Annotated in this window: 54 protein-coding genes, 1 pseudogene and 1 other annotated feature (1 of these 56 running past the window's edge); of the genes and pseudogenes, 45 read left to right on the top strand and 10 right to left on the bottom strand. The window is 46.2% G+C overall.

The genetic code is table 11. The annotated features are described in order from the left end of the window. The 5 genes from HJV72_RS09375 to HJV72_RS09355 form a co-directional block, all read left to right on the top strand. Positions 1 to 180, top strand: the end of a protein-coding gene (locus HJV72_RS09375; RefSeq protein ID WP_208070483.1) for a ComEC/Rec2 family competence protein. The gene continues 738 nt to the left of window position 1, outside the view; only the last 180 of its 918 coding nucleotides appear in the window; its start codon lies beyond the left edge, outside the window; it ends in the stop codon at positions 178 to 180. 91 nt (positions 181 to 271) lie between these two features. After that, the gene (locus HJV72_RS09370) at positions 272 to 613 is read left to right on the top strand and encodes a PadR family transcriptional regulator (RefSeq protein ID WP_066571412.1); all 342 of its coding nucleotides are present in this window, start codon (positions 272 to 274) and stop codon (positions 611 to 613) included. Continuing rightward, positions 613 to 1,305 (top strand): HAAS signaling domain-containing protein, encoded by a 693-nt coding sequence (locus HJV72_RS09365; protein WP_117772172.1) that lies wholly within the window; start codon positions 613 to 615, stop codon positions 1,303 to 1,305. The genes HJV72_RS09370 and HJV72_RS09365 overlap by 1 nt, the downstream gene beginning before the upstream one ends. 256 nt (positions 1,306 to 1,561) lie before the next feature. After that, complete coding sequence (locus HJV72_RS09360; protein ID WP_442899297.1) at positions 1,562 to 3,166, top strand: DUF1538 domain-containing protein; 1,605 nt, start codon at positions 1,562 to 1,564, stop codon at positions 3,164 to 3,166. 11 nt (positions 3,167 to 3,177) lie between these two features. Continuing rightward, positions 3,178 to 3,867, top strand: a complete 690-nt coding sequence (locus HJV72_RS09355; protein WP_208070481.1) for a P-II family nitrogen regulator — start codon at positions 3,178 to 3,180, stop codon at positions 3,865 to 3,867. A 291-nt stretch (positions 3,868 to 4,158) separates the two neighbouring features. Here the strand turns inward: HJV72_RS09355 and HJV72_RS09350 are convergent, their stop codons facing one another. Further along, positions 4,159 to 4,383: a helix-turn-helix domain-containing protein gene (locus HJV72_RS09350; protein ID WP_066571427.1), complete on the bottom strand. Its 225-nt coding sequence runs from the start codon at positions 4,381 to 4,383 to the stop codon at positions 4,159 to 4,161. Between the two features lie 91 nt (positions 4,384 to 4,474). Between HJV72_RS09350 and HJV72_RS09345 the strand changes: the two genes are divergently transcribed. After that, positions 4,475 to 5,143: a hypothetical protein gene (locus HJV72_RS09345; RefSeq protein WP_208070479.1), complete on the top strand. Its 669-nt coding sequence runs from the start codon at positions 4,475 to 4,477 to the stop codon at positions 5,141 to 5,143. 317 nt (positions 5,144 to 5,460) lie between these two features. Then, positions 5,461 to 5,787, top strand: a complete 327-nt coding sequence (locus HJV72_RS09340; RefSeq protein WP_243765599.1) for a tyrosine-type recombinase/integrase — start codon at positions 5,461 to 5,463, stop codon at positions 5,785 to 5,787. A gap of 423 nt (positions 5,788 to 6,210) precedes the next feature. On the opposite strand, the gene HJV72_RS09335 is transcribed toward HJV72_RS09340, so the two are convergent. Further along, on the bottom strand, positions 6,211 to 6,555 hold the full coding sequence (locus HJV72_RS09335) for a sporulation initiation factor Spo0A C-terminal domain-containing protein (protein WP_208070478.1): 345 nt from the start codon (positions 6,553 to 6,555) through the stop codon (positions 6,211 to 6,213). 151 nt (positions 6,556 to 6,706) lie between these two features. Here HJV72_RS09335 and HJV72_RS09330 point away from each other — a divergent pair, with 151 nt between their 5' ends. From HJV72_RS09330 to HJV72_RS09310, 5 genes are all read left to right on the top strand, one after another. Beyond that, positions 6,707 to 7,684: a LysM peptidoglycan-binding domain-containing protein gene (locus HJV72_RS09330; protein WP_208070477.1), complete on the top strand. Its 978-nt coding sequence runs from the start codon at positions 6,707 to 6,709 to the stop codon at positions 7,682 to 7,684. Positions 7,685 to 8,222: 538 nt separating this feature from the next. Further along, positions 8,223 to 8,918: a response regulator transcription factor gene (locus HJV72_RS09325; protein ID WP_208070476.1), complete on the top strand. Its 696-nt coding sequence runs from the start codon at positions 8,223 to 8,225 to the stop codon at positions 8,916 to 8,918. Positions 8,919 to 8,930: 12 nt separating this feature from the next. After that, the gene (locus HJV72_RS09320) at positions 8,931 to 11,576 is read left to right on the top strand and encodes a sensor histidine kinase (protein ID WP_208070475.1); all 2,646 of its coding nucleotides are present in this window, start codon (positions 8,931 to 8,933) and stop codon (positions 11,574 to 11,576) included. A 94-nt stretch (positions 11,577 to 11,670) separates the two neighbouring features. Beyond that, a complete protein-coding gene (locus HJV72_RS09315) occupies positions 11,671 to 12,822 on the top strand; it encodes a class I SAM-dependent methyltransferase (protein WP_208070474.1) in 1,152 nt (383 codons plus the stop codon). After that, positions 12,822 to 15,281 carry a hypothetical protein gene (locus tag HJV72_RS09310; RefSeq protein WP_208070472.1) on the top strand — a complete coding sequence of 820 codons (2,460 nt, stop codon included), beginning with the start codon at positions 12,822 to 12,824 and terminating at the stop codon, positions 15,279 to 15,281. The genes HJV72_RS09315 and HJV72_RS09310 overlap by 1 nt, the downstream gene beginning before the upstream one ends. A 77-nt stretch (positions 15,282 to 15,358) precedes the next feature. Here the strand turns inward: HJV72_RS09310 and HJV72_RS09305 are convergent, their stop codons facing one another. Then, positions 15,359 to 15,850 carry a QueT transporter family protein gene (locus HJV72_RS09305; RefSeq protein ID WP_208070470.1) on the bottom strand — a complete coding sequence of 164 codons (492 nt, stop codon included), beginning with the start codon at positions 15,848 to 15,850 and terminating at the stop codon, positions 15,359 to 15,361. 238 nt (positions 15,851 to 16,088) lie between these two features. Here HJV72_RS09305 and HJV72_RS19795 point away from each other — a divergent pair, with 238 nt between their 5' ends. The 8 genes and pseudogenes from HJV72_RS19795 (at position 16,089) to HJV72_RS19980 (ending at position 23,049) form a co-directional block, all read left to right on the top strand. Then, a complete protein-coding gene (locus HJV72_RS19795) occupies positions 16,089 to 16,184 on the top strand; it encodes a putative holin-like toxin (RefSeq protein ID WP_117772165.1) in 96 nt (31 codons plus the stop codon). 381 nt (positions 16,185 to 16,565) lie between these two features. Continuing rightward, on the top strand, positions 16,566 to 17,957 hold the full coding sequence (gene asnS / locus HJV72_RS09300; RefSeq protein ID WP_208070468.1) for an asparagine--tRNA ligase: 1,392 nt from the start codon (positions 16,566 to 16,568) through the stop codon (positions 17,955 to 17,957). Positions 17,958 to 17,975: 18 nt separating this feature from the next. Further along, positions 17,976 to 18,665, top strand: coding sequence for a VanR-ABDEGLN family response regulator transcription factor (vanR, locus tag HJV72_RS09295; RefSeq protein WP_208070466.1), 690 nt, complete (start codon positions 17,976 to 17,978; stop codon positions 18,663 to 18,665). Then, complete coding sequence (locus HJV72_RS09290) at positions 18,655 to 19,893, top strand: sensor histidine kinase (protein WP_208070464.1); 1,239 nt, start codon at positions 18,655 to 18,657, stop codon at positions 19,891 to 19,893. Before vanR ends, HJV72_RS09290 begins: the two co-directional genes overlap by 11 nt. Next, positions 19,799 to 20,860 carry a metallophosphoesterase family protein gene (locus HJV72_RS09285; RefSeq protein WP_208070461.1) on the top strand — a complete coding sequence of 354 codons (1,062 nt, stop codon included), beginning with the start codon at positions 19,799 to 19,801 and terminating at the stop codon, positions 20,858 to 20,860. The genes HJV72_RS09290 and HJV72_RS09285 overlap by 95 nt, the downstream gene beginning before the upstream one ends. Further along, a complete protein-coding gene (locus HJV72_RS09280) occupies positions 20,857 to 22,404 on the top strand; it encodes an ATP-binding protein (protein WP_208070460.1) in 1,548 nt (515 codons plus the stop codon). The genes HJV72_RS09285 and HJV72_RS09280 overlap by 4 nt, the downstream gene beginning before the upstream one ends. A gap of 208 nt (positions 22,405 to 22,612) precedes the next feature. Then, positions 22,613 to 22,876 (top strand): annotated as a pseudogene (locus tag HJV72_RS09275) (transposase); the annotation flags it as partial. A 44-nt stretch (positions 22,877 to 22,920) separates the two neighbouring features. After that, positions 22,921 to 23,049, top strand: coding sequence for a hypothetical protein (locus HJV72_RS19980; protein WP_256435943.1), 129 nt, complete (start codon positions 22,921 to 22,923; stop codon positions 23,047 to 23,049). A gap of 107 nt (positions 23,050 to 23,156) precedes the next feature. Here the strand turns inward: HJV72_RS19980 and HJV72_RS09270 are convergent, their stop codons facing one another. From HJV72_RS09270 to murC, 4 genes are all read right to left on the bottom strand, one after another. Beyond that, entirely contained in the window at positions 23,157 to 24,341 is a 1,185-nt protein-coding gene (locus HJV72_RS09270; RefSeq protein WP_208070458.1) for a ribose-phosphate pyrophosphokinase, read from the bottom strand. Next, positions 24,328 to 25,341, bottom strand: coding sequence for an ATP-binding protein (locus HJV72_RS09265; RefSeq protein WP_208070456.1), 1,014 nt, complete (start codon positions 25,339 to 25,341; stop codon positions 24,328 to 24,330). The genes HJV72_RS09270 and HJV72_RS09265 overlap by 14 nt, the downstream gene beginning before the upstream one ends. Positions 25,342 to 25,368: 27 nt before the next feature. After that, entirely contained in the window at positions 25,369 to 26,406 is a 1,038-nt protein-coding gene (locus HJV72_RS09260) for a DnaD domain protein (RefSeq protein ID WP_208070454.1), read from the bottom strand. Positions 26,407 to 26,542: 136 nt separating this feature from the next. After that, positions 26,543 to 27,922, bottom strand: a complete 1,380-nt coding sequence (murC, locus tag HJV72_RS09255) for a UDP-N-acetylmuramate--L-alanine ligase (RefSeq protein WP_208070452.1) — start codon at positions 27,920 to 27,922, stop codon at positions 26,543 to 26,545. Between the two features lie 231 nt (positions 27,923 to 28,153). Here murC and HJV72_RS09250 point away from each other — a divergent pair, with 231 nt between their 5' ends. The 3 genes from HJV72_RS09250 to spoVG are packed head-to-tail and all read left to right on the top strand — an operon-like array spanning position 28,154 to position 30,867. Further along, a complete protein-coding gene (locus HJV72_RS09250; protein ID WP_208070450.1) occupies positions 28,154 to 29,428 on the top strand; it encodes a glucose-1-phosphate adenylyltransferase in 1,275 nt (424 codons plus the stop codon). Beyond that, complete coding sequence (glgD, locus tag HJV72_RS09245; RefSeq protein WP_208070448.1) at positions 29,425 to 30,543, top strand: glucose-1-phosphate adenylyltransferase subunit GlgD; 1,119 nt, start codon at positions 29,425 to 29,427, stop codon at positions 30,541 to 30,543. The genes HJV72_RS09250 and glgD overlap by 4 nt, the downstream gene beginning before the upstream one ends. Before the next feature lie 30 nt (positions 30,544 to 30,573). Beyond that, complete coding sequence (gene spoVG / locus HJV72_RS09240) at positions 30,574 to 30,867, top strand: septation regulator SpoVG (protein WP_066571483.1); 294 nt, start codon at positions 30,574 to 30,576, stop codon at positions 30,865 to 30,867. Between the two features lie 155 nt (positions 30,868 to 31,022). Here spoVG and HJV72_RS09235 read toward each other — a convergent pair whose 3' ends face one another. Further along, complete coding sequence (locus HJV72_RS09235; RefSeq protein WP_208070447.1) at positions 31,023 to 31,739, bottom strand: RluA family pseudouridine synthase; 717 nt, start codon at positions 31,737 to 31,739, stop codon at positions 31,023 to 31,025. A 95-nt stretch (positions 31,740 to 31,834) separates the two neighbouring features. Between HJV72_RS09235 and HJV72_RS09230 the strand changes: the two genes are divergently transcribed. From HJV72_RS09230 to HJV72_RS09155, 16 genes are all read left to right on the top strand, one after another. Continuing rightward, positions 31,835 to 32,800, top strand: a complete 966-nt coding sequence (locus HJV72_RS09230; protein ID WP_208070445.1) for a calcium/sodium antiporter — start codon at positions 31,835 to 31,837, stop codon at positions 32,798 to 32,800. Between the two features lie 99 nt (positions 32,801 to 32,899). Then, positions 32,900 to 33,112: a binding site (T-box leader), on the top strand. Positions 33,113 to 33,203: 91 nt separating this feature from the next. Then, entirely contained in the window at positions 33,204 to 34,646 is a 1,443-nt protein-coding gene (gene proS / locus HJV72_RS09225) for a proline--tRNA ligase (protein ID WP_208070444.1), read from the top strand. Positions 34,647 to 34,755: 109 nt separating this feature from the next. Next, positions 34,756 to 35,523, top strand: a complete 768-nt coding sequence (locus HJV72_RS09220) for a transposase (RefSeq protein WP_208070443.1) — start codon at positions 34,756 to 34,758, stop codon at positions 35,521 to 35,523. Positions 35,524 to 35,678: 155 nt separating this feature from the next. After that, the gene (locus HJV72_RS09215) at positions 35,679 to 37,040 is read left to right on the top strand and encodes a CCA tRNA nucleotidyltransferase (protein WP_208070442.1); all 1,362 of its coding nucleotides are present in this window, start codon (positions 35,679 to 35,681) and stop codon (positions 37,038 to 37,040) included. Between the two features lie 151 nt (positions 37,041 to 37,191). Then, positions 37,192 to 38,283, top strand: coding sequence for a MarR family transcriptional regulator (locus HJV72_RS09210; RefSeq protein WP_208070441.1), 1,092 nt, complete (start codon positions 37,192 to 37,194; stop codon positions 38,281 to 38,283). Between the two features lie 49 nt (positions 38,284 to 38,332). Then, a complete protein-coding gene (locus HJV72_RS09205; protein WP_208070440.1) occupies positions 38,333 to 40,069 on the top strand; it encodes a phospho-sugar mutase in 1,737 nt (578 codons plus the stop codon). A 144-nt stretch (positions 40,070 to 40,213) separates the two neighbouring features. After that, positions 40,214 to 40,522: an HU family DNA-binding protein gene (locus HJV72_RS09200; RefSeq protein ID WP_227188315.1), complete on the top strand. Its 309-nt coding sequence runs from the start codon at positions 40,214 to 40,216 to the stop codon at positions 40,520 to 40,522. 127 nt (positions 40,523 to 40,649) lie between these two features. Then, entirely contained in the window at positions 40,650 to 40,889 is a 240-nt protein-coding gene (locus HJV72_RS09195; RefSeq protein ID WP_066571498.1) for an RNA-binding S4 domain-containing protein, read from the top strand. A 49-nt stretch (positions 40,890 to 40,938) separates the two neighbouring features. Beyond that, the gene (gene yabP / locus HJV72_RS09190) at positions 40,939 to 41,223 is read left to right on the top strand and encodes a sporulation protein YabP (protein ID WP_049730510.1); all 285 of its coding nucleotides are present in this window, start codon (positions 40,939 to 40,941) and stop codon (positions 41,221 to 41,223) included. A 6-nt stretch (positions 41,224 to 41,229) separates the two neighbouring features. Next, positions 41,230 to 41,583, top strand: coding sequence for a spore cortex biosynthesis protein YabQ (gene yabQ / locus HJV72_RS09185; protein ID WP_066571499.1), 354 nt, complete (start codon positions 41,230 to 41,232; stop codon positions 41,581 to 41,583). Positions 41,584 to 41,647: 64 nt separating this feature from the next. Continuing rightward, entirely contained in the window at positions 41,648 to 41,971 is a 324-nt protein-coding gene (locus tag HJV72_RS09180) for an FtsB family cell division protein (RefSeq protein WP_208070439.1), read from the top strand. Between the two features lie 219 nt (positions 41,972 to 42,190). After that, positions 42,191 to 43,594, top strand: a complete 1,404-nt coding sequence (locus HJV72_RS09175) for a SpoIIE family protein phosphatase (RefSeq protein ID WP_066571504.1) — start codon at positions 42,191 to 42,193, stop codon at positions 43,592 to 43,594. 71 nt (positions 43,595 to 43,665) lie between these two features. Continuing rightward, a complete protein-coding gene (tilS, locus tag HJV72_RS09170) occupies positions 43,666 to 45,036 on the top strand; it encodes a tRNA lysidine(34) synthetase TilS (protein WP_208070438.1) in 1,371 nt (456 codons plus the stop codon). After that, complete coding sequence (gene hpt / locus HJV72_RS09165; RefSeq protein ID WP_208070437.1) at positions 45,020 to 45,547, top strand: hypoxanthine phosphoribosyltransferase; 528 nt, start codon at positions 45,020 to 45,022, stop codon at positions 45,545 to 45,547. Before tilS ends, hpt begins: the two co-directional genes overlap by 17 nt. Before the next feature lie 16 nt (positions 45,548 to 45,563). Beyond that, complete coding sequence (gene ftsH / locus HJV72_RS09160) at positions 45,564 to 47,411, top strand: ATP-dependent zinc metalloprotease FtsH (RefSeq protein WP_208070436.1); 1,848 nt, start codon at positions 45,564 to 45,566, stop codon at positions 47,409 to 47,411. Between the two features lie 44 nt (positions 47,412 to 47,455). Next, positions 47,456 to 49,504, top strand: a complete 2,049-nt coding sequence (locus HJV72_RS09155) for a glycoside hydrolase family 13 protein (protein ID WP_208070435.1) — start codon at positions 47,456 to 47,458, stop codon at positions 49,502 to 49,504. Positions 49,505 to 49,632: 128 nt separating this feature from the next. Here the strand turns inward: HJV72_RS09155 and HJV72_RS09150 are convergent, their stop codons facing one another. Continuing rightward, entirely contained in the window at positions 49,633 to 49,968 is a 336-nt protein-coding gene (locus HJV72_RS09150) for a helix-turn-helix domain-containing protein (RefSeq protein ID WP_208070434.1), read from the bottom strand. A gap of 120 nt (positions 49,969 to 50,088) precedes the next feature. Between HJV72_RS09150 and HJV72_RS09145 the strand changes: the two genes are divergently transcribed. From HJV72_RS09145 to HJV72_RS09120, 6 genes are all read left to right on the top strand, one after another. After that, positions 50,089 to 50,646 (top strand): hypothetical protein, encoded by a 558-nt coding sequence (locus HJV72_RS09145; RefSeq protein WP_208070432.1) that lies wholly within the window; start codon positions 50,089 to 50,091, stop codon positions 50,644 to 50,646. An 18-nt stretch (positions 50,647 to 50,664) separates the two neighbouring features. After that, positions 50,665 to 51,390 (top strand): LytR/AlgR family response regulator transcription factor, encoded by a 726-nt coding sequence (locus tag HJV72_RS09140; protein WP_208070430.1) that lies wholly within the window; start codon positions 50,665 to 50,667, stop codon positions 51,388 to 51,390. Beyond that, a complete protein-coding gene (locus tag HJV72_RS09135) occupies positions 51,387 to 52,691 on the top strand; it encodes a sensor histidine kinase (protein WP_208070428.1) in 1,305 nt (434 codons plus the stop codon). The genes HJV72_RS09140 and HJV72_RS09135 overlap by 4 nt, the downstream gene beginning before the upstream one ends. A gap of 27 nt (positions 52,692 to 52,718) precedes the next feature. Continuing rightward, a complete protein-coding gene (locus tag HJV72_RS09130; protein ID WP_208070425.1) occupies positions 52,719 to 52,871 on the top strand; it encodes a hypothetical protein in 153 nt (50 codons plus the stop codon). Positions 52,872 to 52,951: 80 nt separating this feature from the next. Beyond that, the gene (locus HJV72_RS09125) at positions 52,952 to 56,077 is read left to right on the top strand and encodes a type 2 lanthipeptide synthetase LanM family protein (RefSeq protein WP_208070423.1); all 3,126 of its coding nucleotides are present in this window, start codon (positions 52,952 to 52,954) and stop codon (positions 56,075 to 56,077) included. A gap of 102 nt (positions 56,078 to 56,179) precedes the next feature. After that, complete coding sequence (locus tag HJV72_RS09120; RefSeq protein ID WP_208070421.1) at positions 56,180 to 56,737, top strand: DUF3795 domain-containing protein; 558 nt, start codon at positions 56,180 to 56,182, stop codon at positions 56,735 to 56,737. 2 nt (positions 56,738 to 56,739) lie between these two features. Here HJV72_RS09120 and map read toward each other — a convergent pair whose 3' ends face one another. Then, positions 56,740 to 57,549: a type I methionyl aminopeptidase gene (gene map, locus HJV72_RS09115; protein WP_208070419.1), complete on the bottom strand. Its 810-nt coding sequence runs from the start codon at positions 57,547 to 57,549 to the stop codon at positions 56,740 to 56,742. Positions 57,550 to 57,671 lie beyond the last annotated feature (122 nt).

Here is a 57,671-nt window from a genome sequence, read left to right as displayed (position 1 = left end):
GATACAGATCCGACATGGGCAGTCATAAGCTGTGGAAGGAACAATCGATACGGACATCCGCACGCGGAAGTGATAAGCAGGCTGGAGGATGCCGATGTACAGATATACAGGACGGATCAGCTTGGTACGGTCACTGCCGTCAGCGATGGGGAGAACATAAGCTGGAAAAGTGAAAAATAGCCGGGAATTAAGAGAAATCAGTATTGACATTAGATAAGTATGGTTTTACAATATACTTAGCAATACTAAATGCATAGGAATGGTGAGGGATATGTCGGAAAAGTTTGTACAGCAGATGAAGAAAGGCGTTCTTGACATGACGGTACTAAAGCTGATTGTCGAGAAAGACACATATGGTTACGAGATACTTCAGGAGTTGGAGCACAGAGGAGGTGAATTCTTCCGTTTGAAAGAAGGGACGCTGTATCCCGTGCTTTACCGGCTGGAAGACGGGGGTCATATCTGTTCCGCGTGGCAGGACGGGGAAGGGAGAAGCGCACCGAAAAAATATTATACGGTCACTGATAAAGGCCGTAGAACCTATGCACAATACTGGAGCCAGTGGAATGAGTTTATAGATTGCGTGAAATGCATATGCAGGGAGGAAAAGTGATGGGCAATCAGGCAGAAGAGAAGATTGAACAGTATATCCGGGAAATCAGCAGGCATCTGGTAATTCCCCATGATATGAAAAAAAGAGTAGAAAGCGATTTGCGTACAGACTTTTATCTGCGGATAGAAGCAGGCAAGGATGTGGATGAGGTGATAAAAGAGATGGGGGATCCCGGCGAGACGGCAGCGTCTTTTAATGAGGAGCTGGAGGGCGGCAAGGCAGCCACGCCATGGAGATTCCATAAGATATTCCTTGTGGCGGCAGCACTGGCCTTGCTGGCGTTCGTCATTGAGTTTATCTGTACATGCAGCATGATGCGGAAATTAGACAACGGAATTGCTATAATCGGAAATGCAGACGGCAATACCTCCGTATTTCTGGCAGGTAGGATTATAAATCCTTTTGCGGATATTCTTTGGGGGCTGGCGGCTGTACTGGGGCTGCTTGCCCTGTATTATCTTACTTCCAGGTCAGTTTCATATGGCAGGAACAGAGGAGCGCTTCTATGCTCTCTTGCCGGAACGCTCTGCCTCATATCAGGTTTTGCCGCACACATTCCGATTGGTATGGCTGAGGGACAGGGGCCGTACGGGTATATTGAAATGATGTTAAACGGGAAAAATATTCTCCTCATCCTGCTTGCGCTCATTCCACTGATTACACTGGCGCTCAGCATACGCAGAAAGAAATAGAACTGGTGTGGACAGCGAAAACCCGCTGGCCTTGCGGCCCGCGGGTTTCGTTGTCGTTATAGTTATCTAAAGGAATGAGAGTAAAGTGCGGCTCCAGTAAGCCTGGCGCGTTACTTTATGAGGGGGGAGATAGTTGTGTGTTGTTCAACTATCTGACTCTTAGTATAAATGGTAATTATGTCTAAAGTATGATAGATTCCTAAAAGAAATGGAAAGTTTCTTAAGCGCTTCTTAATAATGTCTTTACTTTTCAGGAATGTGGATTTGTGTTATAATCAAGACATACCAAATCTACTACGAAAGGCGAGGGTGCACATTGCGGGTACACCAAACAAAGTTATATGAAAAATTAAAAGAGTCATTGGGAGCTGTATTGCCGATTATCGGAATCGTGCTTTTCTTGTGCTTTACGATTGCGCCGATTCCTACCAGCATCCTGATGGCTTTTATTATTGGGGCCGTGCTTCTGATATTAGGGATGATGTTCTTTACGCTCGGTGCGGAGATGGCCATGACACCGATGGGGGAGCGCATTGGCACGAGGATGACCCAGACGAAGAAGGTGGGGATCGTGGTACTGCTCTGCTTTATCCTTGGGTTTATCATTACGGTGTCTGAACCGGACCTCCAGGTGCTTGCGGAGCAGGTACCGTCCATACCGAACTATACGCTTATCGTGGCGGTAGCAGCAGGCGTCGGCATCTTCCTGGTCGTGGCGGTGCTGAGGATGCTGTTTGGGATTCCGCTGTCATATATGCTCATCGTGCTGTATCCTGCGGTATTCGTACTGGCATATTTTGTGCCGGATGACTTCCTGGCAGTCGCGTTTGACTCCGGCGGGGTCACGACGGGGCCCATGACCGTACCGTTCATTATGGCGCTTGGTATCGGTTTTTCGGCGGTACGTAGTGACAAGCACGCGGAAAATGACAGCTTTGGCCTCGTTGCGCTCTGCTCCGTAGGTCCCATCCTGGCAGTCCTTATTCTCGGCATGATATATAATCCGACCGGTAATTCATATACGCAGACCTCGATTCCTGATGCCGACAATTCCGTGGAGATGTGGCGCCTGTTTTCATCCGGGCTTCCACATTACATGAAAGAGATGCTGGTTTCACTGCTGCCTATCGTCCTGTTTTTTGTGTTTTTCCAGATTATTTCTCTTCATCTTAAGAAAAAGACGCTGTTGAAGATATCAATAGGAATCGTCTTTACGTATATCGGGCTCTTCCTGTTTCTCACAGGAGTCAATATAGGATTTATGCCCGCCGGCAATTATCTCGGTCAGATCATAGCAGGCCTGCCATACCGATGGATCATCATCCCGATAGGAATGGTGATCGGATACTTTATCGTCAAGGCCGAGCCCGCTGTCTATGTGCTGATGGAGCAGGTAGAGGAGCTGACATCGGGCGCCATATCCGGCCGGGCGATGGGATACAGCCTGTCCATAGGAGTGGCCGTATCACTGGGGCTTGCCATGGTCAGGGTGCTGACAGGGATATCGATACTCTGGTTCCTGATACCGGGATATGTGGTGGCTATCGTATTGTCATTTTTCGTTCCGAAGATATTTACAGCCATTGCGTTTGACTCTGGCGGGGTAGCATCCGGGCCGATGACCGCCACCTTTCTGCTGCCATTTGCAGTGGGAGCGTGTGAGGCCGCAGGAGGGGATATCGTGACAGACGCATTTGGCGTCGTTGCCATGGTTGCCATGACGCCCCTGATTACGATCCAGATCCTCGGCTTCGTCTATCAGCTGCAGGAGAAGAGAACCGCAGCTGCAGATACTGCGGAAGAGACGATACCTGTTATCCCTTTGGAGGCGTTTGATGACAGCGACATAATTGAGCTGTAAAGGAGGACACGATGAGTAAGCTTTATATGATGGTTGCGATAACGAACCGCGCCATGAAACATAAATTCCAGGAGTTTTATAAGGAGAATGACCATATGGTCGTCTTCGGCACGCTCGGCAGGGGGACTGCAAACAGTGCCGTTCTGGACTATTTCGGCCTGGAGGCATCTGAGAAGATGATTTCTTTTTCTATAGTCACGGAAGAGATGTGGAGAAAGCTGAAACGAGGCCTGATCATCAATATGCAGATCGACGTGCCGGGAACGGGGATTGCATTTATCATTCCGCTCAGCAGCGTCGGCGGCAAAAAGGTGCTTCAATATTTGATTCAGAACCATGAGTATGAAAAAGAGGAGGAGACGATATTGAGAGAAACGGATTATGAACTGCTGGTGATTATCGCGAACCAGGGATGCATTGATACCGTCATGGATGCGGCGCGAAGCGCGAATGCCGGCGGGGGTACGGTAATCCACGCAAAAGGGACCGGCATGGATAGTGCGGAAAAGTTTTTGGGCGTGTCTCTGGCAGCGGAGAAAGAAATCATATTGATTGTCACGAAGACAAAAGATAAGAATCAGATTATGAAGGCGGTTATGGAGAAGGCAGGACTTGAAAGCAAAGAGAAGGCGATTGTATTTTCTCTTCCGGTTACAAGTACGGCAGGGCTCCGGATGAGAGAAGACGAGATTGGGGATTAGCGATGCTGACACAGAATGGAACGAGTGTATCTTTTGAAAATATAATTGCACAGCGAAAACCCGTTAACCATATGGCTAACGGGTTTCGTTATTTTTATAGTTATCTAAAGGAATGAGGGACTATCGAACTGGTTTATGTCGTATTATAATATGCTACAAAGCCCGGAAATCCGGGCTCTTATGAATTCAATCAACACATAAGCTATTATATTTATTTCTCCTGATTTGACCAAAATTTGACCGGAACAAAAAAGGAATGGCAATATGTATGAATTTTGATTAGCTTATACATCACATAATTTTAGGATAAGGCTTTTTTTCATTTGTAATGCCTACTAAATAATCAATGCTTACATTATATAATTCTGACAGCTTAATTAGAAAATCAACAGGAATTTGCCTTGTGCCTTTTTCATAACGTCTGTATACTTCACGTTGGCATCCAAGATATATCGCAATTTCAGCTTGAGTTAAATCATTATCTATTCTTAAGTTTTCTAATCGAAAAAATTTCATTGTCTCACCTCAAAAAAATACTACCATTCAGTTGCATTCAAAAGATGAAAATGCTACTATATAGTTACACAATAAAAGAGGAGGAAGCACTATGAAAAAAAAGAGAGTATATATTTCAGCCGTGATAATCTTATTTACAGGTTTGATGATAGCGATTTCGGGGTGCAATACTAAAAAAGCGGGAAATGAGTTTAGTGCAAAAGACAAAGGAAGTATTACTGAAAGTAGAAAAAAGGGGAGCAATAATAATAAGGAAAAATCAGAAATAAAAGTTTCAGAGTTATTCAATAAAAGTGAAAAGCGACTCTGGTATTATACTCATGAAATGGCATATAATGAAGATGTAGAGGCTATTTATATTGTAGAAGAAGGTAATGTGACAACATATAGATTTTATTATGGTGATGGAAAGGCACATTGGCAACCTACTTTTGAAGAACTTGATAAAATGACAGATGACGAAATTATTAAATATGTGGCAGAGAAGGTAGAACCTATAAATGAAAAGGTAGATATTGAGTATCGTAGAGACTCTACTGGTAATAAAATTCAAGAAGAAATTATTCGAATTGGAGAGGGAACACTTAGTAATCGTTTTAATATTGGGAGGATAATAGAGGGAGAAACAATTTTGTCTAATCAATTTTGCGGATTTGAAAATGTTAGAGGTGAGTCTTATTTAATTACTAAGAATAATTTTGCAGATAATACTCAAATTATATTAAATGAAATAGATGATGAGGGACTGATAGAAAAATAAAGTTTGATTTTTTAAAAATATGAGGTGTTTTCCTAATGAGATAAAGAAATAAGGCGAAGCCGAGATGCCGTAGGGCATTCCTTTACGGAACGGACGCAACCAGTACCACCATGATGTATAAGAGGACTTGAAAGGTCACAGCCTTGCAAGTCCTCTTGTTTATACTTTTAAATATCAAACACCGAAAACGAAGAATAGTATACGAAAAATTCTGATGCAGGATAGTGTATACAAAGCGTTGAAGCGTCAGCGTATCCAGTTAAAAAAAATGCAGTTATCAAGCCTTGAATGGAAACCTCTTGAGGGGTTCAAGAATCTTGTTTTTGCTGGAAAAAATGGTAAACCCATTACAGAACGCTCTTTTCAAGCGATGCTGGATTGAAAAAGCAATCAACAAGGAACGTCAGAAACGAGCAGAAAAAAGCAAGACTGAGTTTGAACCAATAGAGCATTTCTATCCGCATGCATTGGGACATACCTTTGCAACAAGATGTTTTGAAGCAGGAATTGACGCTAAAGTGGTGCAGGGGTTTCTAGGACATTATTCAATTGCCATTACGTTAGACTTGTATACACATGTGACAAACGACAAGGCAAAGTCTAAAATGGACAAACTACAGACCTTATATAAAGAGATTATTTAGAGAAACTAAGAGAGTGCAAATTTCTTTAGAACCATTTGACCGGAATTTGACCGAAGAGGAAATTCATCAAAGGTCTGAACAGCGAAAACCCGTTAGCCATATGGTTAACGGGTTTCGTTATTTTTATAGTTATCTAAAGGAATGAGAGTAAAGTGCGGCACCAGATTGTCTGGTGCGTTACTTTATGAGGGGGGAGATAGTTGTGTGTTGTTCAACTATCTGACTTTAAGTATAATGGATAAATATGTCTAAAGTATGTTAAATATCTAAAAGAAATCGAAAATTCCTTAAGCCCATCTTAAGAAGTCAGAAAGAAAGAGTGAATACGGCATCATTGGGTAAAAGGCAGGCTGGCAAAGACATACCTTCGTCTTTTTCCAGCCCGTCAGTGAGGGTAAAGGAAAGTTATGTCAGGCTGTTATGTTATTTTGTATCCGAACTGTTCTGCCTCAGATGGTCGACCAGTATATCCAGGAATACGCTGGACGTCGGCCTGGCAGATAATGGGCGCAAGGATATCTCCTCCAGGAGCTGCCGGTTCCCTTTCTCCCAACAGACGTTGATGACAGTACGGATATCCCGTTCCACACTGCTGCTTGTAGCCTGATACTCTTTGGCTATCTGAGGATAGAGCAGCTTGCTGACGGACAGAAGATAATTTTCATCTTGCATACACAGTTGAATACCATAGTTAAGATACCGGTATCCCCGGTAAGTTGCACCTATACCAAGCGTGCGGACCAATCGTTGGATTTTTTGTTCTTTCATGGTAACTTTCCCCCATACAGACATACCTCACATTGAAAAACTTCTGATGTGAATGAACACACCAGCTATATCATAACTCATAGGATTTTAAGTTTCGACACATTATTCAAAATGAAGCATAAAATAATAAAAAAGTATTGAGGTAAATAATATGAGCATTCATGGTATAGACGTAAGTGAATTTCAGGGCAGTATCAACTGGGCGGATGTGAAAGGCTCCGGGACTCAGTTTGTAATGATACGTGCCGGATATGGACAGGGCAATCTTGACCCGGAATTTAGAAGGAATGCAAAGGAATGCAACAGGCAGGGCATTCCGTTTGGCGTATATTGGTTTTCTTATGCATATACAGAAGATATGGCGCGGAAAGAGGCGGATTACTGTATACAGGCGATAGAAGATTATGAAGTACAGTATCCGGTCTGCTTTGACTTCGAAAGCGCATCGGTAAATTATGCGGCAGGTCAGGGAGTGACGGTAACACGGCAGCTTGCAACCAGCCTGGTAACCGCTTTCTGCAGCAGGGTGGAGCAGCTTGGGTTCTTTGCCATGTACTACAGCAACCTGGACTTTTTAAACCGCATGTTTGACGCATCACTGAGGGAGAAATATGCATTGTGGTATGCACAGTATGCGTCGGCACCATCTATCCGGGGCATGGCAATATGGCAGTACAGCGATGCGGGCCGCATCAGCGGCATCTCGGGCAATGTGGATCAGAATATTGCGTATTATGATCTGGCTAATGTCATCTCCCGGGCCGGTCTTAACAAAATGAACAGGGAAGTCACCACACCTGTGCCGCCGGCTGCCTCCCCGACAGATGTAATCATATATACGGTCAAGCCGGGAGACAACCTGAGCAGTATCGCGGCAAGGTATGGAACGTCCTACGAGACGCTTGCTTCCTATAATAATATAGAGAATCCCAACCTGATATTTCCGGGACAGGAGATAAGGATACCGGTTGGGTATCAGGAAACATCCGCGAGATATTACACGATAAAGCCCGGCGATACGCTCAGCGGCATAGCGCTGCGCTTTGGCACCACCGTGGCGGAGCTACAGAGGCTGAACGGTATCTCGAATCCAAATCTTATATATGCGGGGACGACAATCAAAGTATAAATCATTAAAATATTATTATATGACATAAAAATATTGTTAAGTAGATAAAAGCACGTTATTATATAGAAAGATAATGCTGGCTCATTCGGGGATATAAATATCGGCTCGGGAGATCTGGGTATCTGGTGAGGGCAGCGGGAAAAATGATTAGTCCGGGGACATGGCTGTGCATTAAGGCCAAATGGCTGGTTTTGTTATTTGATTTTGGAATCTGGTGATGCTATGGGATGAAACTGGGAATGTGTCCATATCCAGGACGTGGTTCATCTGCGGGTTGAGAAATAGTAATAGCGCGGGTGCCGGTGGCTGTCTGTGACGTAGCCCTGTAAGCACATGCGGCGGGATCCGGTGTTTACGTCTATTTGTCTCCAGGTATGGAGCCGCATTATCTTGTCTGTCCGGACCATTGCTGTCCGGCGGGTATCAAGGCCTGAATCCTTCGGGGATTCGGGCCTTTTTCATACAATCTTAAGAAATTTCTGTTGAAGCTCTTAAAAATTCTCTGTTAATCTTGTATAGTATAAGGGAGGTGATGAAAATGTCTAAAATATTAGTATGTGATGATGACAGAGAGATTGTGGAAGCAATCGATATATATTTGACACAGGAAGGCTATGAGGTATTAAAAGCATATGATGGGGAAGAGGCACTGAAAGTGCTGCAGTCAGCGAAGGTAGACCTTCTGATTATCGATGTCATGATGCCGAGGCTTGATGGTATCAGAGCCACCCTTAAGATGCGGGAACAAAACAATATGCCTATTATTATCCTGTCTGCCAAGTCGGAAGATGCGGATAAGATACTTGGGCTTAATGTGGGAGCGGATGATTACGTGACGAAACCATTCAACCCGCTGGAGCTTGTGGCAAGAGTCAAATCTCAACTGCGCAGATATACGCAGCTTGGCAGTACGGTAAGTGGTGAGAGCCAGGCGGTATATGAGGTTGGAGGCTTGTCTATCAATGACGACCTAAAAGAGGTCACGGTTGACGGTGAACAGGTAAAGCTTACCCCGATCGAATACAACATTTTATTATTGCTTGTTAAAAATCAGGGAAAAGTGTTCTCCATTGACCAGATATATGAGAATATCTGGAATGAAGACGCCATAGGAGTAGATAACACGGTAGCGGTACATATCAGACATATAAGGGAGAAGATAGAAATCAATCCGAAGGAGCCGCGTTACCTGAAAGTGGTCTGGGGAGTCGGGTATAAGGTGGAGAAGCTTTAGAAGGGAGTTAATATGAATCAATGGTATAAGGCCAACCTGACGAAAGGGATACTGATCGTAGCAGAGCATGTCCTGGCAGTGGTGACGGTGGCCAGCCTGGTCTGGGTCCTGACGTACCCTGCTTTGATGGGGGATCTGTTTTCGGGGCATGCGGCCAGGAGATTTGAGGATTCTACAGCTTTCAGCGGGCAGCTGCAGTCAGCGACGTCTGAGATACTGGAAGGCATCGGTACACGGGGGCTGTTTGAGACAGAAGGGAAATTTGACCCCGAACGTGTGGTGGACCTAAAAGAATTCTATGATAATAACAAGATCAGCAATGAAAACAGCAGCGGCCTGGCCTATAAGCTGGGGGACTTGGAAAAGTGGGCGGAAGGATCGGCGTACTCAGACGGGCGTGTCATGAACGAGAACGATAACCTAGAGCCGATAATCGTGTGCAAGAGGTCGGATGGGACATTTCGCTACTATTATTTTACACAGTTAGAGCAGCTGATCAATGACGGGGAGCTGAGCTTTGTCATTGCCAGCAACAGTAACGGCGAGGAGATCACTTCTGACCAGATTCTGTATGAACTGCGCAACGGGGGACGGAGCGAGGTTATGTACAGCACCGAGACGGAATCCAGATTCAAAGGGCTCCAGAACCGGGAGGGCAAGATTGAGTTCATAGACTGCTGGAACTATGACGGGTATCAGATTGATGAAAAGTATGCACCTATCGGTGCCGCGAATCTGCTTGAGATTGCCAATGATAATGCAAACTGGAACGGCAAGCTCAATGACATCTTCCAGATGCTGGAGAGCAGCATCTATACAGTCTATGACTATACCCAGACATATGAGACTTGGGAAAGCAACTGGAGGGAAGGAGACACGAACCTTGTCTACCTGTATGCGGATACAGCAGGCAGGAAAGTCTATACGAATAAAGAAGAATTAAGAGACTTTAACAAGCTAGAAGAAAGTTTGAAGATAATATCTAAAAGTGGAAAATATCTCATCGTGAAGCCAAAGCTGTCTGATTTTAACTCTAACATCGACAACGAAGACGCGTCTACCTGGAAAGACCTGATACAGTACAGCGGGCCTGCGGAAGAGAATTTTGTGTATGCGGTCGGCGTGGATACATCCTACCCGATTCAGGACAGCTTCTATTCGCAGAATCAGATATATGAAAAGTATGGCTCCCGCATGCAGGGCATAGCGATACTTGGGCTGGCGGCGGCGATTTTGTTTCTGACAGGAATCGTATGGCTGACTATCATTGCAGGCAGAAATATCAAGGATGAGGAACTGCACTTGAACTGGTTTGACCGGTGGAAGACGGAACTGGCGGCTGCATTCGTCATCTTGCTGTGGATAGGGCCTGTGCTGCTGGTGGGAAGTGGCATCTCTGATTACTTTATCGGTCAGGTTCCTGATTACAGCGATACGTATGCACTGGCCGTGTACAGCTATAACGCAATGCCCGGCGTCGTGCGCAGCGGTATCGTCGCAGCCTACACATGCGGCCTGTTCCTGATTGGATATATGAGCCTTGTCCGCAGAATCAAGGCGCGAACGGTGTGGAACAACAGCATCGTAAGGGGCCTGCTCAGCTTTATCAGACAGTTGTTTGTCAACATGCACTTCGTGTGGAAGACGGTTATACTGTTCTTCCTGTTTGGCTTCGTACACTGGCTTGCCGTGCTGAGCGGTGCAATCGTAAACTGGTTCTGGTTCCTGGTAATGCTGGCCGTAGAGGCGGCGGCATTTATCTATCTGGTACAGATGTCCATTACCAGACAGAAGATCCGGTCCGGTATCGAACATATATCTGCGGGAGAAGTCAATTATAAGATACCGCTTGACGGTCTGAAAGGCGAGCAGCTGATGCTGGCGGAACGGGTCAACTCAATCGGGGAAGGTCTGGATGCCGCGCTGGAAGAAAGCATGAAGAGTGAGCGGCTGAAGACGGATTTGATAACGAACGTCTCCCATGACATCAAGACACCTCTTGCTTCCATCATCAACTATATTGACCTGCTTAAGATGGAACACCTGGAAGACCCGAAGATACAGAGATATCTGGAAGTTCTGGAGGCCAAGGCACAGCGGCTGAAGACATTGACGGAAGATGTCGTCGAAGCCTCGAAGGTAAGCTCCGGGAATATAACGCTTGACCTGATGAATATCAACCTTGTGGAAATGATACAGCAGACGAGTGGAGAATTTGAAGAGAAGTTCACCGAGAGAAATCTAAACGAAGTCCTGAACCTGCCGGAAGAGGAGGCTATCATACATGCCGATGGACGCCGCATGTGGCGCGTACTTGAAAACATATACAACAACGCGGCAAAATATGCGATGGAACGCACCCGAATCTATGCGGACCTGAGTGTGACGGAGATGACCGTAATCTTCAGCCTGAAGAACATATCGGACCAGCCGCTTAACTTTACTGCTGATGAGCTGACGGAACGATTCCTGCGCGGTGACGTGTCAAGAAGCACAGAAGGCAGCGGGCTCGGACTGTCCATTGCGAAAAGCCTGACAACGATGCAGGGCGGCACCTTTGACCTGTATCTGGACGGAGACTTGTTCAAAGTGACCATAACCTTCCCTCGAGTTGCAAAAGCAGCCGAAAACGAAGAGGGACAGGGTGAAACGAATTAGGGACACCATGATTCCAAGTTGGGGACGGGGGTTTTTTAAAAAAACCCCGTCCCCAACTTGCTTATATGTGGAAAAAACAGTACAATATACTATTATGGAAGAGATAAGAAGACTATTAGCGGAAAACTTAAATGATATGTTTATACATGCTGTGCTGAGCAATCCCAGAACGCGGGAAGGATGGTCCAAAGTGAAGGTACGTCCGGTCCTGATCAAGGGTGAACGGATGATTCAGCTTGAGATGTTCAGGGGAAACCAGGCGTTCCATCAGAATGTGGACATGGAAGAAGCCGGGGAGGTCATAGCCGGACAGATGGAGTCTATGAAACAGATGCAGCTTGAGACTACGGAAGCGCTGTATACTGTGCTCATAAGCAAAAAGGGGAAAGTCACTGTCAAGAGAAAGACTCAGAAAAAGGAATCTATATCTGCGGATATAAGCCATAACAGGAAAAAACAGTATATCCTCAGGGAAGGGGTGCCGGTTCCATTCCTGACGGATTTGGGAGTCATGACAGAGGAAGGGAAGGTTATAAGCTCCAGATTTGACAAATTCCGGCAGATTAATCGGTTTCTAGAGTTTATCGAAGATATACTCCCTCAGCTCGAAAGGGAAAGAGAGGTTACGATTCTTGACTTCGGCTGTGGAAAGTCTTACCTGACCTTTGCAATGTATTACTATCTGCATGAGCTGAAAGGGTATGATGTCAGGATTATCGGGCTTGACTTAAAAAGCGATGTAATCCGCCGCTGCAATGAGTTAAGTGAAAAATATGGATACAGCAAGCTTCGTTTCTTAGAGGGAGACATTGCAGATTATACAGGGGTGGAGAAGGTAGATATGGTCGTCACCCTCCACGCGTGCGACACGGCGACAGATTTTGCACTGGCGAAGGCCGTCCGGTGGGATGCAAAGGTTATCCTGTCTGTTCCGTGCTGCCAGCATGAACTGAACGCGCAGGTGAAGAATGACGTGCTTGGGCCGGTTATGAAGTACGGACTTCTGAAAGAACGGTTTGCAGCGCTCGTCACTGACGGGCTGCGCGCGCAGTATCTGGAACGGGAAGGTTACGATACCCAGATTCTGGAATTTATAGACATGGAGCATACGCCGAAAAATATATTGATTCGTGCAGTAAAGACAGGAAGAAAAGGGGAGAATCAGGATACAATAGATATATGTGAAGAATTTCTTCATGTATCACCAGCCTTGGGCAGGTTGTTAGATGAAAAAGGGGAACTGTGATGAACATAAAAAACCGATTGATAAACGCGGGTATATTATTGGCAGTCTTTATTGCGGCTGTACTTATATTCAGTTATTTTACGAACCGGGGAAACGATAATATGACAGCGGATATGGGAGCCACGACCTATCCGCAGGTATCTTTTTCCTGCAATGGATTTAATGTGAACCTACTGTCGGGTTATGCCAGGAAAATGGACATCCCGGCCATGAGAGATACGATTACCCCGGTGGACGGCCAGACGCTGGATCTGAATATTGAAGCATATGACAATAAGATCAACAGACTTAAGTATACAGTGTATACTTTGGATGGTAAGGACAAGCTGCTGGAGAAGAAGGTGAAAAAGGCGGGGAAAAGTGCCAGCCTGGAACTGGCCGGAGAGAACCTTCTCTCCGAAGAGAGGGTATTGGAGATTGTGCTTAGCCTGGATGGCGATAAGTCGGTATATTTTTATACCCGTATCGTTGACTCCTCCAATGATTATGTTGCCGAATGTCTCAACTATATCAGCGATTTTCATGAAAATGCATTGGCCAAGGCGGAAGGGACGGGTATCGGAACGGCAATCGAACCAAATGAAGAAGGAGATAATACCACATTTCAGCATGTGACCATCCATTCTGACTATAACCAGGTGACATGGGGGAGCCTGGAGCCCTCCGTGGAAGGAGGGGAACGCTGGTATATCAAGGAGACCAACAGCACGTATACTTCCGTACAGCTGGAATATAAAGTGCGCTGCAACGGAGAGGAGAATGAGGAAGATGTGTATAAGGCAAAGGAATTCTTCCGTGTCCGGCACATTGCAGATGCTCAGAAAACCTATCTGCTCGATTATGACAGGACAATGGAGCAGATTTTCGATCCGACGAAGAAGGTGCTCAGTGAGAAGGGAGTCCTGCTCGGGATTACGCCACATGACGTACAGTATATGGTGAGCGACGACGGCAGCATCGTTTCCTTCGTGCAGGCGGACGAGCTGTGGAATTATAACAAAGATACAGATGAGCTTTCCCTCGTGTTCAGCTTTTCCGATGCGGAGAATTCGGATATAAGGAGCCTGACGGCGAAGCATGAGGTAAAGCTGCTGGCGTCGGACGACGACGGGAATGTGACATTCGCAGTATATGGCTATATGAACAGGGGAGAGCATGAAGGTGAAGTCGGGGCTGCCATCTACTATTATAATATAGACCAGAATTCCGTGGAAGAGAAGGCATTTATCGCAAGCGACAAATCATACGGGACAGCGGCTTATGAGCTTGGCAGATTCGTCTACTACAATGTCGAGAAGGATATGCTCTATGTCATGGTGGAGGGAAACCTCTATGAAGTTAATGTAGAAAAGAAAGGAAAAGAAAAGAAAGAGGTTATCGTGGAAGGTCTGAAGGAAGGGCAGTATGTGGTATCCGATGACGGACATATGATTGCATACCAATCCAACGGCAGTCTGACAGAAGCATCCGAAATACAGGTCATCAATTTTGCAAACGGCAAGAAACGTAAGGTGACATGTGAAGAGGGAGAAGTTGTACGTCCCCTTGGATTCGTTAATAATGATTTCGTGTACGGAGCTGCCAGAATGGCCGACACGGGAAAAACCGTTTCCGGTGAGACGGTGGTGCCTCTTTATAAGGTTGAAATACAAAACAGCAAGAGCAAAGTCGTTAAGACTTATGAGCAAAAGGATATATATGTGCTGGACGCACAGTTTGAAGAGAACATGATTACCCTTTCCAGAGTCAGGAAAGAGGGAGATGCGTATACAGGTACTACTGATGATTATATTACGAACAACGAGGAAAAAGAAGAAAGTAATATCTATCCGGAATCTTATGTGACAGAGCTGAAGGAGACGCAGTACAGGCTGACCTATGCGGACGGAATATCTGACAAAGAGCCGAAAGTGCTGAAGCCAAAGCAAGTGCTGTATGAAAATCCGACTACCATAACGTTCGACGATGACGGTGGGTCTGATAAGTGCTATGTATACGGATACGGCGAGCTGCGGGGCATATACGAAAAGGCAGGTGCTGCAATACAGAAAGCCAATCAATTTAATGGCGTCGTCGTGTCATCGCGGCAGTCTTATATATGGGAAAGGGGCAACAGAGACCTGCAGTATGCAATCAACGGAAAGGACAATGAGATTCAGACCATCCGTGACCGGCTGAGTAATGGAGAGGCGCCCATAGACGTCATGAATGATATATCAAAGGAGAAGGGGATGGACTATACCGGATGCTCAGCGGAAGAACTGCTCTATGTCATCAATCAGGACATACCGGTCATAGCGATGCTAAATGCATCCTCCTCCATAATACTCACGGGCTATACAGAAAGCACAATAAGCTATATAGATACGGCGAGCGGAGAGAAAAAGAATGCGTCATATGATAGTATTGATGCAATGACTCAAGGAAGCGGGCACGCGTATATCGGATATGTAAAATAGGGACACGTCAAAGCGAAAAGGGGACGGAGGTTTTTTGAAAAACCTCCGTCCCCTTTTCGCTTTGACGTGTCCCTATTTTAACAGCAGGGTTTAAAAACCATATTTTTGTATTTGTTCAATGCATAGTAGAGGACCATCCCCAGTACACCGCAGGAAGCAACCTCCCCAATACCGACTGTCAGCATCATAAGCGGAATCGGCAGGGCTACGCCGTAGCCGAAGCGCAGAACAAATGGTACGATGACAGTATTGGCCACGATAGGAGGTACTGGTGCCAGAATCTTGTTCTTGTTCCTCAGACGGTATGTGAATATGGCCCCAAGCAAGGTGGCAAGGCTTCCGAAGATGATGTCCGGGAGTATGGCGCCGCCGAGTATGTTCCCGATGAGACATCCTATAAACAGACCGGGGATTGCGGCTGGAGTGAATAGTGGCAGGATGGTAAGCGATTCTGCGATTCTTACCTGTACTTCTCCGAAAGAGAACGGTGCAAATACATAAGTGAGCACCACATAGATGGCAGCTATCATGGCCGCCTGTGTCATAGTTGAGATATTCTTGCTTTTCATTTTCTTTCTCCTTTAGTTTTGTTTTACGTGTGGAAGGTCTCGAACACACGGTAATTGGCAGCTGCCAGACCAGTGGATACGGTATGTACAGCGATTTGTAGTATAGCATGAAGGGGAGAGAAAATCAAGCCGTAAAATGGTGTTGAGGGATAGGATGAGTTGTGCTACACTCTGATTAGAACAACCGTATACAGGGCGGTAGCCTCCCGGACTTCATAGAAGAGGGGAGGTGGTGCAGATGGAGATATCGGACGCAATTTCTTTGATGTTGACATTCGGGATTTTCCTGATTGCGCTGCTTACCTACATAGATAGGAACAATAAGCGAAAATAAAAATGCCTACCCTGTTCGCAGCAGGATAGGCGGTTGCCGTAAGGCAATTACTTAACTCTTGAGGCTAACCACTTTGTGGGCGGTTGTTCTCTTTATGTCTATAATATACTACATTTATAGTAAAACATCAAGTATCATAATGTTATAAATGCAGTAAACGGCTATCACAGGCTCATTTCACGAAGGTACTATTAATTGTGTCACGCATATCTGGCAGCAGGAATTTAGTTTTTTTGTCGTTACTTGGCATTTAGTCACCTACTTTCTACAAATGGGTGTGGCAATACGGCGTGTATTCTAGGCTTAATGTAAATTTCAATTCACCCTCCTTGACGGATGTGTTATAATGACAACATGAATAATATAAAGGAGTAAATTGGTATGGATTTGATAACTATCAGAGAATTGTATAAAAACAGAGAAGAATACCTGGACAAGGACATTACAATCGGGGGATGGGTGCGCAGCCTGAGGGATTCCAAGGCATTTGGATTCATTGTTGTCAATGACGGAACCTTTTTCGAACCTCTGCAGGTAGTGTACCATGATACGATGGATAATTTTGATGAGATATCCCGCCTCAACGTAGGAGCCGCTGTCATCGTGACAGGCACGCTCGTAGCTACGCCACAGGCGAAGCAGCCATTTGAGATACAGGCAAAACAGGTCGAGATCGAGGGAGCATCTGCACCAGACTATCCGCTCCAGAAGAAACGCCACAGTTTTGAATATCTGCGTACGATAGCACATCTGCGGCCTAGGACGAACACATTCCAGGCAGTATTCCGTGTGCGTTCCCTTACGGCATATGCACTCCACAAGTTCTTTCAGGAGAGAGGCTTCGTCTACGTCCATACGCCGATTATAACAGGAAGCGACTGTGAAGGAGCCGGGGAGATGTTCCGTGTCACGACGCTTGATCTTGAGGATACGCCGAAGGACGAGAAGGGAAATGTAGACTATTCCAGGGACTTCTTCGGAAAAGAGACGAGCCTGACGGTCAGCGGACAGCTCAACGGTGAGACATATGCACAGGCATTCCGCAATATATATACGTTCGGGCCGACGTTCCGGGCGGAGAATTCCAACACGACGCGGCATGCCGCTGAATTCTGGATGATTGAGCCGGAGATGGCATTTGCAGATCTGGATGACAATATGATGCTGGCGGAGGCGATGCTCAAGTATGTAATCAATTACGTGCTGGAAAACGCGCCGGAAGAGATCAGTTTCTTTAATTCTTTTGTGGACAAGGGACTCCTTGACAGGCTGAAAAATGTCGTTTCTTCCGAATTTGCGAGGGTCACATACACGGAAGCGGTAGAGATTCTTGAGAAGAACAACGATAAGTTTGAATATAAGGTATCATGGGGAACAGACCTTCAGACGGAGCACGAACGCTATCTGACAGAAGAAGTATATAAGCGTCCGGTTTTTGTGACAGATTACCCGAAGGAGATCAAGGCATTCTATATGAAGCAGAATGATGACGGCAGGACGGTTGCGGCGGTCGACTGCCTAGTGCCGGGAATCGGGGAGATCATAGGAGGAAGCCAGAGAGAAGACGATTATGATAAGCTGCTTGCAAGGATGAAAGAGATGGATCTCAAGGAAGAGGATTATGAATTCTACCTCGACCTCAGAAGGTATGGTTCTACAAGACATTCCGGATACGGGCTCGGATTCGAACGGTGTATCATGTACCTGACGGGCATGGGCAATATCCGCGACGTCGTCCCATTTCCAAGAACAGTCAACAACTGCGAGCTGTAAGTTGCCTGGAGGGTAAGTATGAATATATTAGTAGTAGATGATGAAAAGGAAATCGCAGATGTAATAGAACTTTATCTGCAGAGTGACCAGTACGATGTACACAAATGCTATACCGGGCAGGAAGCGATCGATTACATCGGCAGCATGAAGATTGATTTGGCAATACTGGATATTATGCTTCCGGACATAGACGGATTCCAGATTCTGAAACAGATTCGTGAGAAGTATACATTTCCGGTCATCATGCTGACGGCTAAGACAGAATATATGGACAAGATTACGGGGCTCACGATGGGGGCGGACGACTATATTCCAAAGCCGTTCAACCCGCTGGAGCTCGTGGCCCGTGTGAAGGCACAGCTGAGGCGGTGTACACAATATAACGACGGAAGCAGGGAAGAGGGAGATATCCTGGACTTCGGAGGGCTCTTCCTGAACCGGACGTCGCATGAGTGCGTCTATAATGAAGTTCCGCTCACGCTTACTCCTATTGAATTTGATATACTCTGGCTGCTCTGCGAGAACAGAGGAAAGGTTATCAGTTCAGAAGAGCTGTTTGAAAAGGTGTGGAATGAACAATATTATAAGAACAGCAACAATACGGTGATGGTGCATATCAGGCATCTGAGGGAGAAGATGAGCGCGCCTACCGGAAAATCCGATTTCATCAAGACAGTATGGGGAGTAGGTTATAAGGTTGAAGAATAATTATCGGAAGTTAAAATTCAGTATCCTGCTGCAGACGGTGCTGGTCACGGCACTCACTGTTTTGGTGGGCGGATTTATACTGAATTATGTGATTGACGGTATCTATAACGACAGCTTTGCCAAGACATTCGTCAGTATCATGATGGATCTGAATATAAAAGAGCAGACGGCAATCGATTTATATTGGAGGCTGATTGGAAACAATAAGACCTTCTTTATGATAGTTGGTTTTCTGCTCTTATTTGCGTTATTCTTCTACGTGGCACTTTCGAAGATGACAAAATATCTGGACCAGGTTGGAGAGGGGATTGAGAACATACTGTCGGATTCCACGGAGCCAATCCACCTCATCACAGAGCTGAAGCCAATTGAAATCAGGCTGAATGAGATCAAAGCCACGCTGAAGCGGCAGGAGCTGGAAGCGGAAGAGGGGGAAAAGAAGAAGAATGACCTCGTCGTGTTCCTGGCCCACGACCTGAAAACGCCTCTTACCTCTATCGTGGCCTACCTGACGATGCTGGACAGCCACCCGGAGATGACGGAAGAAGAACGTGCAAAGTACATCCACGTATCACTGGAAAAGTCTATCCGTCTGGGCGAGCTTATCAATGAGTTTTTTGATATCACGAGGTATAACCTTCAGGATATAGAACTGGAACCGATTGAAATCAACCTGTCCATGATGCTCGAGCAGCTGGCAGACGAGCTCTACGGAGTGCTGCAGGAGAAGCGGCTGGCTTGTGAAGTGCAGGTAGAAGAGAATCTGGTAGTATATGGTGACCCGGATAAGCTGGCACGTGTATTTGACAATTTATTAAGAAATGCGATAGCATATTGCTATGAACATACGAAGATACAGATTAGCGCACAGATGAAGCGAGGAGATATCGAGATCATATTTACCAATGAAGGCGATAAGATTCCCGGGACGATGCTTCAGACCATATTTGAAAAATTCTACCGGGTGGACGGTTCCAGGTCGAGCGGCACCGGAGGCGCCGGCCTTGGCCTGGCTATAGCAAAGGAAATCGTCGAACTTCACGGAGGGTTGATCCGTGCGAAAAGTGATGATATAAAGACGCAGTTTATCGTGACGCTGCCGTCTAAGAACATAGAGGAAGAAGGAGCAGCAGATGAAGTTCATACACATCGCAGACGTACATTTAGGAGCAAGTCCGGACGCAGGAAACGCGTACAGCAAAAGCAGGACACAGGAGATATGGAATAGTTTTGCGGGCATAATTGAAAAGTGCAGGGCCGAAGAGGCGGACGTCCTTCTGATTGCGGGCGATCTGTTCCACCGGCAGCCGCTTCTCAGAGAATTAAAAGAAGTAAACTTTTTATTTGCCGGGATACCGGATACGGATATATGTATCATAGCTGGCAACCATGATTATCTGAAAAAGGACTCCTATTACAGGATATTTTCCTGGGCTGAGAACGTACATATGATTCAAAGCAGGGATATTACCTGTATAGAGATTCCGCGGCTAAGGCTGGCAGTCTACGGGCTGAGTTATGACCAGAGAGAATATGCTGCAAGAGCTTACGATAGTGCATATCCATTGAAAAAGCAGAAATATGAGATACTGCTGGCCCATGGGGGTGACGAGAAACATATCCCGTTCAAGACGGCGGATATAGCCTCCCTTGGATATGACTATGTAGCTTTCGGACATATCCATAAGCCCCAGGAACTTGTTCCGGACAGGGCATACTACAGCGGTGCGCTGGAACCGATAGATAAGAACGACACAGGTAAGCATGGATATATTATGGGAGAGATAACAGAAGATACATGCAAGGCGGCGTTCTTCCCCTGCGCCATGAGAGAGTATGTGCATCTGGACGTTCCTGTGACGGAGGATATGACGGGATATGGCGTGCGCGAGGCAATCCGGCATGCAGTGGAAGACAATGGGGTTCAGAACATGTATAGAATATCATTGACAGGGCAGCGGGATCCGGAGATATTATTCGATTTGACGAATATGGATTCCTACGGAAATATCATAGAGATTGCGGATAATACGAAACCTGCGTATGATTTCGATAAATTATATGAACAGAACAAGGGAAACCTACTTGGAAAGTTCATCCAGAATCTATATGACAAAGATAAGGAAAGTATCGAGTACCGTGCTCTGTGTGAGGGCGTGCAGGCATTGATGGAGACGAGAAGAGGCTTTAAATGAGAATTCGACAACTGATTATAAAGAATTTTGGGAAAATGAAAGACAAAGACGTGGAGCTTACCGGGGGCATCAATCTGTTCTACGGAAGGAATGAGTCAGGGAAGTCCACGATACATACATTTATTAAAAGCATGCTGTTCGGGCTTGAACGGGGGCGGGGAAGGGCCGCTGTAAATGACACGTTCAGCATGTACGAACCGTGGGAGAATCCCAACTATTATTCTGGAATGCTGAAGTTTGAAAGTGGAGGAAAGAGATTCTGCCTCAGCAGGAACTTTGACAAGTATCAAAGGAGTGCAGAGCTAATATGCGAAGATGATGGAGAAGAGCTGTCCGTAGCCGATGGAGATCTGGAGATGATTCTTGGCGGTCTTACCACGTCCGGCTATGAGAACACAGTGTCTATAGGCCAGCTCAGAGCAGAACCGGGGCAGCCCCTTGCGGCTGAGCTAAAAAACTATGCGTCGAATTACTACGCGACCGGCAACAGTGACATCAATCTGGAAAAAGCGACGGAAGCATTGAAGGGCAGGCTGAGGGAACAGGAGCGCAAGGCAAAGGAAGCGCTTCAAAGGAAGCACCGCAGCAGAGAGAAGATTGAGCTGGAGGCATCGTATGTGTGGCGAGACGTCCATCGCCTGGAGGGCGAGCAGGAGCGCATCAGCCAGGAACTGGAGAACAGAAGGGAAAAGGAGCACCAAAGGAAGGAAGAGCCGGAAAACAAGCGTGTGATCGATGAACTCCGCCCGAACAAATGGCGGATACATCCGGTTGAAATCGTGCTGTTCGCGGTCGCCGTCGTATTTGCCTTCGCGCTCATTCCAAAACCCTGGAACTATCTTGTGGCAATTATACTTTTTCTCTTATGCGGCATCTATGTATGGAACCGTATGAAGATTGACAAATGGGCGGTAAAGACAGAGCCTGAGATTATTCTGGAAGAGATAACGCCTGAGGAAGAGAAGATACCACTGGATAAGCTCAGGTGGGAGCTGAATCATGTAAGAGAAGAGCTGCAGGAGAGGCGGGTGCAGTATGATAACCTGAAGGAACAGCTTGAGGAACTGGACGAGGTAAGCGATCTGTCCAGAGAACAAGACAGAAATATCCAGGCGGTCAGACTTGCCATGGAGAGAATCAACGGACTTGCCGCGAAGATGCAGGAAGAGCTGGAACAGCGCCTGGACGACAAGGCGTCGGAGATTATAGATGCAATTACAGGCGGCAAGTATACGAGGCTTGTGGTTGAGGACAACTTACATATGAACCTCATCTCTGACGGTAAGAAGATACCCGTGGAACAGGTGAGCCGCGGAACGATCGAGCAGACATATTTTGCGCTCCGGATGGCGTCGGCAGAGCTCCTCTATGAGGAAGAGTACCCGGTTATCCTGGATGACACCTTCGTCTACTATGATGACGTGAGGCTTGAGAACACGCTGAAGTGGCTGGCAGAGAATAAAAGACAGGTGATTATATTTACCTGCCAGGAGCGGGAAGCGCGGATGCTGGACAAGATGGGCATCAGATTCTGTAAATGTTAATCATGATAGGCTTTTTTAGTTTAATAAAATTCATCAGGACACCAGATGCGTAAGTATCTGGTGTTCAGACTGTATACAAAGCCTCGGCTAACGCCGGGCTTTTTCTTCGCCCAGCTGTCCACAAAGGCACTACCTTTTGAAGAGGCTATCAAGAAAAAACATATCGGAAGAGGTGGATAAAAACAGAGGACAAATACAGTTCTTTGCTATGGATGATCTGGTTCCCCAGAATCACATGTTACGGCTTATCGATAAGGCGATTGATTGGAGCTTCATCTATGATTTTGTGGAGGATAAACATAGTCAGACAACGGGGAGGCCTAGTATGGATCCCGTTACCCTGATCAAGATTCCCCTTATTCAATATCTTTATGGTATCCCTAGCATGAGGAAGACCATTAAGGAGATCGAAGTGAACGTAGCATATCGCTGGTTCCATAAAGGAGAGCACATAAGTGTCTTTGCCTACAACGCACAGACGGCATGCTCTACACACAGATGATAGGAAAAGCCCGGATGCAGATGAAGGTCGGGCTTACTTACACCTGCATGAATCTAAAGAAGCTGGTAAGCATGCTTCAAAAGAGAGGCGGATTGGAAGCAATACATGCGTTGGAGCACTTTGACTTCAATCTGAGCATATAGTCAATAATTTTAATTGACTATATGCTTAGTGTACAAGTCGCAGCCTCGTACGCATCGGAGCAGATGCCACCCGGCTCCCTGTCCGCAGCCACTTCACTAAACTCCCATTATATGTCCTCACCACGGCCATATTTCTGGATTACATTCTGTATCCTTTCGTTCGGGTCGAGAATGCTGCTGATCGAGCCGTCATGATTCAGCGTATCTATCATCAGGGCAATGTATTTGCTCATATCGCAGCTGATATAATATGGCTTCTCCAGCAGTTGTGGTGTCTGGTAGATAAGGTTGGTCGTCAGGATAGCGTCGAAGAGGCCTTCTTCATAAGCTTTGTCAAACTTGTCCATCCCATTTGTAAAGAGACCGAAAGTGGCTGCGGCAAAGATCCTTTTTGCCTTTCTCTGCTTCAGCTGCCTTGCAACATCCAGGATACTGTCGCCGGAGGAAATCATATCGTCGAGGATGATTACATCTTTCCCCTCTACAGATGAGCCGAGGAACTCATGTGCCACGATTGGATTGCGGCCATTCACTATCTTTGTATAGTCGCGCCGTTTGTAGAACATGCCCATATCAAGGTTCAGGACATTGGCAAGATAGATGGCCCGCTCTGTCGCGCCTTCATCCGGGCTGATGGCCATCATGTGTTCACTGTCAATCTGAAGGTCTTTGAAATGGCGCAGCAGACCTTTGATAAACTGGTAGGTCGGACGGACGGTCTCAAACCCGCTTAATGGAATGGCGTTCTGTACTCTCGGGTCGTGGGCGTCAAAGGTTATGATATTGTCTACCCCCATCCTGACAAGCTCCTGGAGTGCCAGCGCACAGTCCAGTGATTCACGGCCGCTCCGTTTGTGCTGCCGGCTTTCATACAGGAACGGCATGATGACGTTGATGCGCCGTCCTTTGCCGCCGATTGCGGCTATGACCCTTTTCAGATTCTGATAATGGTCGTCCGGGGACATATGGTTCATGTGTCCGGTCAGTGAATAAGTGAGGCTGTAATTACATACATCAACCATGAGGTACAGGTCTCTTCCGCGGACGGATTCGCCGAGGATACCTTTGGCCTCGCCGGAACCAAAACGTGGTACTTTGGCATTAACAAGATAAGTGTCGCGCTCATAGCCATTGAATACGATGTCGTTTTTGTACTCAGGCCCGTCTTCCTGGCGCCATTTCACGATATAATCATCGACCCTTTTCCCCATTTCTTTGCAGCCGTCCAGGGCTATGATGCCGAGTGCCCCCACCGGTATATTTTCCAAATTACGATCGTTACGGCGTAACATCCTTTGTACCTCCTAGGTTTAATAATTTTTTTTGAATTCTTATATCGTCCCCGGTAAGCCGGAGCATAGTGAAATTGCTGCTCAGACGTGAAAATGTCCGCTCGGAATATATGGATTTCAGATCTTCGAGTGCGAGATTTGTCGAAATCATCGTCGATTTCTGACGCAGTATCCTTTCGTTCAGGCATACGAACAGCTGTGATGTTGTAAATGAGTTAGGCAGCTCTGTGCCGAGGTCGTCGATAATCAGCAGGTCACAACTGTAGATATGTTCGAAAGAGTCATCTTTTGCCTCTTCCCTTTTTCCGAACGTATTTCTGGCGAATACGTCAAATAACTGGGCCGCAGTAAAATATATAACAGAAAATGAGGTATCAATCAACTCTTTTGCTACACAATGCGTAAGAAATGTCTTGCCAACCCCTGTATCTCCATATAATAGTATGTTTCGGAACTCTGAGGAAAATGTATCCACAAATTCATGGCACGCCTTCAGGGCGGTGTCGATAGCTTCGCGGGAAGAACGTCCTTTTACGGGGTCTATGTGGTTATTTGAATAATAGTCGAGACAGAAAGTGGAAAAATTCTCTTTTTCCAGTATTTCCTGCAGATTAGACTGTGTGTATAGCAAGTCCACGATGGCCTTTTGAAAGCAGTGGCATTTTCGGCTGCCTATGTAGCCGGTATCTTTACAATCCGGACATGTGTATTGTAGTTCCAGATAGTTTTCCGGGTATCCGTTCTCCTTTAACAACTGCAGCTTTCTGGCGGAAAGCCGGGTTATATTATCCTTGAGGGAGGAGAGGGCCAGGTTGTCCCCTTCCAGCAGCTTACGGGCCTGTGAGACACTAAAAGCGGAGATAGAATGATCTATCTCCTCCAACTTTGGAATTCTGCGATATACATCTTCGTACCGCCTGCGCAGACGGCTTTCGTTATCCAGCTGTTTCTGCTCATATACACGCATTAAAAATTCGTACTGGGAATTCGAAAGAGCCATGTCAGCAGTCTCCTTTATCTTGTTTTTTTACTGGACAAGCTTGCGTTCCAGGTCGTTCATGTCATAATTGCGTCCTTCAAAATTGTTGAACTTATTGTTCTTGCCGGCGGATGGTGCGGCAGTCTTTGCATCCTTCTTCTTCCGCTCTTTTTCAAGCTGATATTCTGCATCGAGGGCTTCCACATCCTTTAAATGACGGACGCCTTTTGCGAGCCAGCTTTTCAATATGGATTCGGTGTAGTCGAAGCTTGGCTGGTGGATGGTATTCATCGTGCGGCTGCATGCCTCAAGTATGATATCGAGTGAAAAGCCATATTCTTCATTCCATCTGCGGATAAATGCAATCTCTGATGAGGCCGGCACGCGGCCTTTGATTCCGTAGGCATTCAGTACGGAATAGCAGTTTTTGTTATATAGTATAGTGCTGGCCTTGGCTTCGGTGACCGTGGCGATCTTCTGTTCAGCCCAGGACAGCGCTACCTTCTGTATGTAATGCATGCTCCTGTGTCCGTTTTCTACACAATATTCGATGAGATATTCGATCAGATCCGTAGACATGTGCAGCGTGTCGTAAAAATAAGTAATCGTATCAATGTCGGTTGCAGATAATGTCTTTCCAAGATACTGTTCAGCCACGAACAGAAGCTCCTTGAACTCCTCCCGTTCCTTGCGGTTGCGGTACGGCTGTATATTCTGGGCGGCTGACGATGTATCAGGCGCGGCAGCCCCTCCGGCCGGATCTGGGATATCAGGAACAGCATCTGGAGGCTTTACGGCAGCCTTCTCGGTGGAAGATGCAGCACCCAGTTCCCCGGTATCATAATCAAGCAGTCCCTGCTTTTTCCAATAGTTCAGCGCCCGGATGACATCTTTCTCCGTGTCATCAAGCATATCTGCAATCTGAGAAACGCTCAGGCAGCCTTCGGAATTATTCAGATGGCGCAGCAGAAGAAGATATACCTTCACATATTCTCCGTTCGCCTCGGCCATATAATGGTCGATGAATTCATTCTCCAGTACGGTTGTCTTCTCTTGTGCGTGATTGGTCAATGTCAGCTTCTTCATAACGTTACGCCAGTCCTCCCTCATGATTAAGTGTTACGTAGACATATTATAGCATTAGAAGGACAGGCAAAAAAGCAATTTCTAAGGCAAAAAAGGAGTTTTTTGTTGATAAAATTGTGTGGAAAGTGTGGATAACCTATTTCTTAAGTATGTTTTCCCCGATATTTACAACATCTCCTGCTCCCATAGTTATCAACAAATCCCCTTTATGACACTTATCCAGGCAAAAGTCTTCTATCTCTTCAAATGTAGAGAAATAGTAAGCATCACAATCATTTTCCTTTAGGGCATCTGCAATATCCCGGGATGAAATTCCGAGAGTGTCTGTCTCTCTGGCTGCGTATATATCTGCCAGTACAACGTGGTCTGCAAGTGTGAGCGCATCGATGAAATCGCGGAACAATGCCTTTGTCCTTGTGTAGGTGTGAGGCTGGAATACGCACCAGACCTCCTTGTGCGGATAGTGTGCCGCGGCAGTAAGAGAAGCCTTGATCTCTGTCGGATGATGGGCATAGTCGTCGATGACGGTAACGCCGTTCTTCTCCCCTTTGTGCTCAAACCTGCGTTTGGTGCCTGTGAACTCTTTCAGCCCCCGGCTTATATCGGACAGGGGAACGGACAGGGTGTCAGCGACGGCAATTGCTGCGAGGGCATTGGACACATTGTGGTCTCCATTGACAGAGAGCTGTATACGCTCCATGAATTCGCCGTCTTTCACGAGGTCAAAGGATGCCTCTCCTTTCGCGTCGTGGGTGATATTAGATGCGCTGTAGTTCACATCGTGTCCGGGACCATACGTAACGATACGGCATGGCAGGCCTGCCGTAATCTCCTCAAGCCGTTCGATCTCTCCGTTTATGACTAGCGTTCCGCCGGACGGAAGAAGCGCTGCAAAGCGGCGGAAGGAATTACGGATATCGTCCAGGTCTTTGAAGAAGTCGAGATGATCCTCGTCTATGTTCAGTATGACGCTTATCATAGGATGGAAATGAAGAAAGCTGTTCGTGTATTCGCAGGCTTCCGTCACAAACAGTCCTGATGTTCCGACCTTTATATTGCCGCCGATGGCTTTCAATATGCCGCCCACAGATATGGTCGGATCCAGTTCTCCTGCGAGAAGTATATGGGAAAGCATGGAAGTCGTGGTCGTCTTGCCGTGGGTACCGGAGATGGCGATTGGGACGTCATAATTGGTCATAAGCTGTCCGAGCAGTTCCGCGCGGCTGAGCATAGGAAGCCCCTTCTGCACGGCTGCCATATATTCTTCGTTATCTTCATGTATGGCGGCCGTATATACCGCCACGTCTATCCCGTCTATTATATTAGAAGCTTTCTGTCCGTAGAAGATGGTGGCGCCCAGGCTTTCGAGGTGGTCTGTCAGCGCGGACTCTTTATTGTCTGAGCCAGAGACTGTAAATCCTTCCTTGAGGAGGATTTCCGCAAGACCGCTCATGCTGATGCCGCCGATGCCGATAAAATGTACGTGTACCGGTTGTTCAAAATTGATTTTATACATAAGATACCTTCCTGTTTTTATAAAATTCTACATAAGGGCCAAAAATTGGAATAAAAGTTTATCCCTATTCATATTATTATAAACATATATGCAAAAAAAACCAAGCCGTATTTTTTTGTTATAAATTAATAAAAAGTTCACAAAAAATTCAATTTTTTTGTAAATGTTGTTCACTGAATATGAAAATTATGGTATAATGTGAGCAACGAATTACTGAGAAGGGGTGATGACATGATTAAGAAAGAGATGATAGCAATGTTGCTGGCAGGAGGACAAGGCAGCAGGTTGGGAGTCCTTACGGCAAAAGTGGCCAAGCCAGCCGTTGCTTTTGGAGGTAAATACAGGATTATTGACTTCCCACTCAGCAACTGCATTAACTCAGGAATCGATACTGTAGGAGTGCTAACGCAATATCAGCCGTTACGACTGAATACACATATCGGAATTGGTATTCCGTGGGATTTGGACCGTAATATCGGCGGTGTAACCATACTCCCGCCGTATGAGAAGAGCAATAGCAGCGAATGGTATACCGGTACGGCCAATGCCATTTACCAGAACCTGGATTATATGGACACGTTTAATCCGGATTACGTATTGATTCTGTCGGGTGACCACATCTATAAGATGGACTATGAGGTTATGCTCGATTACCACAAGGAGAATAAAGCAGACGTCACAATTGCTGCCATGCCGGTGCCGATGGAGGAGGCGAACCGTTTTGGAATTGTAATCACGGACGAGGAAGGCCGTATTACGGAATTCCAGGAGAAGCCCCCTGAGCCGAAGAGCAATCTGGCTTCCATGGGTATCTACATATTCAGCTGGCCGGTGCTGAAGGAGGCGCTCCTTGCACTTCAGGACGAGCCGGGGTGTGATTTTGGAAAGCATATCATACCATACTGCCATGACAGGGAGGATCGTCTTTTCGCATATGAGTACAACGGATACTGGAAGGATGTAGGTACGCTCGGCTCATATTGGGAAGCGAACATGGAGCTGATAGATATAATCCCTGAGTTTAATTTATATGAAGAATTCTGGAAAATATACACAAACAGTGATATTATCCCTCCGCAGTATGTATCAGGAGATGCGGTAATCGAGCGGAGCATCATCGGTGACGGTTCGGAGATATATGGAGAGATACATAACTGTGTAATTGGATCGGGAGTTACAATTGGCCAGGGAACGGTCGTGAGAGACTCGATTATTATGAAGGATGTCGCAATCGGAAGTGACTGTGTAATCGACAAGTCTATTATTGCAGAGAGCGTGAAGGTCGGCGACAATGTTACGCTTGGAATTGGATCGGAAGTGCCTAACAAGCTGAAGCCGGCGGTTTATTCATTTGGTCTTGTGACCATAGGAGAGAACTCGGAGATACCTGGAGGAGTCCAGATTGGAAAGAATACTGCCATAAGCGGTGTTACATCTAAGGAAGACTACCCGGACGGAATACTTGAGAGCGGAGAAACATTGATAAAGGCAGGTGAACGAGTATGAGAGCAGTAGGTCTTATTTTAGCAGGTGGCAACAGCAACAAGATGCGTGAACTTACCCATAAGCGTGCGGTGGCGGCGATGCCTGTCGCAGGCAGCTACAGGGCGATTGATTTTGCGCTCAGCAATATGTCCAATTCGCATATCCAGAAAGTGGCTGTATTGACTCAGTATAATGCCCGTTCGCTGAACGAGCATCTGAATTCTTCCAAATGGTGGGACTTTGGAAGGAAGCAGGGAGGGCTGTATGTATTTACACCAACGATAACCGCGGACAACGGGTACTGGTACAGAGGGACGGCAGACGCTATATACCAGAACCTGGATTTCCTTAAGAGATGTCATGAACCCTATGTGATTATTACTTCTGGCGATGCTGTATACAAGATGGATTACAACAAGGTGCTGGAATACCATATTGCAAAAAAGGCGGATATTACCGTGGTGTGCAAGGATCTGGAAGCAGGAGAGGACGCGAGCCGGTTCGGTACTATCAAGATGAATGAGTCTATGCGTATTGAAGAATTTGAAGAGAAGCCCATGGTGGCTAATTCAAATACGATATCAACCGGAATCTATGTAATCAGAAGACGACAGCTGATTGATCTGATTGAGCACTGCGCAGAGGAGGAGAGGCACGATTTTGTAACCGACATTCTTATCAGGTATAAGAATCTGAAAAAGATATACGGTTATAAGATAAAAGATTACTGGAGCAACATTTCCACAGTGGATGCTTATTACCGCACAAACATGGATTTCCTGAAGCCGGAAGTAAGAAATTACTTTTTCAAGGAACATCCCGATATTTTCTCCAAGGTCAGCGATTTGCCGCCCGCAAAATATAACCCGGGTTCAGTTGTTAAGAACAGCCTTGTAGCAAGCGGAAGTATCATCAACGGGACAGTGGAAAATTCCATCTTGTTCAAGAAGACATTTGTGGGGAACAATTGCGTGATTAAGAATTCTATAATTCTGAACGACGTATATCTCGGGGACAATACGTACATTGAAAACTGTATTGTAGAAAGTCGTGACACAATCAGAGCAAATACGCGCCACGTTGGTGAGAACGGTGTGAAGGTAGTCGTGGAAAAGAACGAGAGGTATGCACTATAGTGCACGGCTGACAGAAAGGGGCTTGAAAAAATGCAAATCACAGATGTACGCGTACGTAAAGTAGCAAAAGAGGGTAAGCTTAAAGCGGTAGTATCAATTACTATGGATGAGGAATTCGTAGTACACGACATTAAGGTCATCGAAGGAGAAAAAGGACTCTTTATTGCTATGCCCAGCAAAAAAGCATTAGACGGCGAATATCGGGATATTGCGCATCCAATCAACTCAGGTACAAGAGAGCGCATTCAAAGTATCATCCTTGAGAGGTACGAAGAAGCGCTGCAGGAAGAACCGGCTGCAGAGCCAGATGTGGTGGAAGCATAAGACCAGGTGGTCATTGGTTAAGATTTGAGAGACAGCAAAAGGACATCCTTGCGGGGATGTCCTTTTTAGGCGGGCAGAATTGGGGACGGGGGAAATTGAGATTTCCCCCGTCCCCAATTCGTTTCAGTGTGTCCCAATTTGAAATATCCCTGTCCCTATAGTAGGGAAAACGTCATCTTGCGGCCTGTCTTGGGATGCGGGAAACTTAATCTGTATGCACACAGATGTATATGTTGCAGTCCTACAGCGTCTAAAGCCTTCGGGTTATATTTCGTATCCCCGATGATAGGACAGCCTAGATTAGCCAGCTGAACACGTATTTGATGATGCCGTCCGGTATCTAGACGAATGTCCAGCTCGGTTGGGGACGGGGGAAATTGAGATTTCCCCCGTCCCCAACTCGTTTCAGTGTGTCCCGTTTTGAAATACCCCTGTCCCTCTTCTACAATTTTATAATGTAGCCTTGCAAGCTTTGCTCCCGGGGCTTCTCGTGCACAGATGGAAGAGGTGTTGGTACGCCCATCTTTCAGCATATAGTTTTCCAGCGTGCCTTCTTTGCCAGGGGGGATGCCGTCTACGAGTGCCCGGTAATATTTATCAAAACAATCGTTCTGCATCTGTCGGTTCAGCTCCCGGGCTGCAAGTGGTGTTTTGGCAAATACGAGAATCCCCTTCACCGGCTGATCCAGCCGGTGTATTATGGCGAGGTAGGGCTCGCCGTTCTGCGGCCTGTACGAGAAAATATGTGTTTTCAGCATGCTTTCCATATCCTGCACTGCCGTGCTTTTGCTCTGCGTGGCAACTCCGTGCGGTTTTACACATACGATTATATATTTATCTTCAAATAATATATCTAAATGATTTATTTTCATAAAGAAATCTCCTTGACTTTGCATGAATAGGCTCTTATCATTTAAACATAGCGCATAAGAATATGCAAATAGATTGAGCAAAAGAGGATAATTAAATGGAATATTTAATGCTTATAGTGGGCTTTTTATTATTGATAAAAGGAGCAGACCTGTTCGTTGACGGAAGTTCCAGCGTGGCAAAGATTCTAAAAATACCTACTATCATTATCGGCCTGACAGTTGTCGCCTTCGGGACAAGCATGCCGGAATTGTCTGTCAGCGCCACTGCAGCCATAAAAGGGAACAATGACCTTGCGGTGAGCAATGTTCTCGGGTCCAATATTTTTAACCTTCTTGTTGTCCTTGGGTGCTGTGCACTTGTACAGCCGGTGCGTGCAAAATGGTCTCTTCTTAGAAAAGAATTTCCGTTCTCAATCTTCATTACATTGATATTATTGCTTTTGAATTCGGATTTTTCGATAGCTAAAGTCTGGAAAGGGGACCAGATTTTTGTTCTGGGAAGGTGGAGCGGTATTCTATTACTAGCCCTTTTTGTGGTATTCCTTTTTGCCACCGTGGGTTCTGCGCTGAAGTCCAGGGATGAAATTACCGCATATGAGGAAGACTATAAGATGATGAGTCCGCTGAAAAGTGGAATTTATATTGTAATCGGCCTGGCCGGTATCATATGGGGAGGGGACCTTGTTGTAGACAGTGCGACCAGCATAGCCGTGGACTTCGGATTGAGCCAGACATTTATAGGCCTTACCATCGTCGCTTTAGGCACATCTCTCCCAGAGCTTGTGACATCTATGGTGGCGGCTGGAAAAGGGGAAAATGACCTTGCGGTTGGCAATGTAGTTGGTTCAAATATATTTAATATCCTGCTCATACTGGGCGTATCTTCCGTCATTACGCCTATAAAGCTCGATGTTACGGCGGTGTATGATACCCTCATACTCGTGGCAGCAAGCATAATCGTATATATAGCTGCAATCAGCAAACATGAAATCAAAAAGACGGAAGGAGCGTTGTTCCTGCTGGCATATCTCGCATTTTTCGTATACATTTTACTGAGGTAATGTATTTTTCTATGTTAAGTTTTGCTTGACAAAAGTTCAATGCTAAAGTACAATTACGTTTAACTAAACATTTGCTGGCAATGATTGTTGCATAAGGCAGAATTGGCTGTGAAAAGGAATAGTAGTTACAGGGATATTCCACAGAGAGAGAGTCCATAGTGCTGAAAGGCTCTTGTTTTGAAATGTGATGAACCTACCTTGGAGCCACTGTGCGAAAGCACAGCGTTTCATCAGCGTTAATGGTGATTAGAGAGAGCTGCGAAAGGGTCGCAGTTAACTAGGGTGGTACCGCCGAGCTTTTCGGTCCCTTTTTCAGGGGAGCGAAAGGCCCGGCGTTTTTTGTTTCCCGGCTAAAACTAAATAAGTGGGGCAAGGGCCCTGCGGAAAAAAGGAGAAGAGAAACATGGCAAACGAGAAGAAGTTAGTAGAGAATATCACACCACGTGATGAGGATTTTGCACAATGGTACACAGATGTCGTACGGGAGGCCGAGCTTTGCGATTATTCAAGCGTAAAGGGATGCCTTAACTACCTGCCAAATGGATATGCAATCTGGGAACTGATTCAGGCAGATCTTGATAAACGTTTTAAAGAGACGGGTGTAGAAAATGTATACCTTCCGACGTTGATTCCTGAGAACCTTCTGGAAAAAGAGGCTGACCATGTAGAGGGTTTTGCGCCTGAAGTTGCCTGGGTTACACACGGAGGAATGGAGCGGCTTCAGGAAAGGCTCTGTATCCGCCCGACATCTGAAACATTATTCTGTGATTTATGGTCTAAGACCGTTCAGTCATATAGGGATCTTCCGAAAGTATGGAACCAGTGGAACTCCGTGCTTCGGTGGGAGAAGACTACGAGGCCTTTCCTTCGGTCCAGAGAGTTCTTATGGCAGGAAGGGCATACGCTGCATGCAACTTATGAAGAGGCTGAAGAGCGTACGATTCAGATGTTCCACGTATATGAAGACTGCTATAAAGAGACACTTGCAATTCCTTTTGTATCAGGAAGAAAAGCAGAGCATGAAAAATTTGCAGGAGCGCAGGACACTTATACGATTGAAGCGCTTATGCATGACGGAAAAGCACTCCAGTCAGCAACCAGCCATTTCTTCGGAAGCGGCTTCCCTGACGCATTTGATATCAAATATGTAGATAAAAATAACCAGCTGCACAGCGCATATGAGACATCATGGGGATGGTCAACAAGAAGTATCGGTGCCATTATCATGGTCCATGGCGATGACAGCGGACTCGTCCTTCCGCCACATGTTGCTCCTGTAGAATGTAGAATCATTCCTATTGCACAGCACAAAGAAGGCGTGCTCGACAAAGCCCATGTACTTTTCGATGAGTTGAAAAAAGCCGGATACAGAGTGAAAATCGATGATTCCGATAAGAGTCCGGGATGGAAATTCTCCGAACAGGAGATGCTCGGTATACCTACAAGAATTGAAATAGGGCCAAAGGATATAGAGAAAAATCAGGTTGTCGTAGTACGACGCGATAACCGTGAAAAGATTATCGTTTCGCTGGATGAAATCGCAACAAAGCTACGTGACATCTTAGAGACAATACAGGAAGACATGTACAACAGAGCAGTTGACTTCCTGAACAGCCACATCGACACAGCTGTTTCCATGGATGAAATGGTTGAAAAGTTCAAAGCTAACCGTGGATTCGTTAAAGCATGCTGGTGTGGAGATCCTGAGTGCGAAGGCGAAGTAAAATACGCAACAGGCGGTGCCGCAACACGCTGCTTGATTGAGGATGAAGAAATGATATCCGATAAGTGCATCTGGTGTGGAAAACCTGCAAAACACATGGCATACTGGGGAAAATCATATTAATTTTAATTTTGGGACGGAGTTTTTTTAAAAAACCTCCGTCCCAAATTAAAATAGTCATGTCCCCGATTGATTTTACCCTGTCCCCTTAAAAGGAAAGGGAGGTAATTTTATGCCCAGAAGACCTAGACGAGAAAGTGTAACGGGTTTGTATCACATAATGGCGCGGGGTCTAAACCGCAGCGCAATATTTGAAGAAAAAAGAGAGAAAAGCAGATTTCTAAATCTGCTAAGGGATAACCTATCCCGGTTTGATGTGGCAATATATGCATACTGCATTATGCCTAATCATATTCATCTACTAGTCAAAACAGAAATTCAGGAACTTTCATCATTTATGGCTAAAGTCTTAGCCGCATATGCCCAGTATTATAATTTCAAGAATAACCGTATAGGATATGTTTTCCAGGACCGATTCAGGAGCCAGTGCATAGAAGAAGAGGAATATTTTTGGAACTGTCTGAGATATATACATCTTAACCCCTTGAACGATAGAGATTTGAGTAAATTGCTAAAGTATAAGTTTTGCAGCTTCTATGAGTATTATTATGGAAAAGATGATATTCTGTGTGAAAAAGCATTTGCTGCAAAAGAAAAAAGATTTCAGACCAAAAAAGCATTTCTGGCTTTTCATAAAATGGACAACAGGGATGTATTTGAAGATGTTTCAGAAGATACGCAGTGGAATAATCTAAGAATAGCCAGAGAAGTACTTTTTGATATGCAGTGGCAGCTGGGAGTACCGGAAGAGGAAATATTAGAATACATAGACACACGCAGGTTATTTGGGGAGGTACTTATGAAATCCCTTGGAATATCTAAAAAGGATGCGGACGAGATTCAGGCCTATCTTAGAAAAGAGATAAAAGGAACCGGATAAAGAAAAAGGGACATGGCTATTCTAATTTGGGACAGGGTAAAACGAATTGGGGACGGAGGAAATCTAAAAAACCTCCGTCCCCAACGGGCGTTTTCTGGTTAGAAACGGGCAAATTTGTGTTGCAGAAGGTGATGCAGTAAGAGTATGATATTATTATGTTAATTACAGGGGAGGTTATTGCATTGTCTGATTTAAAAATTGAACTGCCTTCTAAAGTTGATAATATTATAACTACGCTGCAGGAACACGGATTTGAAGCGTATGCGGTGGGAGGCTGTGTCAGGGACTCGATTCTCGGAAGGGTTCCGGAAGACTGGGACATCACGACATCTGCCATGCCGGAGGAGACCAAGAAATTATTTCCCCGGACATTCGATACAGGCATAGAACATGGAACGATTACCGTATTGATAGACCATGAGGGATTTGAGGTTACGACTTACAGAATTGATGGAGAGTATGAGGACAGCCGGCATCCCAGAGAGGTAACATTTACACGAAGCCTGAAAGAGGATCTGCTGCGGAGAGACTTTACTATCAATGCCATGGCATATAATAAGAAAGATGGCCTGATAGATATATTCGGAGGCATGGAGGATCTGGAGCGGCATCTGATACGCTGCGTGGGTGATGCGGCAGAAAGATTTTCAGAAGATGCCCTACGGATACTGAGAGGCATCCGTTTTGCCGCTCAGCTTGGATTTGATATAGAAAATGAGACGAAAAGAGGGATGCGCCGGCTGGCCCATTCATTGCATAACATTAGTGCGGAACGGATACAGACAGAGCTTGTCAAAACTGTGACATCAGAACGGCCAGAACTGTTAAGCACGGCCTATGAACTCGGAATTACAAAGGTGTTCCTTCCGGAGTTTGACCGCATGATGGAGACAGAGCAGGAGACGCCTCACCATATGTACAATGTAGGAGTGCATACCCTCCATGCAATGAAGAACGCCAGGTCGGATAAGATATTGAGGCTTACCATGCTCCTGCATGACACAGGAAAGCCCGGCTATAAAACAGTGGATGCCAATGGGGTTGCCCATTTTAAAAAACATGCAGTAGGAAGCGAGAATGTTGCCAGAAATGTGTTAAGAAGGCTGAAGTTCGACAATGACACGCTGCATAAGGTGACTAAACTCGTATACTATCACGACTACCGGATGCCTGCCAAAGCCAGGAACGTGCGCCGGGCGATGAACGTCATCAGTGAAGAGCTGTTTCCATATTATATGGAGGTGAGGAAGGCGGATGTACTGGCTCAGAGCATGTATCTCCGAGAAGAAAAGATGAAAAACCTGAACGAGATAGAAGCTTTGTATAGAGAAATAACAGAGGCCGGGCAATGCGTGTCATTGAAAGAACTCGCGGTAACAGGGAAAGATCTGATAGAAGCAGGAATGAAGCCAGGTAAAGAGATAGGAGATAAATTAAGCGAACTGCTTGCGCTAGTAATAGAAGAACCAGAGCTAAACACAAAAGAAGAGCTGCTGAGTCGTCTGGGACAGGATTAGGCGAAAAAGGGACAGGGTAAAATGAATTGGGGACGGAGGAAATCTAAAAAACCTCCGTCCCCAATTCATTTTACCCTGTCCCTCTTGCATATTCCGTTGTTCTTTATCATACGTTAGAAAGAATATGTTATATAAAGTGCAGGGGAATGTTATGCAAGAATATGAGCTAAATGTATTAGACCAATATAATATAGATGTCACCGGCACCCGTAAGACAAGGGGTGCTATTTTATGCGACACACAGCAGGGGCTTCTGCTGCTTCGGGAGGTGACGACTTCTGAGAAACGTATTCCTGCGCTTTGCAATCTGTATTGCTATCTGAAGGGGCAGGGGTATGAATGGACCGACGAGATTCTTCCGAACAAGAACGGAGAATACGTCAGCACGGCGGAGGATGGCGGTAAATATATATTGAAGCAGTGGTATCAGGGGCGCGAGTGTGACATACGCAAGCCGGCAGAGCTGCTGGCAGCAGCCGGTAATCTTGCTAAGCTCCACACCGTCACGTCCCATGGTCTGGAACAGGGGGCGCCGGCAGGCACACACCTTGGAGAAGAGTATAACCGGCACAACCGCGAATTGAAGAAGGTCCGGAGATTCATGAGAAGCCTTTCCCCAAAAGGCGAATTTGAATTTGCATTTTTGAAATATTTTGACCAGATGTACCAATGGGCGGACCTTGCGCTGGAAGAGCTGGAGCACTCCGAGTATGACGCGCTGTACCAGGACAGCATGGAACGGGGATGCCTGACACATGGCGAGTATAATTATCATAATATACTTATACTTTCAGGCGCTTATGTGCATGGCGAGACAGCCCAGGGAGGAGCCCCCGGCAAAAGTGGAACCAGAGGACCTGACTATAAAGGGCACGTAGGACACACGAACAGGGAGCCGCTCCGGATTGCCACGACAAATTTTGACAAATTCAAAATAGATATCCAGGTAGAGGACCTATATTATTTTCTCAGAAAAGTCATGGAAAAGCACGGCTGGAAAGAACGGCTCGGCGACAATATGCTGAACGCCTATTCCGCCATACGCCCATTATCCTCCGGAGAGACAGAGTATATCAAAAACCGGCTCATATATCCGGAAAAGTTCTGGAAAATTGCGGATTCCTACTATCACTCGAACAAAGCATGGATATCCGTGAAAAGCATAGAGAAGTTAAACGTAGCTATAAGGCAGACAGAGGAAAAGAAGCGTTTTTTGGAGAATATATTTTCTTTCCATTTATAGGATCCTGTTGTATAATATGAAGCATATAAGAGACAGGAGGTACTTATGTATGGGATATCTTGAAAAGTACAAGGAGTGGTTGGAAAATCCATATTTTGATGAGGGCACGAAAGCTGAACTGAGGGGAATCGAGGGGGATGACAACGAGATCAAAGAGCGTTTCTATAAAGACCTGGAGTTCGGAACCGCAGGTCTCAGAGGAATCATCGGAGCAGGAACGAACCGCCTGAATATCTATACGGTCAGGAAGGCGACACAGGGACTTTCAAATTACATCATGAAACAGAACGGACAGGACAGAGGGGTTGCGGTCGCGTACGATTCCAGACGCATGTCACCGGAATTTGCAGATGAGGCAGCTCTCTGCCTTGCCGCCAACGGAATCAAGGCATACGTATTTGAATCGCTCCGCCCGACACCCGAATTGTCATACGCCGTGCGGACCCTTGGCTGTATCGCCGGCATCAATATCACGGCCAGCCACAATCCGCCGGAATATAACGGATATAAGGTATACTGGGAAGACGGTGCCCAGATTACGCCGCCTCATGACAAAGGAATCATGGACGAGGTAGAGGCGGTCACCGACTACGATACGGTCAAGACGATGGGCCTAGCAGACGCGAAGGCGGCCGGAAAGTACGAGGTCATTGGAACGGCAGTAGATGACGGTTACATCGCTGAGCTTAAGAAGCAGGTCATCCATCAGGACGCCATAGATGAGATGGGAAGCGAGCTGAAAATTGTGTACAGCCCTCTCCACGGAACGGGAAATATACCCGCAAGAAGGATATTAAAAGAACTCGGATTCAAAAATGTCTATATAGTCAAGGAACAGGAACTGCCAGACGGAGAATTCCCTACGGTCTCCTACCCGAATCCGGAGGCGGAAGAGGCATTTGCTCTTGGGCTCAAGCTGGCCCGTGAGGTGGATGCAGATCTTGTACTTGCTACGGATCCGGACGCGGACCGCCTCGGGGTATATGTTAAAGATGCCAAAACAGGAGAGTACAAGGTGCTTACAGGCAACATGTCAGGCTGCCTCCTTGCAGACTACGAGCTTGGACAGCGCAAGGCAGCAGAAGGAAAGCTCCCGGAAGACGGCTACCTGATCAAGACGATAGTCACATCCAACATGGCAGACGCGATTGCAAAAGGCTACGGTGTGGGGCTGATAGAAGTCCTGACCGGATTTAAATATATCGGCCAGCAGATACTTGGATTCGAGACGGCCGGAAAAGGGCAGTACCTGTTCGGGTTCGAGGAAAGCTACGGCTGCCTGATCGGCACACATGCCAGAGACAAGGACGCAATCGTTGCCACGATGGCGCTGTGTGAGGCCGCTGCATACTACAAGACCAAGGGCATGACGCTCTGGGATGCGATGGTGGACATGTATGAGAGGTACGGATACTACAAAGATTCGATCCAGTCCATCACGCTGAAGGGAATCGAAGGGCTCCAGAAGATTCAGGAGATACTGGAGACGCTGCGGAAGAACCCACCGATGGAAGTAGGCGGATACAGAGTCCTGAAGGCAAGAGACTACCAGGCAGATATCATCAAGGATATATCCACGGGAGAGGTGACACCTACCGGACTGCCGTCCTCCAATGTTCTGTACTACGATCTGACAGATGACGCATGGCTCTGCGTGAGGCCGTCAGGTACAGAACCGAAGGTCAAATTTTACTATGGCATAAAAGGGACATCTTTGGAAGATGCAGATGAAAAATCACGTGTGCTCGGCGAGGAAGTTTTGTCTATGATAAATACGATGTTGTGATCGGTAAAACCCTTGGAAATACGGCAAAAACTGCGAAATTCCCTTGACAAACATAGGGAAAGAAGGTATAACAGTAACTAAGGGCAACGCCGCATGGAAGAAGGCGTGCGCCGTTTTTCAAAAACAGTAGAATTTTAGTAAGGGATTCTATATCTAAACAAGAGGAGGAAATTATCCATGAACAAAACAGAATTAGTAGCAGCTATCGCTGAGCAGGCAGAATTATCAAAGAAAGATTCAGAAAAAGCCTTAAAAGCTTTTGTTGATGTAGTTACAGCTGAACTTAAAAAAGGTGAGAAAATTCAGTTAGTAGGATTTGGTACATTTGAAGTAAGCGAAAGAGCAGCAAGAGAGGGCAGAAACCCACAGACAGGCAAGACGATGAAGATTGCTGCATGCAAGGCTCCTAAATTCAAAGCTGGTAAAGCATTAAAAGACGCTGTTAATGCATAAGGATTAAAAGCGGTTATCAAGTAGAGAGCATCCTGCTCTCTACTTTTTTAGTTTCGGAGAGGGGACAGGCCCCTTTCAAAAGGGGCCTGTCCCCTCTCCGAAAAATCACATACAGGAGGAGATACGTATGCGTTTAGACAAATTTTTGAAAGTCTCGAGGCTGATCAAGCGGAGGACCGTCGCAAACGAGGCCTGTGACGCAGGACGCGTGGCGGTAAACGGAAGCGCTGCCAAAGCATCGGTAAAGGTCAAGCCGGGAGATATCATCGAGATCCAGTTCGGTACGAAGGCAGTGAAGGTAGAAGTGCTGGATATCCAGGAAACGACGAAGAAAGAAGAGGCAAAGGACCTGTTCAGATATTTGTAATAAAGAAGAACAACCTGTCATATGATTATGAAGAAAGGTTGTGATGCACATGGAAGAGAGACCAGTACAAAAAGGACATAAGCTGGTAGTTAATAATAGAAAAACCAGCCTGGTGACAGGCGTTATCGACGTATTATCTTTTGATTTGAACGAGATTCTGCTGGAGACGGAGCAGGGCATGATGATGGTAAAGGGGACGGACCTGCATGTGAACCGGCTGAGCCTTGAGAAGGGCGAGGTGGACCTGTCAGGCAATATCGACAGCATCGCATATTCAGAAGTCCATGCGGGAGGAAAGCAAGGGGAGAATCTGTTTTCCAAACTGTTCAGGTAGCTGCGTATGCCGGGGATCAGGGAAGAATTTATCGTATTTGTACTGGCCGTATTGTCTGGTGCGATCGTGCGTCTTGTATATAAGTGCATCAGCAGCTTCAGAGAGATTGTAAGGCACAGCCTTGCCGCGATAGGGGCCGAAGATTTCTTATTCTGGATGGGTTCGGCGCTGTATTTGTTTGTGCAAATTTACCATACAAGTGATGGTAGCATCCGATGGTACTTTATACTAGGTGTTGTGCTTGGAGCTGTTTTGGCTGCTTTTTTAATCCGACAGGCAGAAAAAGTACACAAAAAAATGTACGCCCGCTTCAAAAAGAATTCGTCCAAAACTATTGATAAATCGGGTAAAAAAAGATAATATTATTATGATTAACGGGTGAGTATTCTGGCTTTCGGGCCGGAAAAAAAGGGTGAGTATAACAATGAATGGAATTAAACAAAAGAGTCGCAGGAGACGGCAGAAAAAGCGTGTCCAGCGTCACAAAAGAAGCGTGCTGGCTATCAGTTCAGTCATATTGCTGCTGCTCGTTACGGTATCCGTCAACGGGATAACGCTCCGCGCAAAGGAGAAATCCTATGTAGCGCAGGAGACAGAACTTAAGAAGCAGATAAAGGAAGAGAAAAGCCGGGCGTCCAAGATAGACGAGCTGGAAGATTACGTAGGTACGGATGAATATGTAGAAGACGTGGCAAGAGAAAAGCTCGGTCTCGTACACGAAGGTGAAATCATATTCAAGGCAAAATAGATTAGATGATATAAAACACAGATGATGAAGCTTTAGGAAATTGTATTCCTAAAGCTTTTTTATGTTCAGTCAAAGACCCGGCTGCAAGCAACGGGGCATCAAATCTGCAGCGCAGCCAGCAGCGGGGGCTCTGACTTCGCGGGCAGTCGCCAAATGGACATGCAGGCATGACCACCTGGACCGCTGCCTGCGCGAGAATAAATCAAAGGGGGAGCTATAATGGCTGAAGTAAAAGAAAAGGGGACTTTCCTGAACCCTTATGTCATACAGATGGACAAGTTCGCGGATTCGCTCATGCACCTGTCCCGGACATTCCTAACGCTGGAAGACTACAAAGGAACGTTCTCTAAAGAAGAGATCGAAGACATGTTCGTAAAGATAACAGATAAAGTGTGCGAGAACTGTGAGAAAAAGGAATGGTGCCTTGGGGAGAACCGGGTACATACCTACCAGATGCTTTATGAAATATTATGCACGGTGGAAGAGTACGGGGCAGAGCTGAATGTAGAGATCAAGAGGAAGCTGCAGAAAAAATGTATCTCAGCACCCCGTTTCCTGCGGGAGACGCTGGAAGTGTTTGAGAACGCCAAGCAGATACTGCTCTGGAACAACCGGATTGTACAGAACCGGGAAGGCTATGCAATCCAGCTCAACAGCTTCGCAAGGATGATACAGTATACGACAAGGGAGCTGGATGCCGGTATATTTGAGGACGAGCATCTGGAGAAAAAGCTGAAGAACCATCTGAAAAAGTTCGGAGTTCGTATGCTCTCTTCGGTATTCTTTGTGACGGCAGAAGGCAAGTACGAGATTCATGTGACCGTCAAAGCATCTAAGGGACACTGTATCGCGACAAAAGAGCTTGCCACGGAGATAGGAAGATGTGTGGGACGAGTCATGATGCTGGAGCAGGGGGAACGGCCCATCATCGGGGAAGAATACTGCACCATCGCCTGCGTAGAAGGGGCCAGATACCATACGCTGCAGGGAGTTGCCAAGATAGGGAAAGGCTGTGAGAAGATATCAGGAGATACCTTCCTCATGACTGACCTGCCGGGCGGAAAGAAAGGCGTGGCATTGTCGGACGGCATGGGTTCCGGAGAGGACGCACTGCGCGAGAGCACGATGGTCGTAGAGATGCTGGAAGAGCTTCTGGAGGCAGGGTTTCCGGTCAAGACGGCAATCCAGATGATGAATACGGCCCTTGTCATCGGCAGGGAAGAAGTACGCTTCTCCACGATTGATGTAAGCCTGTTCGACTTATACAGCGGAAAATGTGAATTCGTGAAGGCCGGCGCGTCCACTACATTTATCAAAAGGAAAGAAGGCGTGGAACGCATCAGCTCCACGACGCTGCCCATCGGCGTCATACAGGACATAGAGATCGAATCGGTAGAAAAAGAGCTGGAATCAGGCGACTTCATAATCATGGTCACGGACGGCGTGATGGATGCCCTTCCCGTAGGCGAGCAGGACGTCCTCATGAGCACCTTCATCCAAGGCTCTAATATCGTCAACCCGAAGGAGCTTGCCCACCATATCCTGGGCCAGGTGCTGGAATGGACCGGGGAAGTCCCGATAGACGATATGACCGTGTTGGCGGTCGGCATGTGGAAACTGTGAGGAAAACTTGCATTTTAGGGAGAACTTCTATATATTTAAGATAAGAAAAATATAAGAACTGGTGGATAAACATGTATCAGCGTGTCAGAGAGTATGCGGCAGAGCATCATATGCTTCAGCAGTCAGATATCGTAATAGCAGGCATATCGGGAGGAGCAGATTCCATATGCCTTCTTTTCGTGCTGCTGGAGCTGAAAAGAGAAATGGGATTTACCGTCACGGCGGTCCATGTCCACCACGGCCTGCGCGCAGACAGCGCAGACAGAGATGCCGGATATGTCGAGAAGATATGCCGGGAACAAGGAATCGAGCTCGTAACATTTCATGAAGACGTAAGAGCATATGCCAGGCAGCATAAGCTTACGGAGGAAGAAGCGGGCAGGGAAGTGCGCCGGGCCGCATTCATGGAGGTGCTGAAGCAGAAGGGCGGCACGAAGATAGCGCTTGCGCATCACCAGAATGATAACGTAGAGACGCTGCTGCTCAACCTGTGCAGGGGGACGGGGCTGAAAGGAATCGGAGGAATCCCTCCGGCAGAAGGTGTGTGGATACATCCGCTTTTATGCCTGAAAAGGAAAGAAGTGGAATCATATCTTGAAGAACGGGGAATATCATATTGTACGGATGAAACAAATCTGGAGGATGGATACGCCCGCAATAAGATTCGCAACCACGTTGTCCCTTACCTGGAGGCGGAGATTAATGTGCAGTCATCCGACCATATGGCAGAGACGATGAGGCAGATGCGTCTATTGGGAGAATATGTGGAAACAGAGACGGGCAGATATAAGAAAGCATGTATATGCACGGACGAGTCAGGCTCCATACTGCTTCAGAAAGAGGCATATGTTCATGTGCCGGAGGCGCTCAGACCATATGTCGTGCACAGCATACTGTGCCAGTCCGCGGGGAAAAGCAAGGATATAGAAGCTGTCCATGTAAGGATTGTCAGAGAACTTATGGATAAACAGGTCGGGAGACGGATTTCCCTTCCTTATGGCGTAACCGCAGAACGGAGCTATGAAGGCATCAGGTTTGCGAAGGAAGGGCAGGCGTCCGGCGGGAAGGAAGAAACGGCAGATTTGCACATGACGAGCCGCGTGATAGAGAGGACGTCCCAGATGAGAACATTTCCCAAATCCCCCTACACGAAATGGTTTGATTATGATATAATAAAGAATACTGTTAAAATGAGGCACCGGGAACCGGGAGATTATCTCACGATCGACAGAGACGGCAGGACCCAGAAGCTGAAACAGTATTTTATCAATGAAAAGATACCGCGGGAGAAACGAGACCGTATATGGCTTGTGGCCGACGGACACCATATCATGTGGGTGGTGGGCGGCAGGCAGAATCAGAGCTATCAGGTCACGGAACATACGAAAAGAATTCTGGTAATAGAAGTGGACGGAGGAGAAAAGGATGGCAGAGACTGTTAAAGTATTGTTGTCGGAGGAAGAAGTTGCAAAGAGGATTGAGGAATTAGGCAGAAGGATCAGTGAAGATTATGCGGGGAAACAGGTGCACCTCATCTGTGTGCTGAAGGGCGGAGTGTTCTTTATGTGTGAGCTGGCAAAGAAGATCTCTATTCCTGTATCCATGGACTTTATGAGTGTCAGCAGCTATGGTGACGGTACAGCGTCAAGCGGTGTCGTCAAGATTGCAAAGGACCTGGATGAGACGCTGGAAGGCAAGGATGTGCTCGTCGTCGAGGATATCATCGATTCAGGAAGGACTCTGTACTATCTGCTGGACATACTCGCCAAGAGACATCCAAACAGCATGAAGCTGTGTACACTGCTGGATAAGCCGGAGAGACGTGTAAGAGACGTCACAGTGGATTATGTAGGATTTGAGATTCCGGATGAATTCGTAGTGGGATATGGGCTGGATTATGCCCAAAAATATAGAAATCTACCATACATCGGAGTAGTGGAAGGTGTGGAGTAGAAAGGGGCTTTAAACATTGAACGAGAAAAAAGGAAGAGGGCTGAGCGGTGTAACCTTGCTTATTTTTGTCGTGTTCTTATTTGCGGCGCTATGGTTCACCAACCAGTTTGACCAGAAAGAAAAAGAATTGACCTGGAAGGAATTTCAGCGGGTAATCGAAAAAGACAACGTAGAATCAGTAGTCGTGTCACAGAATAAAAACGTTCCTACGGGACGGGTAGAGGTAGAGCTGAAAGATAAAAAGAGCTCTGACAGCGAGGTAAGATATTACTATGTGTCAGATGTCAATGAGATTCAGAGCTACCTGAAAGAGAAAGGGATCGATTATGAGATGCCGGATGTGCCCCAGGACAGCTGGCTGACAACTACGATTGTACCTATGCTGCTCATGTTCGGCGGCATATTGATTATATTCTTCCTGATGAACCGCCAGGGAGGCGGTGCCAACGCGAAGGCTATGAGCTTTGGGAAGAGCCGTGCAAGGCTGAGCACGGATACAGATAAGAAGATAACATTTGCCCAGGTTGCGGGGCTTCAAGAAGAAAAAGAAGAGCTGGAGGAGATTGTCGATTTCCTAAAGTCTCCGAAAAAATATATCCAGGTCGGAGCACGCATCCCAAAGGGTGTGCTCCTCGTAGGTCCTCCGGGGACAGGTAAGACGCTTCTTGCAAAAGCGGTGGCCGGAGAGGCGGGCGTGCCGTTCTTCACCATATCAGGCTCCGACTTTGTAGAGATGTTTGTCGGCGTCGGCGCCTCCCGGGTCCGAGACCTGTTTGAGGAGGCTAAGAAAAATGCCCCCTGCATCATCTTTATCGACGAGATCGACGCGGTAGCCAGACGGCGGGGCACCGGCATGGGCGGCGGACATGACGAGAGGGAGCAGACGCTGAATCAGCTGCTTGTAGAGATGGACGGCTTCGGCGTGAACGAGGGCATCATCGTAATGGCTGCGACTAACCGTGTCGATATACTGGACCCTGCCATACTGCGCCCGGGTCGTTTTGACAGGAAGGTCATGGTAGGACGGCCTGATGTCAAAGGCAGGGAAGAGATCTTGAAAGTGCACGCAAAAGGCAAACCGCTCAGCGAAGAAGTGGATCTGAAGCAGATTGCCCAGACTACAGCAGGATTTACCGGTGCAGATCTCGAAAACCTCCTAAATGAGTCGGCAATCATAGCGGCAAAAGACAACCGCATCTATCTGAAACAAGAAGATATCAGAAAAGCATTTGTCAAAGTAGGTATCGGTGCAGAGAAGAAGAGCCGTATCATATCCGATAAAGAAAAACGGATTACGGCGTTCCATGAAGCCGGCCATGCGATACTGTTCCACGTACTGCCCGATGTTGGGCCGGTATACAGTGTATCGATCATACCGACCGGAGGAGCGGGCGGGTATACGATGCCCCTCCCTGAAAATGATGAGATGTTCAATACAAGGGGAAAGATGCTTCAGGACATTACGGTTGCGCTTGGCGGCAGGGTTGCAGAGGAAGAGGTCCTTGACGATATAACGACAGGGGCGTCACAGGACATCAAACAGGCGACCAGCCTGGCAAAATCCATGGTGACGAAGTTCGGCATGTCCGAGACGGTAGGTCTTGTCAATTACGATGACGATAGTGACGAAGTATTCATCGGCCGTGACCTGGCGCATGCTTCCAGAGGATACGGGGAAAGTGTTGCCACGATAATCGACCAGGAAGTAAAACGTATCATAGATGAGTGCTACACAAGAGCAAGAAGCATTATTAAGAAATACGATGATGTACTGCATTCATGTGCAGAACTGCTGTTGGAAAAAGAAAAAATATCTAGAGATGAATTTGAGTCATTATTCACAGGAGAGGTGTCTGAAGCTTAAAAGAAAAAGTATATGATATATAATATAGAGAGGAATTGAGTTGCATGAAGGAACAAGCTTTGTTTTGTGATGGAACCGCGAGCTATGTCAGTCCGCCCGAACCGGCGGAGAATGAGAGGGTGACGCTCCGGTTCCGGACAGCCAAAGATGATGTGGACAGTGTCCGCCTCGTAACCAGAGTCGGCGGTTACGAAATGGAGCTAGAAGATACCAGGGGCGGGTTCGACTATTACACAATCAGCTGGCGGCTGAATGAGGAGCGTTTCCACTATTGCTTTGAAATCCGCTCTGGTGAAGAAGTCTGTTTCTACAACAGATGTGGTGTGTCAAAAGAAGTTGTTGAATTTTATGATTTTGTTATAGCACCGGGATTTTCTACACCGGATTGGGCCAAAGGAGCCGTGATGTATCAGATATACACCGACCGCTTCTACAATGGGGATAAGTCCAATGACGTAGAGTCAAATGAATACTTTTATATTGGAGGCTACAGCCACAAGGTCACGGATTGGAACAAGTATCCTGATACGATGGGTGTACGTGAATTCTACGGCGGAGACCTGAAGGGTGTCATGGATAAGCTGGATTATCTGCAGGAGCTCGGAGTCGAGGTGCTGTACTTCAACCCGCTGTTCGTATCACCGTCGAATCACAAATATGATATTCAGGATTACGATTATATCGACCCTCACTACGGAGTGATATTGGAAGATGGAGGAGAGGTCCTGCCCGAGGGCGTGACGGACAACTCTAAGGCCAGCAAGTACCAGAAGCGCACCACGGACCGCAGGAACCTGGAAGCCAGTAACCAGCTGTTCATACAACTGGTGGAAGAACTTCACAGGCGGGGGATGAAGATCATACTGGACGGGGTGTTTAACCATTGCGGTTCATTCAATAAGTGGATGGACAGGGAACGGATATATGAAAGCCAGGATGATTATGACAAGGGAGCGTATGTATCTCCCGACAGCCCATACAGGAGCTATTTTAGATTTTACAAAGAGGAGCCGGAAAACTGGCCGTACAATCATAATTATGATGGGTGGTGGGGACACGATACCCTGCCGAAACTGAACTATGAAGATTCTGTAAAACTGGAAAATTACATTTTATATATCGGACGTAAGTGGGTATCGCCTCCGTACAATGTGGACGGCTGGCGTCTGGACGTGGCCGCGGACCTGGGGCGGAGCAACGAATATAACCATCAGTTCTGGAAGAAGTTCCGGGTAGCGGTGAAAGATGCCAATCCCGACGCCCTTATACTTGCGGAGCACTATGGCGATCCAAGCGAATGGCTCAGAGGTGACGAGTGGGATACGGTCATGAACTATGACGCATTTATGGAACCGGTCACATGGTTCCTGACCGGGATGGAAAAGCACAGTGATGAAGCGAGGGAAGAGCTGTCGGGTAATGCGGATAACTTTGTCGGTTCTATCTCTCACCATATGTCCAATATGCTTACGCCGTCTCTTCAGGTGGCTATGAATGAGCTGTCCAACCACGATCATTCCAGGTTCCTGACAAGGACGAACCACATGGTTGGCCGTGTAGAGAAGCTGGGTCCACAGGCAGCGGAAGCATATGTCAATACTGCGGTCATGCGCGAGGCTGTTGTAATCCAGATGACCTGGACCGGGGCCCCGACCGTATATTACGGGGATGAGGCAGGAGTCTGTGGATTCACGGATCCTGACAACAGGCGTACTTATCCTTGGGGAAATGAAGATAAGGAGATGCTGTCATTCCACAAGGAAATGATACGTATACACAAAGAGCACAAAGCTTTGAGGACGGGCTCGCTGAACATGCTGTCATGGGCGGAGAATGTGCTGGCTTACGGCCGCTTCCTTCAGGAAGAGCAGATTATAGTAATCATCAATAACAGAAGTGAGCTCACAGAGGTGACCGTACCGGTCTGGAGGGCAGAAGTACCAGCCAAATGCCGTATGAGGAGGCTCATCTACTCATATACCAAAGGGCATACCACAGAATACGAAGAATATCTTGTTGACGACGGTGAGCTGGTCGTCAATATGGGGGCGCATTCCGCCCTTGTGCTTGAGACGATAGCGGAAGAAAGATAGGGGATATAGAATACAAGAACAAAAAAACAGGCATATTGCCTGTTTTTTTTATTCGCTCTATATTCTCCTGTTTAAGGACAAAACCATACTATTTGAAGACAAGTTTGCATATGCTTCCTTAAAACATGTTATCTTTTTCCTATAAAGTTGCGAAATAATTCGACGTATGCCAATAGATATTGTTTTTCAGGAACAGTCATCATATCTACATGATAAAAGATTTGTTCTGTAAGCGCATCCGAAGGCCCGCCTGATTGACGAAAAAAATCGCGGAGCAGATCTTCCAGCCCGATATCCAGTATATCGGCCAGCATATGAAGTTTCTTGATGCTGGGAAGAATTTTTCCATTTTCCAGACGGCTGATAAAACTGGAAGATAAGTTTGCTTTCTCGGCAAGCTCTTCCTGAGTAAGCCCGGCATCTAATCTGGCCTGCCTTACTCTTAATCCGATTTTTTCTTCCATGATGGCTCCTTTCGCTTTTGGATTAGTGTAACAATATTTTATAAAAATATGAAATAACTAATATGCATATATATTTACTAATATGCAAGAAAACAGAGATATAAGACGGAGACGGAGTGAATGATTAAACACACGAATGACTACGCAGAAACTATCCGGCTGGCCGTAATGAATCTGGAGAAGGAAGGGCTTGAGACAGGCGAAGTGCTCATAGACAGCATCGGCTGGCTCTATGATAAATATCTGGTCAGCGGTGACAAACGATATGTGCGGCAGTCGCTGGCACATATGCAGGTGTATCTGGAACAGGGAAATGACTATGAAGACAATAGCCGCTTATTTGACCGTGTCATAAAAGCGCTGGACATGAATAAAGAGGAGCTGCTCATCAGACTGTACCATGACTGCCCCGTTATAAAGGCGAATAAGAGCCAGGTCAGGAGCATGATTGGCAGATGGAATCCACATATACATTCGATGTCGATTCATGAAGTAATAGATGATATAATAGAGAAGGTAAATAATGGAAAAGACGGGATGTATTATTACTACAGCGGAAAAATGCTGGACGTCAACAAGAATGTCGTGCCTAAAGACAAGTACCGTCTAACCATACGGAACGGCCGTTCCCTGTTCTGGGATATGCGCCGTAACCGCTATTTTACGATAAAAAGATAAGGGTTAGAGAGAAACATTATGATTAGAGTAGCCATTGTAGATGACAATCCGGAAATCGTGGAATTGGTGCACACGATTGTATTGGATAAAGTAGGAAAGAATCAGGAACAGTCTGAAAACGTACAGTGCTTTACAAAGCCCATAATGCTGAGATATGAATTGGAAGAAAACAGACAGTATGACCTGTATCTGCTGGATGTCGAGATGCCCGGAGTAAACGGCATAGAACTGGCAAAATATATCAGGAAGATGCAGGAGAATGCGTATATCGTATTCCTGACATCACATCCTGAATTTGCCATATATAGCTATGACCTGAGCATTCAGGCCTACCAATATATACTGAAAAGCAAGATGAAGACGACGCTGCCGTATGTTCTCGAGAAGATTCAGAATAATCTTAAGAACAAGACGGACCAGTTTCTCGTTATACACAATAATATCAGGTATGAAAAGATAGACCATCCGAAGATAATCCGCATGTACAAAGAAGGAAAGAATACGGTCATCGTCACAGATAACGGCGTCCACAAGAAACGGACAACTCTGGAAAAAGTGCTTAAGGAATTAGAAGGTTCTTCTTTCATACAGATAGAGCGGGGCAGTATTGTAAACATAGAGCGTATAGACAAGATTATCAGAAATGAAGTACATATGGACAACGGCGATGTTATGGAGATAAGCAGGGCCAACGTCAAGTCCGTTAAACAGCGGATCAACCAGTATTGGGGAGAGCACATATGATAGTGGAGATGTTGCAGTTCTTTCTGGCGCTGGCAGAGATTGGCGTTTGCTTCTGGGCCTGTGATAAGCTGATTTACCACGGGGAAGTCGTGGGGAGACATCGGTGGTATATAATAATATGCACTTTTATTATATCTGGTTTTGTAGTTTGGAATCGGACAATAACTTTTGCCTCATTTCTAGTGTTGTTAGCAGGGGTTGCTATGATTTGGGGGCTGATTTATGCCTATACTAGAAAAAAGGCTTTGCTAAGTTTTATGTTTATACTTGATTATCTATTATTGACTTCTCTTTTAGATTTAGCTTTATCGTTCTTTGCAATAAGCATTCTTGGAGATGGCTATTGGAATAAAATATATTATCGTGCTAGTCTCGGTAGAATTATTATTTATGTAATTTCAAGAGTAATTATGATTACAAGTTGCTATGTTCTACAGTTATATGCAAAAAAACTAAAGTTTGATATTGATAGCTATAGGGGAGCATTGTTTGGTCTAGGCACAGTTGGTGGAATTTGGTGGTGGTGGCTTTTAACTACATTATTAGACCGTGGTGGAGCTAATAGTCTGGGAGATAGTTTTTTTGTAATTACTTGTTTGGTGATTTTATTAACTTTAATGGTTATTGAATTAAAAAGTATTTATTTAAAATCTCAAGCTCAAATGATTCAAATGAAAAATGAATTACTTGAGAAAAACTATGATAATTTTTATGGCTTATATGAAAATAGCCGTTATGTTTATCATGATTTTAAAAATCATATGATATTGCTTAAGAACTATATGGAGCATAATGAATACGATAAGGCACAGCAGTATTTGGAAAACATAGTAACTCCGTTGGAAGAATTAAGCAATTATACCTTTTGTGATTCTCAAGTGCTAAATTTAGTTCTTAACGTTAAAGGATATGAAGCAAACCAAAAAGGTGTGCGTTTTTGGGCTGATATTGAATCAAGACTTTGTCGGAAAATAGATGAAAATGATTTGGGAATTATATTTTTTAATCTTTTGGATAATGCCATTGAAGCATGTGATAAAATTGAAAATAAAGAGAAGTGGATACATGTTGCAATTAAGAAGAAAAAGCAAGTAATGATTATAAAGATAGAGAATAGCATTGAAAAACAAATTATTATGAAGGATGGAAAGTATGTAACGGAGAAACATAATAAAGCAATACATGGGCTTGGCTTACAATCTGTAAAGTCATTAGTGGAAAAGTATGATGGAGAAGTGCACTGTAGTCATACTGAGGAAATATTTACCGTAGTAATTACATTCTTTGAGAATGGATTATAAATTTTATTATAGGGAGGAGGCTAAAACATGAAGAATGAAGAAAAAAATGTGGTATTAGCCGGTGATTTATTGCAGGAGTTCGAAGAAGTACAAAAACTTGTTAATGAAGAAGTTGGCGTACCGTATGCAACATGGACAAAGGCATGTTCTCAGTTCTGCACAATTATCTGCTGTAATTAAGAAGAGGGTAAGAGCATTAAGCTCTTACCTTTTCTTAAACTAAACTTTATATCAATATATCTATTGTACAAGAGGTGCTTATGAGAGATAAAAGAGAAACATATCTATGGGAGCGGAGCTTCCGGGATATGGAATGTATCGAATCTAAGATTAACATAGAGGAGCTGAGGTTCTGGAAAAGAACAATGGGGGAGGAATTTTTTCAGGAGTTATATGCCAACATCCCCCAGATACGAACCTATTTGTCCGGGCAGGATTATGAAGGAGCTGCTAGGAGCTATGCACACGCTGCTATAGAGCGTGACATTGCTTGGAATGAGCTGCCTGAGGAAACGGTCGTATTTGCTGCAAAATATGAGGAGGAGAACTTTATACAGTTTTATACTCCTTATCTGGCAGCGGGAGTTACAAGACTGAAGAAGCTTATCGTCCATAGTGATATATGCAGCCCAAAAGTGTATGAACAATATCAGTTTTCATTACTTGCAAGGCTGCAGAAGATCTGTATCCGGACTTTAATCCATGAACTGCGCCAGAGCAAATCAGAGGGTGATCTTGAGGGGAAGGATGCTTCCGAAGAATATGAATACTTTGTAGATGAAGTGATAGGTGAGGAGTGGAGAAGCAGACTCTTTGGCAAGTATCCGGTACTGGAAAGAAGCGTTGAAGAAGCGGTCGCAATGTCGGCAGAATTGTATGCCGAGGCTGTAAACCGTCTCCGGGAGGTGGCGGATGCGGTCACGGAACGTATTTGCGAAGGGAAGACATTTACACATATTACAGGCATAGAGGGAGACATAGCCGATTCCCACAATGGCGGGAAGAGTGTCCTGAGAATCGGCTTGGACAATGGGATGACCATCATATACAAACCCCACAGCCTGGAAAATGAAAAGGTGTTCCAGGAACTCCTGCAGGCTCTCGGGGAAAAGTGCGGAGTTGACATGTACCGGATGAAGCGTGTAGAAGGTGCCGGATGGGGGTTCAGCGAGTGTGTCAAACGCAAGGCGTGCACTTGCCAGGAGGAGATGGAGAGATATTATCGCCGGATGGGCGTATGTATTTTTGCATTTTACCTGCTTGGGACTAATGACATTCATAGCGAAAATATAATTGCTCATGGCGAGTATCCGGTACTTGTTGATCTGGAGAATATAATGAGCGCGCCTGAGACGTTTGAGGCATCCGATATCATTGAAAAGGTCCAGATGTTTTTACATACCTCTGTGCTTTACTCCGGAGTACTTCCAAGCTGCAAATGGATGCAGGACGGGGGAAATGTCAATGTGAGCGGAATCGGGGGAAAAGGGGGCAGCAGGATGCCATTTAAGGTGCCGCGGGTTGTCAATGGCAGGACGTCCGACATACAGATTCAATATGTGCATCCGGTCCTTGAATCTGATGATAATACGCCTGTGCTCCAGGGAACACCGTCAGGACCTGAGCGATATCTCGTCTATATCACCGCCGGCTTCCGGGCGGCTTATGCGTGGGCGGCCCATAATAAGGAGGAGCTGGCTGATTGGACGCAGCCGCTGAAGCATGTGGAAAGCAGATACCTGCTCGCGGATACGCAGCGTTATGTCATGTGCCAGAACAGTTCCTACCATCCGGCTTTGCTGACGGACGGTGCAAGGCGCCAGATATATCTATATACGATGTGGTATGGGAGGAAGATAGAAAGTGACCTGGACAGGCGGATTGTCGAATGGGAGGTAAGAGATCTTCTTAAGCATGACATACCCTTCTTTTATTTTATTTCTTCAGAGAAGAATCTGTACCATGCAGACGGAAATCGGCTGGAAGGATATTTTCATAGAACTTCCTATGAGACGCTCCTTGAAAAGATTGACAGCCTAAATGATTCGGATATGTCGAGCCAGCTTGAGCTCATCGAGATGACAATTGTACTTCAAAGCCATGTGGAAAATGAGCTCGTAAATGGGGAAGCCGAGGAATACAGCAGCTGTGAAGAGGAATTTGCCTCCGCAGGTAAAGAGAAGCTGCTGGAAATGGCAGCCTGCATCGGAGAAAGGCTCCTTGCGGGAGCAGTGGACTTTGGCAATGACGACAAAGGGTGGTATATGGCCTGTGTGACGACAGATGGCAGCCTAAGCTGGATGATTCAGCCGGTGGATATGTATCTCTACAGCGGAATAATGGGGATAGCAGTATATTTTCATCTGCTCTTCAAATATACAGGTGGGGAGAAGTTTGAGAAGGCGGCCCTGCAGCTGGACCGCCAGTTATTTGCCTACACGGATCACATGCGGGCATCGGGTACGGACGTGCTGCCGACAGGAATCTACAATGGCGAATCATCAATTGTGTATGGGTATCTGTATCTTTATAAGGCTTCAGGAAAAGAGGAGTATCTTGATTATGCCAGACGGCACGGGGAGATAGTTGCCAGATGTGTCCGGAAGGATAAGAACTTTGACCTCCTCGATGGACTGGCAGGTGCGGTTCATGCATTTCTCCTGCTCCACGGTTGTACGGGGGATGGAACCTGGCTTTTGGCGGCAGAAGAGACTGCGGGCCGTCTGCTGGAGGGTGCCATAGAGGCTTGCGAAGGACTGTGCTGGAAAAATGGGCTGTCGGAAGCTGCCCTGCTTGGAATGTCCCATGGGAATGCAGGGATTATGACCGCATTTGCCGCCCTTTATGAGGTGAGTGGAAAACAGGAGTATCTGGATGCCTCCAGGCTGTCGATTCTCTACGAAGATGCCTGTTATGACTCTGAATTAAAGAACTGGACGGATTTTCGGGCGAAGGAAGGCGTGGACAGGCAGCAGGCCGATACGGTTGCGTGGTGTCATGGCGCGGGAGGAATCCTTCTGTCCAGGATTATGGCGTCAAACAGCACCGCAGGGGTTCTGAAAGATATCATGGAGCCAGACATAAAGCGGGCGTCGGATAAGCTCGTAGAAAAGTGCATGAGAGAGGGCATGTGTCTCTGTCACGGAAGCATGGGGAACCTTCTTATGCTCCAGGAGTATTGTAAATATAATAAAAACGAGACGGCTAAGCGGTATAAATGGAGAAATGTCCAGTATGTATATGAAAAGCTGAGGGGAGATCTGTCCCAACTTCTGCCGCAGGAAAGGTATAACCCCGGTCTGATGAGCGGTTATACAGGAATAGGCTATGCCCTGCTCTGTATATATGATGAGGGGCTTGCGGATGTTCTTTGTCTGGAAGTTTAGAATCTGAAAGAATAAATTACTCATAGAAAAACAGCTGTCCTTGTCTTGTCAGACAATGTTATAATAGATGAAATCATAGTGTTGACAGGAGGAGAACCACTTATGAAGGACTTTAAAAGAGACAATTTACTGCTGTCACTGTGTGGATTAAACTGTGGCCTTTGCCCGATGCATCTTGGCGGATACTGCCCCGGCTGCGGAGGAGGGGAAGGCAACCAGGCCTGCAAGATAGCGAAGTGCAGCATGTCCCATGGCAAGGTAGAATATTGCTATGAATGTGGAGATTATCCGTGCGAAAAGTATGAAGGCATCGATGAATTTGATTCCTTCATTACGCACCGGAACATGAGAAAGGATCTGCTGAAGGCAAAGGAGGTAGGAGTGGATTGCTACGTGGCGGAGCAGGAGGAGAAAGCGCGGCTGCTGCGTTTCCTCCTGGAGAATTATAATGACGGCCGGCGCAAGAATTTGTTCTGCGTGGCAGTAAACCTTCTGGAACTGCCGGATATCAAGGCTATCGTGGAGAGGGCGGAGGCGCTGGCGCGGTCAGAGAGGTTTACATTGAAAGAAAAGGCAGCCTGTATCGTGCAGCTTTTGAGAGAGCATGCGGGCGGACAAGGTATTGAGCTGAAGCTGATTAAAAAACCCGGTAAAAAATAATGTTACCGGGTTAAAACTTCTGCCCCTTTTTCCGTGATAAGGACCATATATTCAATTTGAGCGGACAGCCCGCCGTCAATCGTATATACAGTCCAGTCGTTGGCCTCGTCTACATGGAAGTCAGGGCTGCCTTCATTTATCATAGGTTCGATTGTAAACATCATCCCGGGGACGAGCACCATCTCGCTGCCCTTAGGAGTGACATAGCTGACATATGGGTCTTCATGGAATTCTAGTCCGATTCCATGTCCGCCGATATCTTCAACGACGGAATATCCATTATCACGGGCATGCGTGTTGATGGCGTAAGCAATATCTCCCAGATGCCCCCATGGCTTTGCCTCTTTTAGCCCGAGTTCGACACATTCTTCGGTAACGCTCAGAATCTTTGCGGCTCGTTCGGATATGCTCCCTATGGAAAACATTCTGGACGCGTCGGAATAATAGCCGTTCAATATCGTGGATACATCTACATTAATAATATCACCATTCTTAAGAATCTCGTTCTCATCCGGGATCCCGTGGCATACGACATCGTTGACAGAAGTGCACACGCTCTTTGGGAATCCCTGGTAATGCAACGGAGCAGGAATGCCGCCGTGCTCTGTCGTATAGTCGTATACAAGCCGGTCAATCTCCGCGGTGCTCATGCCTTCGCGGATGTGGGCCGCGACATGGTCAAGCACTGCCGTATTCAAGGCAGCGCTTTTTTTGATGGCTTCAATCTGGGTGGGAGTCTTCAAAAGAGAGCGGTCAGGCACAATCTGCCCCTTGGCGGCAAGAGACCAGAGCTTAATATCAAGTTTATCCATAATTTTCCCTGCTTTCTGTTTACTCATAATATATAATATACAATATGCTATATTATAGCACTTTATATGCGGTTGGGGACACCCTGAATTTGATCGGGGACGGAGGTTTTTTAAAAAACCTC

Origin of the sequence: Extibacter sp. GGCC_0201 (assembly GCF_017566055.1) — a bacterium.
Lineage (GTDB): Bacteria > Bacillota > Clostridia > Lachnospirales > Lachnospiraceae > Extibacter.
The sequence above is the reverse complement of the archived record's forward strand: the minus strand, read 5'-3'. Positions and strand labels throughout refer to the sequence as shown.

Bases quoted from the DNA above. Each gene is read 5' to 3' on its own strand.
- HJV72_RS09370 (WP_066571412.1), top strand. From the start codon at position 272: ATGTCGGAAAAGTTTGTACAGCAGATGAAGAAAGGCGTTCTTGACATG.
- HJV72_RS09365 (WP_117772172.1), top strand. From the start codon at position 613: ATGGGCAATCAGGCAGAAGAGAAGATTGAACAGTATATCCGGGAAATC.
- HJV72_RS09360 (WP_442899297.1), top strand. From the start codon at position 1,562: ATGTGGATTTGTGTTATAATCAAGACATACCAAATCTACTACGAAAGG.
- HJV72_RS09355 (WP_208070481.1), top strand. From the start codon at position 3,178: ATGAGTAAGCTTTATATGATGGTTGCGATAACGAACCGCGCCATGAAA.
- HJV72_RS09350 (WP_066571427.1), bottom strand. From the start codon at position 4,383: ATGAAATTTTTTCGATTAGAAAACTTAAGAATAGATAATGATTTAACT.
- HJV72_RS09345 (WP_208070479.1), top strand. From the start codon at position 4,475: ATGAAAAAAAAGAGAGTATATATTTCAGCCGTGATAATCTTATTTACA.
- HJV72_RS09335 (WP_208070478.1), bottom strand. From the start codon at position 6,555: ATGAAAGAACAAAAAATCCAACGATTGGTCCGCACGCTTGGTATAGGT.
- HJV72_RS09330 (WP_208070477.1), top strand. From the start codon at position 6,707: ATGAGCATTCATGGTATAGACGTAAGTGAATTTCAGGGCAGTATCAAC.
- HJV72_RS09325 (WP_208070476.1), top strand. From the start codon at position 8,223: ATGTCTAAAATATTAGTATGTGATGATGACAGAGAGATTGTGGAAGCA.
- HJV72_RS09320 (WP_208070475.1), top strand. From the start codon at position 8,931: ATGAATCAATGGTATAAGGCCAACCTGACGAAAGGGATACTGATCGTA.
- HJV72_RS09315 (WP_208070474.1), top strand. From the start codon at position 11,671: ATGGAAGAGATAAGAAGACTATTAGCGGAAAACTTAAATGATATGTTT.
- HJV72_RS09310 (WP_208070472.1), top strand. From the start codon at position 12,822: ATGAACATAAAAAACCGATTGATAAACGCGGGTATATTATTGGCAGTC.
- HJV72_RS09305 (WP_208070470.1), bottom strand. From the start codon at position 15,850: ATGAAAAGCAAGAATATCTCAACTATGACACAGGCGGCCATGATAGCT.
- HJV72_RS19795 (WP_117772165.1), top strand. From the start codon at position 16,089: ATGGAGATATCGGACGCAATTTCTTTGATGTTGACATTCGGGATTTTC.
- asnS (WP_208070468.1), top strand. From the start codon at position 16,566: ATGGATTTGATAACTATCAGAGAATTGTATAAAAACAGAGAAGAATAC.
- vanR (WP_208070466.1), top strand. From the start codon at position 17,976: ATGAATATATTAGTAGTAGATGATGAAAAGGAAATCGCAGATGTAATA.
- HJV72_RS09285 (WP_208070461.1), top strand. From the start codon at position 19,799: ATGAAGTTCATACACATCGCAGACGTACATTTAGGAGCAAGTCCGGAC.
- HJV72_RS09280 (WP_208070460.1), top strand. From the start codon at position 20,857: ATGAGAATTCGACAACTGATTATAAAGAATTTTGGGAAAATGAAAGAC.
- HJV72_RS19980 (WP_256435943.1), top strand. From the start codon at position 22,921: ATGCAGATGAAGGTCGGGCTTACTTACACCTGCATGAATCTAAAGAAG.
- HJV72_RS09270 (WP_208070458.1), bottom strand. From the start codon at position 24,341: ATGTTACGCCGTAACGATCGTAATTTGGAAAATATACCGGTGGGGGCA.
- HJV72_RS09265 (WP_208070456.1), bottom strand. From the start codon at position 25,341: ATGGCTCTTTCGAATTCCCAGTACGAATTTTTAATGCGTGTATATGAG.
- HJV72_RS09260 (WP_208070454.1), bottom strand. From the start codon at position 26,406: ATGAAGAAGCTGACATTGACCAATCACGCACAAGAGAAGACAACCGTA.
- murC (WP_208070452.1), bottom strand. From the start codon at position 27,922: ATGTATAAAATCAATTTTGAACAACCGGTACACGTACATTTTATCGGC.
- HJV72_RS09250 (WP_208070450.1), top strand. From the start codon at position 28,154: ATGATTAAGAAAGAGATGATAGCAATGTTGCTGGCAGGAGGACAAGGC.
- glgD (WP_208070448.1), top strand. From the start codon at position 29,425: ATGAGAGCAGTAGGTCTTATTTTAGCAGGTGGCAACAGCAACAAGATG.
- spoVG (WP_066571483.1), top strand. From the start codon at position 30,574: ATGCAAATCACAGATGTACGCGTACGTAAAGTAGCAAAAGAGGGTAAG.
- HJV72_RS09235 (WP_208070447.1), bottom strand. From the start codon at position 31,739: ATGAAAATAAATCATTTAGATATATTATTTGAAGATAAATATATAATC.
- HJV72_RS09230 (WP_208070445.1), top strand. From the start codon at position 31,835: ATGGAATATTTAATGCTTATAGTGGGCTTTTTATTATTGATAAAAGGA.
- proS (WP_208070444.1), top strand. From the start codon at position 33,204: ATGGCAAACGAGAAGAAGTTAGTAGAGAATATCACACCACGTGATGAG.
- HJV72_RS09220 (WP_208070443.1), top strand. From the start codon at position 34,756: ATGCCCAGAAGACCTAGACGAGAAAGTGTAACGGGTTTGTATCACATA.
- HJV72_RS09215 (WP_208070442.1), top strand. From the start codon at position 35,679: ATGTTAATTACAGGGGAGGTTATTGCATTGTCTGATTTAAAAATTGAA.
- HJV72_RS09210 (WP_208070441.1), top strand. From the start codon at position 37,192: ATGCAAGAATATGAGCTAAATGTATTAGACCAATATAATATAGATGTC.
- HJV72_RS09205 (WP_208070440.1), top strand. From the start codon at position 38,333: ATGGGATATCTTGAAAAGTACAAGGAGTGGTTGGAAAATCCATATTTT.
- HJV72_RS09195 (WP_066571498.1), top strand. From the start codon at position 40,650: ATGCGTTTAGACAAATTTTTGAAAGTCTCGAGGCTGATCAAGCGGAGG.
- yabP (WP_049730510.1), top strand. From the start codon at position 40,939: ATGGAAGAGAGACCAGTACAAAAAGGACATAAGCTGGTAGTTAATAAT.
- yabQ (WP_066571499.1), top strand. From the start codon at position 41,230: ATGCCGGGGATCAGGGAAGAATTTATCGTATTTGTACTGGCCGTATTG.
- HJV72_RS09180 (WP_208070439.1), top strand. From the start codon at position 41,648: ATGAATGGAATTAAACAAAAGAGTCGCAGGAGACGGCAGAAAAAGCGT.
- HJV72_RS09175 (WP_066571504.1), top strand. From the start codon at position 42,191: ATGGCTGAAGTAAAAGAAAAGGGGACTTTCCTGAACCCTTATGTCATA.
- tilS (WP_208070438.1), top strand. From the start codon at position 43,666: ATGTATCAGCGTGTCAGAGAGTATGCGGCAGAGCATCATATGCTTCAG.
- hpt (WP_208070437.1), top strand. From the start codon at position 45,020: ATGGCAGAGACTGTTAAAGTATTGTTGTCGGAGGAAGAAGTTGCAAAG.
- HJV72_RS09155 (WP_208070435.1), top strand. From the start codon at position 47,456: ATGAAGGAACAAGCTTTGTTTTGTGATGGAACCGCGAGCTATGTCAGT.
- HJV72_RS09150 (WP_208070434.1), bottom strand. From the start codon at position 49,968: ATGGAAGAAAAAATCGGATTAAGAGTAAGGCAGGCCAGATTAGATGCC.
- HJV72_RS09145 (WP_208070432.1), top strand. From the start codon at position 50,089: ATGATTAAACACACGAATGACTACGCAGAAACTATCCGGCTGGCCGTA.
- HJV72_RS09140 (WP_208070430.1), top strand. From the start codon at position 50,665: ATGATTAGAGTAGCCATTGTAGATGACAATCCGGAAATCGTGGAATTG.
- HJV72_RS09135 (WP_208070428.1), top strand. From the start codon at position 51,387: ATGATAGTGGAGATGTTGCAGTTCTTTCTGGCGCTGGCAGAGATTGGC.
- HJV72_RS09130 (WP_208070425.1), top strand. From the start codon at position 52,719: ATGAAGAATGAAGAAAAAAATGTGGTATTAGCCGGTGATTTATTGCAG.
- HJV72_RS09125 (WP_208070423.1), top strand. From the start codon at position 52,952: ATGAGAGATAAAAGAGAAACATATCTATGGGAGCGGAGCTTCCGGGAT.
- HJV72_RS09120 (WP_208070421.1), top strand. From the start codon at position 56,180: ATGAAGGACTTTAAAAGAGACAATTTACTGCTGTCACTGTGTGGATTA.
- map (WP_208070419.1), bottom strand. From the start codon at position 57,549: ATGGATAAACTTGATATTAAGCTCTGGTCTCTTGCCGCCAAGGGGCAG.